Genomic DNA, 57,671 nt, shown 5'->3' with positions numbered 1-57,671 from the left:
GGTCTGGCTGCAGCAATCGCTACAGTGATCTTCCTGTTGGTCGGTTCGCTGTCCCTGCTTAATCTCAAGTTGTCCAAGGTGAAGGTTTAGGAGTTTATCGATATGGCCATGGTTCAACCCAAGTCTGTTAAATACCGTGTCTGGGCGACCCACTTCGGGCTCTTGTGTTTTATTTTGCTTATTGTGTTTCCGTTGTTGATGGTGATCTCCATTTCTTTTCGCACCGGGAACTTTGCCACCGGGAGTCTGTTACCGGAAAATCCTTCATTGGAGCACTGGTCGCTGGCGCTTGGCATACCCTATACCCAACCTGATGGTACGGTGTTGCAACCTCCGTTTCCGGTACTGCTCTGGTTGTGGAATTCGATCAAGATTGCCGTTATTTCCAGTGGCCTGATATTGTTGCTTTCCACCACCAGTGCCTATGCTTTTGCACGCATGCGTTTCAAACTGAAAAGTACCATTCTGAAATCCATGCTGATTTTTCAAATGTTCCCTCCGGTACTTTCCCTGGTGGCTCTGTACGCCTTGTTTGACCAGATAGGTAATCACATCAGCTGGTTGGGGATTGATACCCACGGTGCTGTGATACTGGCATCTCTTGGTGGGATGGCGTTGCATATCTGGACCATAAAGGGATATTTCGAATCCATTGATCGTTCGCTTGAAGAAGCGGCGATTGTCGACGGTGCAACCACCTGGCAGGCATTCAGATATATCCTGCTGCCGTTGTCCGTCCCTATTCTGGCGGTGGTGTTTATCCTGGCGTTTATCATGAACATTATGGAATACCCTATTGCCTCTATTCTGTTGCTGAACGTCGACAACCTGACGCTTGCCGTCGGGGCCCAGCAATATTTGTATGAACAGAATTATTTGTGGGGCGATTTCGCCGCCGCAGCTGTTTTGTCTGGTTTACCCATCACCGTGATATTCCTCTATTGCCAGAAATGGATTGTCGGCGGGCTGACGGCCGGGGGAGTCAAGGGGTAATCGCGCAAAACTTTCCTCGTCTTCCTTTTGTTGCGCGTACCCGGCCGGGAGATGATCTCCTGGACCGGGTCTTTTTTGTTAAAGCCATTCAGTATTCCGAATAAAAACTGTGATAAATTGGCCTCTCTGATACTGGTGAGATGGCTGCCCCAAGGAAAAATCACAATGCGATTATTGTTTGTTGCCGGAGTACTGATATGGCTTGCCGGGTGTTCGGCATTTGAATCCCGGCCTCTGTATATGGCCAAAGAGGGTAAAAGACCCCATGGATATAGCGAGATCCAGTTATCTGAGCGCTACTATCAGGTGACTTACGAAACTTATGAAAACGTGTCGTTTGCCGACGCGGAAAAATTTGCACTAAAACGGGCAGCTGAGCTTAGCGTAAGTCAGGAGGCGTCAGGGTTTGATGTACTTGAAAAAGCCTGTTTCAACGATTATCTGATAGAAGAGTCTGCCGAAATAGCCCCATCGCAGCGCACAGCGACCTTTTCCTCTGATGCCGGCCCAATATCAATTCCGATTGATGAACCTTATTTCCCGTCAGTCACGCACACTTATGAAGTCAAAAAATGCGTGCTGAAAGTAGAGCTTCTCGACTCTCTCTAACCCTCTTAGCTCCTCTTTAAAAGTGCTCTTACACCAAACTGTCATCTGTATGTGGCACTTTTTTACTCAATCCTATTTGACGTATAAAACTTTATGAACCAGATTTAATTTCAATGCCTACATGCTAGGGCCGTCACGAATTCAGACTTTCATAGGATACGGACCCAGTGTAGAGGACCCCATTAGCCAGAGGTTGGCTGATTGCTATCGGATAATGTCGCTTGGTTACTGATAGTGTGCTCCATACAAGCGCTGGGATTGAATGAGAAAGTGTGATGAACATATATGTAGGAAACTTGCCCTACCAGGTAACGGAAGATGACCTGCGTGAAGTATTTGGGGCATATGGCGAAATTAGCCGTTGTAATGTGATTCGTGACCGGGAAACCGGTAAGTCCAAAGGATTCGGATTTGTTGAGATGCCAGATGGAGGGCAAGCAGAAGCCGCTATTCAGCAACTTAACGACAGCAATCTACAGGGACGTAACATGAAAGTGAACGAAGCCCGCCCAAGGGAAGAAAAGCCCAGACGGAATTTCCGGCCCCGATATTAGATAAGCCAAAATTTCAGATAGGTTCTCAATGCCTGCAAACTGATGTAGGCATCGAGTAGCACTTTCGGTTACCTGTATCAGGTGGCTGCAAGCAGGGTTTGCAATTGAGTGACAGAATCAGTCTGTTCATCCTCGGATGGAGTGATGGCCGCTTCTATCTGCTCAAAGTATTTCCGATGTTGTTGGTTGATCTGAACTCCTCGATTGAAGGTCTGGTTGGTACTGGTGATCAGCTGGCTCATGATGTCGCAGATAGCCTGTTCCTGACTTTCCGACAAGCCCAGATAATGCAGTGAGCTGGTGATTTGTTCATTGGTATGTTCAGTGGCGGTCACAATTTCGTTGGTAATACTCAGATAGCTTGTTTCCAGATTGGTCAATGCCGTCAGCATTCGCCGCGACAGATCGTTGAGTAGCTGCATTCTAAGTTCCACCTCAGTGGCATCGTCCAATGCTGTGACCTTGGCGTCTGCCCCCTGTAGCAGGGCAAATATATTGTCACGGATTTTTCCACAGCGTATTTCGTCGCCTATCGGCATATTCTTAATTAATAAAGAAATGCTCCCGTAGTTACAGAACAGTCGTTTTCCAGACTGATGGAATCTTGCTGCTTTACTGAAATGGGTCAATAATTGGGTTTCCAGTTCCCGGGCGATACCGCTGCGTTCCATGTTTTTGGTGTTGAAACGTCCACGAATCTGCAGACTGCAATTCAAGTCATAATAATCCAGGGCCTGAAACAGTTGTATCCCAAGTTGGTCGAAGTTGTCGCACTTACTGACTTCAACCAGAAACTGAATATTGTTTCCCAGGTCGCTGGTATCTGTCATCGCGCTCATGGCAACTTCGTTAGCGAGCTTGAGTTGGGACTTTAGTTGCCGGCTTGCTATCCGATTTAAGACCGCTTTGTGAATTCTTGTGATCAGTTCTTCACTACCGGTTTCGGAGTCCAGAACGTCGTCAGCACCGGCATCGATAAAACTCATCATGATATTGGCGTCGGGAGATTCCAGTATTACAAGACAGGGTGGCTTTTCTTCCAACTCAAGCTGATTGATTTCCTGGAGCAGAGCTATTTGCTCTGCATCGGACAATGGCTGGCATAAGAGGATTACGTCCAGCTGTTGACCCTCCGCAATCATGGCGGCGATCTGTTCCCGGTCACATGCCGTAATATGCAGAGTAGCACTACAGGCAGTTTGTATCGTACCGGGGATTTCTCCACACAATCCAATTTCGTATGGTGTTCCCATAAGGCTTCTCCTGGATCCTTTTGCCTTGAATTTATCCTAGTCCAAGCCGTCTGAAATACCAAGGAAAGGTCTGATTTATCGGTCCGGTCAAAACTTTGCAGTGCAGAACTTTCAGCTATAGTTAGTAACTGCAGGATTCTTCAGGTCACAACCCTATTTTAGTAGGAAGCACTATATCCATGGTTGAAGATATGAATGAAGCAACACCTAAAGCACTGGGGGGAAGGGTAGTCCTAGTCGCACCCCCGGTGCTCATCATGCTCATATCTTGGTTTGTCCCCGCTTCCGTCGCTCCCTGGACCTTCAGTTTTGCTACCTGTCTAGTAATTATTCCCTTGTTGAAGACGATCAAACATGTTCCTCGGGGAGCGGGAGCTGCAGATAATCAAAAAAACTCTGAGCATGAGAGACAGCAGATTATCCGGGAAACTTCCGAATACTGTGAGGGGGCTCTCCTGGAGATTCGTGAGGCCTCAGAAGAGCTGAATAACATCATAATCAGCAATATAGAAACCCTTAGTCATTCATTCGTGGAACTCAGCGACAGTTCAAGCCGGCAAAGTGAATTGGCATTTGAAGTTCTGGACAGAGTAAGGGGCACGCAGTCAAATTCAAATAAAGATGAATACTCGCCACGGTTATCCATGGAGGAGTTTGCCAGTTCTCTGGACAGTGTTATCGGCACTTACGTGGAATTGCTGGTGAATGTCTCGGAAAAAAGTGTCAATGCCGTTCACAGAATCGAAGACATGGTTGGCCAGCTGGACCAGATGTTTGCTCTGCTTGGAAATATTCAGGAAATTGCTGACCAGACAGATCTATTGGCTTTGAATGCCGCAATCGAAGCGGCACGTGCCGGAGAAGCGGGGCGTGGATTCGCAGTTGTTGCCGATGAGGTCAGAAGGTTGTCCCGCGGCTCCAGTGAGCTGAACACCCAGATCAAAGGTAAAGCCAGTGAAACCAAAAATGCGATCAGCAAAGTCCGGGAAATTGTTGGTGAGGTCGCATCGTTGGATATGAAAGAAGCGCTAAATGGTCGGGGGTATGTTGAGCAGTTGATCGAGGAGCGCTCTAAGATCAATGTTGAGATCAATGAAGCTGTTGCGCGTATGGCGGAGTTATCCACACAAATAAAGCGCCTGGTAGATAGCAGTGTCCAGGGGTTTCAATTTGGAGATATTGCCACTCAGGCATGTGGGCGGTTAACGACGCGAATGGAGCTGGTCCATGAAATTCAGGATATTCTGCTGGAGCTCTCTGAAAACCGGATACTGAACTCTGAGGACTACCAGCGACTGCAACAGAAAATTAACGGAGTAAAGAATGTGGACCTGGGAATTCATGGATCTGAACGAGCTCAGTTAAATGGTGACGATATCGAATTGTTTTAATCGGGTAGCTGTTGGATGAACGATATTGGAGTTTGGCTTTATTTAGGTAGGGCTATCAGATGTTTTCGATATTCACGGACCATATTTTTTAACCTTAACCATCTTTAGTTTTTTTAACTGCAAGTTACAGAGGTTCTTTATGACAATTGAGTCCAGAGCTTCATCGGACGAAAAAAAAGTCATCATTGATATCCGGGGGCGATTTGATTTCAGCCAGATTTCGCAATTTCGAAGCTCCTACGAATCCCATAACAAGGATGCAGAATATACCGTAGATTTAAGGCAGACGGAGCATATTGACAGCTCTGCACTTGGAATGCTCTTGAATATGCGCAGCTATCTGGGGGGAGATAAGGCAAAGATTAAAATCGTAAATTGCTCCCCTGGGATCATGAAAATTTTTGAAATATCGAGATTTGACAAGAAATTTACCATCTCCTGACATTCAGGGAGAAAACTCATGGAAATACTTGTTGCGGAAGATGAGGCCTATTGCCGTAAACGGCTGGTCATGGAACTGGAAGACGTTGGCCATGTCTGCCATGTGGCAGAAAACGGTGCAGTTGCTCTGGAGCTTTGGCGCGAAAACAAGCCGGATATGATACTCATGGATCTTTTGATGCCGGTCATGGATGGCCTTGCTGCCTCCAAGGCCATCAAAAAAGAGCAGGCTGGAGTGCATGTTCCGTTGATATTCCTGACAGCTCTTTCGGATGAGGAAGAGCTGGCACAAAGTCTAGAAGTGGGCGATGACTTCCTGGTCAAACCCATCAACTTTAATATTCTGCGGGCGAAGATAAAGGCCCATGAACGTATTCTTATTCTGAACCGTCAGGTGTTATTGCAAAACAAGGAATTGGAATATTTCCGCAGTCGCGTTCATCAAGAATATGACATGACCCGTCATTTGATGGAGGCCTCTCAAAAGTCCAGCGATAGGAATGTTCCGGGAATTGACACACGCTGTACGGCCGTGTCTTTTTTCAACGGGGATCTGGTCCTGCTTTATGAAAAGTGGGATGGTGGAGCTTACTTTCTCATTGGCGATTTTACTGGCCATGGATTAGCGGCTTCTGTTGGCTCGATCCCCGTAACTCAAGCCTTTCGGACCATGAGTAAACGAAACCTTTCTGTCGGTGAAATTGTTCGGGAACTAAATCTAATCCTCAAACGATTGCTCCCCGACACTATGTTTTTTTGTGCCACGGCAGGGGAAATCAACCAGGCCAGAAGCCGCATTGAACTATGGTGTGGTGGTTTACCGGATGCTTATCTTCTGGGGGAGCGAAATCAGATACATCGTGTGATCAAGTCGACCCACATGCCCCTGGGAGTCATGGAAGATAAAGAGTTTGAAGCAGACACTGAAATAGTACCTCTCACCGAAGCTGACCGGCTGATCTTTACAACTGACGGGGTTACCGAGTGTGCCAATGCAGAAGGGGACATGTTTGGGGAGGAGAGTCTGGTCAAGGCTTTACGTCATAGCAAGGGCAGTCTTATTAGTACGGTATTACAGGCCATCTATGAATTTAATTCAGCTTTGCAGGACGACTTGTCACTGATTGAGATTACCTGTTCTGAAAAAGGAATTGCGCCGGATGATGCAGAAGAAGAAATATCGCATGAAGACGATGGTGTTATCGGTATACCTGCCATATCAATGCAATTTGAATGGCAGCCGCCTCAGTTGAAGTCTGGTGATCCGCTGATGATCGTCAGGCAGTGGCTGAATCGGCATATGGCGATTCGTGAGAATAAGGAAGTTGTTTTCATGGTGATATCTGAGCTGTTCAATAATGCACTTGAGCACGGTGTATTGGGTTTGTCTTCAGAAAGGAAGAACGAGGACAACGGATTCGAGAACTACTATCAGCTCAGGCAGGAAAGCTTGCAAAGCCTTAAGGACGGGTGGGTTCGTCTGGGCCTGAGGATCTCCAGTCGTCTGCCGATTAATCTAACAATTGAAGTAACAGACAGCGGCCAGGGCATCTCTCCTGGGAATCTGGATCTGGAAGACAATGACGACACCTTTGGGCGCGGTCTGCCAATGGTAAATGCTGTTTGTCAGCAGTTGGAATTCAATATTGATAACTGGCAGGTCAGAGCCGTTATTGATCTCAACCATTAAATGATCAGGGTACTTAATATTGTATCACGGCTCTGGAAGATGAAAAAAAATTAACCATACAAGCTTAAAAGCTGCTGATGGCGTCGTGCGATTTTTACGACTGCTGCTAACCTTGTATGAAAGGTCAAAATTTGTGCGGTTCGAAAGGGGATTTTATGGCTAAGATTCTTGCAGTGGATGACTCTGCTTCAATGCGGCAAATGGTGTCGTTTACGCTGAAAGGAGCTGGACATCATGTTGACGAAGCTTCCAACGGTCAGGAAGCACTGGGGAAGGCTAAATCCAATAAATATGATCTGGTGATCACAGACGTCAACATGCCGGTAATGGACGGAATTACGCTGATTAAAAATTTGCGGGCAGAGTCCAATTATAAATTTACGCCTCTGCTGATGTTGACTACAGAATCCGGAGCCGACAAGAAAGGAGAGGGTAAGGCGGCTGGTGCTACCGGCTGGATCGTCAAGCCTTTTAATCCTGATCAGTTGGTTACCACGGTAAAAAAAGTCCTGGGGTAGCCCCGGATCGTCTGCCAGAATCAATGGTCAGAAAAGCATGGAGTAGCTCATGAGTGTTGATGTTACACGTTTCCACAGTGTTTTCTTCGAAGAGAGTGATGAGGCCGTAAACGACATTGAGTCTGGTCTGTTAAATCTCGATGTCGCCTCTGTTGATTCAGAAACAATCAATACCATTTTCCGTGCTGCTCATTCCATTAAGGGGGGAAGCGCCACATTTGGATTTCAGCAAGTTGCTGCGTTTACACATGTCATGGAAAATCTGCTTGACGAAATCAGGGCGGGTAAACGTCAGCTTAGCCAGGAAATTGTCGATGTATTGCTTGGTTCTGTGGATGCCCTGCGACTTTTGCTGACATCAGCGAAGACCGGTGTTCAATTGGAAGAGCAGGTCTTGGCTGAGCACCTTGTTCCACTGGAAGCAATCATGTCCGGGGAGTTAACCGGCAACTCCGGGTCTACTTCAGCGCAGCCGGTTGCTGATGACGATAGCAGCGAAAAGCTGGTTGGCTGGCGAATTGTCTTCACGCCTCATAAAGAGATGATGCTTCGCGGAAATGACCCTTTGCGAATCATCAGGGAACTGGGGGAGCAAGGCCCGTTGGAGGTGGCGTGCGACACAGACCAACTACCCGAGTGGGAAAACTATGAGCCACTGAACAGCTACCTAGGTTGGACCTTGATTCTGCGCACCCCTGTCGATCAGTCGGTCCTGGATGATGTTTTCGCCTGGGTTGAAGATGAATGCGATCTGGCAATTGTGCCGATTGTGGAGGCCATATCTCAGCCTGTAGCTGAAACCTCTTCTTCTCCTCAAATCCCTGAAGATAAGACAAAAGATACAACCCCGGAACTATCGAAAGAATCGACCACAAAAAAAGCGTCGACGGCAAAAGCCGTATCTGCGGGATCTTCCGAGAGTCAGTCTATTCGTGTTGACCTTGGCAAAGTTGATGCCTTAATCAACATGGTGGGCGAATTGGTAATCACTCAGTCCATGCTGAATCTCCTGAGTGAAGATGAAGCACTTCAGGGCATGGAGCGGCTACAGCAAGGCCTGCTTCAACTGCATCGCCAGACTCGTGCGCTGCAGGAAGGAGTCATGCAGATTCGCATGTTACCAATTTCCTTCTGCTTCAGTCGTTTTCCACGAATGGTGCGTGATCTGAGCAAGCAGCTGTCCAAGGACATTGAACTGGTGATGAGCGGAGAATCCACCGAAGTGGATAAAACGGTCATTGAGAAAATTACCGATCCCCTTGTTCATCTGGTTCGAAACAGCGTTGACCATGGTATTGAGACCATGGAGGAACGTATTGAAAAAGGAAAACCTGAACATGGGACTGTCTGGCTGAGGGCCTACCATCAGGTCGGCAATATTGTGATTGAAGTGGAAGATGACGGCAAAGGTCTCAATCCCGAAATACTGATCAACAAAGCCAAGCGCAAAGGCCTGGTTTCTGAGGATGCTTTTATTCCCGACCAACAGGCTTTTGAACTGATATTTCTACCGGGGTTTTCCACCAAAGAACAGGCCAGCGACCTCTCCGGCAGGGGGGTTGGTATGGATGTGGTCAAAAGGAATGTTCAAAGCCTGGGCGGGAGTATTCATGTGGAATCTTCCCTGGGACAAGGCACACGATTTGTCATTCGTCTTCCGCTGACGCTGGCCATCATGGACGGTCAGTTGGTCAATATCGCGGAAGAAGTCTATGTCATTCCATTGGTGTCTATCATTGAGTCACTGCAACCTCACCCCGAGATGGTCCACAACGTGACAGGGACAGGTGAAGCGATCAAGCTCAGAGGACAGTATCTTCCCGTCCTGAGGTTGTCCGAAGCATTGGATGCGCCAGTGGGTCATGAAGAGAAAGCTCTGGAAAACGGTATTGTGGTGATCGTTGAGCATGAAAATAAACGTTTTGGATTGTTTGTCGACGATCTCTCCAGCCAGCAACAGATCGTGATCAAATCTCTGGAAGACAACTATCACTCGGTTCAGGGAGTCTCAGGTGCCACCATCCTGGGAGACGGCAGGGTGGCGTTAATTCTGGATGTTGGTGGACTGGCAATGCTTCAGAAGGAGGTTGAGGAAACCTATGCCCAAGCAGGATAAGACAATCCAGGAAGAGGAATTCACTTCTCCGGCAGAAGGCGAAGATGAGTATCTGACTTTCAGTCTGAATCGTGAGGAATATGCCGTTTCAATCATGAAGGTCAAGGAAATCCGTGCATGGGAGCCTGTGACCAGGGTCCCCCATGCCCAACCCTGGGAATGCGGATTGGTGAATGTACGTGGTGCCATTGTGCCGATTATTGATTTACGGAAAAGAATCGGGCTGAAGAACTTTCATTATGACAAGCATACGGTCGTCGTCATGTTCAATGTTCGGGAACTCGGCCGTGAAAAGGTACAGGGTGTCGTTGTGGATGAATTGACGGATGTGGTTCGTTTTCCTTTGTCCTCAATTCAGCAGGCGCCTCAAATCAAGAAAAGTCGAAGTACGCAGTTTGCTCAAGGTGTTGTGGAATACTCGGGACGCATGATCATCATGCTGGACCTGATAAAGGCCCTGGGGATCAGGGAAGAAGCGGAATAAACCTCAAACTACAAGACAGATATATGTCAGGAGACTGGACATGACCGTCAAACGCTCGCTGGTATTGGTTGGATCTCTATTTGTTGTCATTTTGCTGGTCATCCTGGTCAGCCTTTTCAGTCAGACACGGCTGGTGCATGAGAATGAGCTGCAGATGGAGAACTCGGTCCAGCAACTGAGGTATGTCGGAGATCTGGATATGCGGCACGATGGTGTCCGCGGGAGTATATATCAGTATCTTCTCTCTCTGGAGATCAATGATTCCCAGATGCAAAGTGAGGCACGAGAGGTGTTTGCCGAGCACAAGGGTCGGATGCTGGAGGACTTAACCCGAATCAGTGGCATTGTCTTTTCTGAAAAGCTGACGACGATGGTTCAGGAAGTCGAACCGGATATGAGAGCGTTCTTGCGATCAGCTGAAATGATCATCAATAGCCGAAATTATGCTGAGGCAGCGTCTAATTTTCAGACCTTTCAACAGAGCTTTGACAATTTGGAGGTGTCTCTGGAGGCGTTGGAAGACGGTGTTCTTAGCGCCTACAAAGATATATCCAACAGAGTGGAAGCCAGTCTGGACACTGAAATGTTTACCGTCGTGGCTGTGACATCGATCGGTATTATTCTGGGTGTAGGAGCGCTTTATGGTTTTGGTCGCAAACTGATGAAAACGCTCGGTGCTGAGCCTGCAGCTCTCTCACTCATTACCGATGAACTGGCTAAAGGCAACTATGATCAGGATTTAGAGGGGGGAGGTGGAGTATTCGCTTCAATGAGGGAGTTGCGTGACCAATTGAAGGCCCAGGTTGAACGTGATCGTGCCCAAATGGTTGAGATGACCCGTCTTAAGCAGGCCATCGAAACAACCACTTCCAGCATCATGGTGGCAGATGAAGAATTTAATATCGTCTATATGAACCCTGCGGTGACCAAGACGCTTTCGGATGCAGAACACGAAATTCGCAAACGTGTCCCTCAGTTTGACGCTGATAAACTGATTGGCCAGAACATCGATTTCTTCCATAAAAATCCGGCGCATCAGCGCCAGCTGTTAAAAAGCCTGAGAGGGCCTTATGAAGCCAATCTCGCGTTGGGGGATACCTTATTTGATTTGACCGCCGGTGCCATTCGGGATGATAAGGACGAAATACTCGGATATGTGGTGGAGTGGCGCAATGTGACTCAGGAAAGACTGTCAGAGGTGGAAATGACTCGCCTCAAACAAGCCATCGAAACGACCACCTCCAGCATCATGGTGGCAGATGAGCAATTCAACATTGTCTATATGAACCCTGCGGTGACCAAGACGCTTTCAGATGCGGAAGATGAAATTCGCAAACAGGTACCTCAATTTGATGCGGATAAACTGATCGGACAGAACATCGATTTCTTCCATAAAAATCCTGCACACCAGCGTCAGCTACTGAAAAGTCTGACTGGCCCCTATGATGCCAATCTTGCTTTGGGCGACACGCTGTTTGACCTCACTGCCGGTGCTATTCGAGATGGCAATGGCGAGATCCTTGGGTATGTTGTTGAGTGGCGTAACGTCACTCAGGAAAGACAGGCAGAGGTCGAAATGACCCGGCTACAGCAAGCAATCGAAACTACCTCGACGGCTCTGATGGTAGCTGATGAGCACTACAATATTGTTTATATGAATCCCTCCGTGACCCGGGTATTGAAAGCGGCAGAGTCGGAGATTCGTAAACGCCTGCCTCAGTTCAACGCCGATGAATTGCTCGGACAGAACATCGATTTCTTTCACAAGAATCCTGCCCACCAACGTCAGTTACTTTCCCAACTGAAGGCTCCTCATGAAGCCAGCCTGGTATTGGGCGGAAGCCACTTTGATCTTACCGCCGGTACGATTCGGGACAGTAAAGGCAAAATTCTTGGGTTTGTTGTTGAATGGCGCGATGTCACCAATCAGGTAAACGCCGAAAGTGAAGTGGAAAAACTGGTATTGGCCGCCAAGCAAGGTGATTTGAAAGAGCGTGTTCCTGCAGAAGGCAAGGAAGGGTTTTTCCTGAAACTGGCAGAAGGCCTGAACGAGTTTGTGCAGGTGGTGGACAATGTACTTGAAGACATTGATTCTGTTGTAAGCAAAATGGCCAAAGGTGATCTCAGTGGTCGTATGAACACAGATTACAATGGGCAGTATGCCAATATCGCGGATTCGGTAAATGGCAGCGTTGAACGATTAAACGGTATCGTGAATCAATTACTGGTGGCAACAGAGAGTGTCCGGGCCGCCAACCATGAGATATCCACAGGTAACAATCAGCTCTCTGAAAGAACAGAGAAGCAGAGTTCAAGTCTGGAAGAGACAGCCTCCAGTATGGAAGAGCTCGCCAGTAATGTTCGCAATACCGCGGATAACTCTCGTCAGGCAGACCAACTGTCAAACCATTCGCGGGACTCAGCATCCAAGGGCGGTGAAGTAATAAAACGGACGGTGTCTTCCATGGCGGAAATTAACGAATCCAGTCGTAAGATCGCCGAAATTATCAGTGTGATTGACGATATCGCTTTCCAGACCAATCTTCTTGCGCTGAATGCCTCTGTGGAGGCTGCTCGGGCAGGAGAGCAGGGCCGCGGTTTCGCTGTAGTAGCGACTGAGGTCAGGAATCTGGCTCAGCGCAGTGCGACTTCCGCCAAGGAGATTAAGGAACTGATCGAGGACAGTGTGAAAAAAGTTCAGGCAGGTTCTGAATTAGTCAATGAATCTGGCTCAACCCTGGATGACATCATTGCCAACGTTAAAAAAGTTTCAGATCTGATATCAGATATTGCTGCGGCGACAGAAGAGCAAAGCTCCGGCATCGATCAGATTAATCGAGCCATATCAGAGTTGGATGAAATTACCCAGCAGAACGCTGCGTTGGCAGAGGAAACGGCGTCATCGGCAGAGTCATCCCTGGACAGTGTTGCGCAGATGGTGCAAGTCATGTCCTTCTTTCAGGCCAAAGACGAGCTGAGTATTACGCTACCTCAGAAAACTCAGCCGAGGAAAATGGCGGCTCCAGCGGCCACTTCCTCTAAAGGAAATAACAAGGATAAGTCTGCAGCCCCTCCACCCAAGACATCTAAACCTGAGGCAGATGAAGACGATTGGGAAGTGTTCTGATGAAGCAAGGTCAAAGTGCGAGTGAAGAACGTTCTTCCCAGTTTCTGACATTCAGGATGGGGGAGGATGCTTATGGTTTGGATATTCTTCGGGTTCGTGAGATTCGTGGCTGGAGTAAGCCCAGGGAAATTCTCAATGTGCCCAAATACATCAAAGGAGTTATTGAGTTTCGTGGCGGTATAGTTCCGATCGTAGATCTGAGAATGAAGTTCTCATTAGGGAGTGGGCCATACGACCGGGAAACAGTTGTCATACTGGTCTCTATCAAGCATTCCGTCGATGATCAGGCACAGGATCATGTTGTGGGAATGGTGGTTGATCGAGTGGCAGACGTTCTTGATATCAAACCCGCTCAGATCAAAGCGAAACCGGAGCTGGGGTCAAAGCTGGATACTCGCTATCTGAAAGGATTGGTCAATACAGCCGAGGGTATGGTGCTGTTAATTGATGTGGACTCGTTGCTGGATCCGGAAACCTTTTTCCAGGTAATTGAGGCGACTGACAAATGACGAGAAAGAAGAGTGTGGCCATTACACTGCCCGCCAGTTTGACGATTGCTAACGTAGAAGCTTTGCATGAACAATTACAGGCGCCGGAATACGAGAAGAAGGTGCAGTTTGACGCAAGTAACGTTGAAGTGGTGGATACGGCGGGATTACAGCTGCTTCTGGCGGTTCAGCGAAGATTGTCAGCCAATGGTGGAATCATTGATTGGAAAGCGGGAAGTGATGCACTGGGACAGGCAATTAAAGCAGCTGGCCTGCAGGATGTCATTGTGACCTAAGACAGGGGCGCTGTATGACCATGGCACGACTGGAGCGGGATTTTCATTTTACCCGGAAACACTTCGATTATTTTCGACGTCTCAGCCAGGACTATTCTGGCATTGTGGTTGCCGACAATAAATATGAGATGTTCTATTCCCGGCTGACGAAGCGATTGCGTCAGTTGAGTCTCAATAGTTTCGACGATTATGTATCTTACCTGGAATCCCATAGGGAAGAGGAATTCACGGAATTTATCAACGCATTGACTACTAACCTCACCTCCTTTTTTCGTGAGAGTCACCATTTCCAGTTTTTGCAGAATCAGGTGATCCCGCAATTACTGCAGAGAAATCAGCGACGGATTTCCATCTGGTCCGCCGGATGTTCCGTAGGAGAGGAAACCTATTCCATCGCCATTACCCTGGCTGAGGCGGCGCAGCAACATGGCTTCAGTTGGGAAGTATTGGCTACGGATATTGATACGGCAGTACTGGATCAGGCGCGGCAGGGCGTATATCTGCTGGAAAGAGTCAAGAATCTGCCAATTGCGCAGAAGAAAAGATGGTTTTTAAAAGGCAAAGGCAAGAATGAAGGTTACGCCAAGATATCCAGAGAGCTGAGGAAGAATATTCGTTTCGAACAATTGAATCTTATTCAGGGCTTTCGTTTCGATAAGCCGTTCGATGTGATTTTTTGCCGTAATGTTGTTATCTATTTTGATCGGGATACTAAAGTCGAACTCGTCAGGAGATTTGCCAGTAGCTTATCCAGTGACGGATATTTGATTCTGGGTCATTCCGAGTCTCTGCATGGTATCTCAGATCAGTTCAGATCCATTGGCAATACTATATACGAGAGAATCTGAGGAGCCTGTTGTGGTTTCCAAAAAACATCTTCCGCCACCCTGCCTGCCCTGGTTCCATAATGTGAACCGGTTCTGGGATCCTCACCGCAAAGAGTATGTTGCCAAGATCATGCCGGGCGAGTATTACGTCACGATTGAGGGAGAGTATATCGGTACGGTGTTGGGGTCATGTATATCAGCCTGCGTGAGAGACCCCAAAAGCGGTATTGGGGGGATGAATCATTTCATGTTACCCCAGAATACTCAGGGAAGTGTCAGTGTGATCAGTGATGCCTACCGCTATGGAAACTATGCAATGGAGCACCTGATCAACGATGTTATGAAGCTCTGTGGCACCCGTGACCAGCTAGAGTTCAAATTATTTGGGGGGGGGAATGTCATTCGGGCAATGGGCAGTGTTGGCCAAAAAAATATTCAATTTGTCCGGCGCTATCTGGAAGTAGAGGGATTCAAAATCACGGCTGAAGATTTGGGGGGAGATCATCCGCGAAAAATTCTCTACAACCCCAAAACCGGCAAGGTGCTGCTCAAGAGAATCGAGTCACTGCACAATGACACCTTGATAAAACGGGAGACGCATTATATGGATACCCTAAGGGAACTTCCGGTGGAAGTTGGCGACGTGGATATATTCTGATGGGATGCCTGAAAGTAGGGGGAGGTTCATACATCTGTGCCTGGTAAAAAATATAAAGTATTGGTGGTGGATGATTCCGCGCTGATGCGTAAATTATTGACTGAAATTATCAGTGAATCTCCCGATCTGGAAGTAATTGATACCGCTGTCGATCCGTTTCAGGCTCGGGAGAAAATCAAAGAACTGAACCCCGATGTGCTGACACTGGATGTGGAAATGCCACGGATGGATGGGATTACGTTCCTGCGCAATCTGATGCGGTTACGCCCCATGCCGGTTGTCATGATCTCCAGTCTGACTGACCAGGGAGCACAGGTTACGTTGGATGCACTGGAAACCGGCGCGATTGATTTTATCGCAAAACCCAAGCTTGATCTGAGGGAAGGAATAGAAGAGAAAGCGGCAGTTATTATTGAAAAAATCCTCATGGCTGCTTCAGTCCCCAGGGATAAGCTTCTCCGTAAACAGCAACAATTACAGCGACTGCAACAACGGCGTGACCAGTATACAAAAGAAGAAGCACCACAACCGCTATTTGCAACAACGGATAAACTGGTGGCAATTGGGTCTTCCACCGGCGGACTGGATGCTATTCGTGATGTATTGATCGGCCTGCCGACTTCTGTGCCGGGTGTCGTGATTGCACAGCATATCCCCGGGGCGTTTTCCCGCTCTTTTGCAGAGCGGCTTGATCGAATACTTCCTTTGCGTGTGGAGGAGGCCTATGAAGGGGCGCCGATAACAACAGGTCGGGTGTATATCGCTCGCGGAGACCGGCATCTTGAGGTCGTGAGGTCCGGTGCCAAATATGTCTGTCAGATAAATGATGGCCCTTTGGTAAATCGTCACAAGCCCAGTGTTGAAGTTCTGTTTGATTCGGTCACCAGTGCTGCGGGCAAGAATGCGCTGGGTGTCATGTTGACCGGAATGGGGAAAGATGGGGCAGAGGCCTTGTTACGACTGCGTCAGGCCGGAGCGCCAACGATTGCTCAGGACGAGGAAAGTAGTGTGGTCTGGGGTATGCCGGGGGCAGCAGTCAAGCTGGGTGCTGCCAGTCAGGTCTTACCCCTGGCTGGTATTGCTGAAGAAATTGTTCGTTGGTCAAAGTGAATGGATCACGCTGGTTGGTCCTGCCACGTTAAATTTATAGCGCAGGCAACGCTACTTTCGGATGCCTTGTGTTCATAGGTATTATGATTTTGCTGTAGTTGCTAACCCGCGTCTAGCATGGAAGCTTGAAGTTGCTGACGGGCACGGATAAATATGGTTTGAGAATTCTCGTCCAGTAGTTTGACCTCAGTGACAGTGCTGACAAGATTCAGGTCATCCTTGAGAAGGTTTTCAGATTGATTTCTTCGGGATAGAAATAGCTGTGTCAGCCGACTCTTGACCAGTTGTGAATGGGATTCATCGGTTTCCGGCATCAAGACACAGAATTCGTTACTGCCGGTGCGTCCGACGGTGTCCTCTTTTCGGAATAAATCCCGGCATAGGGAGCCGGTTAGCTCCGCATGAGAAGGAGCCAGCTTGTCGATCACCTTATTGCGGCTGGTCAGTTGGAACATTAGCAAAGTAAAGACGGAATGATGGCGAAATGCCCGGCGCCATTCTTTATCGACAGCGTCAAAGAAAGCGGCGGAGGTGAACAGTTTTGTTTCCGAATCCAGATTGGGAAGTTCAAGTAAAAGGTCTTCGACTTTTTTGTATGCGGTGATATCCCGCTGGATGGAAGCAAAATGTGTGATTGCTCCGTCAGGCCCCTTCAGGGGCATAATGCTGAGTTCTACCCAGTAGGAAGCGCCATCTTTGCGATAATTGAGAATGCGGCAACGCAATGGCTGCTTCTTCTCAAGATGCTGACGAATCAATATTATGGTTGTTGGTGAGGTCTTTTCCCCTTGTAGAATTCGGGGATTCTTGCCAATCAGCTCCTGTGGCGCATACCCCGAAATTCTGGTCATTGCGCTGTTGGCATATACGATACCAGGGCCTGGTGGGTCGATATTATCTGCCCGGGTGACAATGACTCCATCTGCGGCGGAGTTTACGATTTCCTTAAAACCAAACTCCTGCATAAAACTGAAATCTTGCTTTGTCGATGGCATTCAGGCACCTGTTTAGGTTGTATGTTATAGGTATATGGCGCTTCTGATACTATTAATTCTACTGGCAAATAAGCTCCCTCCTATTTGCCTGGTAATGCCAAACTCTGCTTATGTCCGGCCCTGTCTCACGAGGCATGAGGCCGCACAGGCACATCCAGTGGCTGGAAATTAGCATGCCAACATCATTGCCATGTTAATATTTAGTCTAGTCTATATGACCAGTAGCGATAAATTTGAAGGTCGGATTTTACAAAATGGTCACCGGAATTCCAGAAAGACTCCAGACTGATCGCCTGATTCTTCGGCAGTTTCAGCCGGAAGATTATGACGCCTATAAGCGAATTGTGGCGGATCCTGAGGTTATGAGGTTTGTAGGCAGTGGAAAACCGATGACTCCTGCCTCTGCCTGGCAGAATATTGCCTTGATGCTCGGACACTGGCAAATGAAAGGATACGGTTTGTGGGCGGTCGAACGTCAAGGTCGCCCGGGATTAATCGGCCGGGTGGGATTATTTTTCCCTGAAGGCTGGCCGGGGTTGGAAATCGGCTGGTTATTGCACAGAGACTTCTGGGGCAGGGGGTATGCTTCCGAGGCTGCCCGAATGGTCAGAAATCTGGCATTTGAGACGATGCCTGGTCAGGGGTTGATCAGTTTGATCCATCCGCGAAACTTGCGCTCTGTCAGGGTTGCTGAATCTCTGGGCGGTAAGTCGGATGGGCAGATGTATGTCATGCAGCAGAAAGTCAACGTGTTCAGGTATGAATATGCCAGTACAGGCCTTGTCAGCCGGGCTTCAGTGACATGATCTGGTTGCGGCCGTTCTCTTTAGCGCTGTATAACGCCTGGTCAGCGCGCGCAAATACTTCATCGAAATATTCCTTACGCTCATTACTAATGGAAGAAGTGCCAATACTGACAGTAACATCGATGCTGTTGGGATGCAGATCTTCAATCAGTTCGCGAAGCTCTTCGGCACGATAATTCGCCTGCTCGAGATTGCAATGGGTGAGCAACATGACAAATTCCTCGCCCCCAAAGCGGGCAACAAAATCCCCGTCCCTGAAGAAGCCCTGCAGCGCTTCACCTATATACTTCAGGACCAGATCACCAATATTGTGTCCGTAAGAGTCATTGATTCGTTTGAAATGGTCAATGTCCATGACCATGACAGACAGATCTGATTTGTGTCTGTACGCCTCGGAGAATTTTCGCTTGGCAACCTCCACCAGGAAGTGCCGATTATACAGGCCGGTCAGATGATCTGTGGTGGCCAGATCGAGAAGGCGTTGGCGCTCCTGGGATAATTGTTCTATCAGACGCTTGGAGGCGACCAGGTTACTGATCCGGGCGTAGAGTTCGTCATCCAGCACCGGCTTGGTAACGTAGTCGTTGGCACCTGCACGAAGCGCCCGTATCTTTCGGTTGACATTATCCACACCTGTGACAGCCAGAATGGGGAGCTGTTCATAGGGAGATTGAGGGGAGCTGCGGATCTTTTTTATGAAGTCGATTCCAGTCTCATTATGTTCCAGCACGATGTCCGTCATGATCAGATCGTAGGATTGATTTTCCATCAGTTTCAGCGCATCGGCGATTGAGAAAGCGTGGTCCATATCCAGGCCAAGCCGCTTCAGCTTGATATCCATCGCCTTCGCGATAGTCAGACTATCCTCCAGGTAGAGGGCTCTGCCGCTGACATTGTATCGAAAAGGCCCCAAGGGAATCAGGCTGTGCAGACGCTCTTCCAGGCGTGTCAGGGCATCTTTGGGAATGATGTCGGTGGCACCGGCACTCAAGGCTCTGGACAACATGTCCGAGTTGCTTTCTGAGGTCACGATCAGAATGGGGGTGTCGGCGTTACATTGGCCACTCCTCACTGTCTCCGTAAATTCAATGCCGGTCATGTCCGGCAAGTGCATAGAGACGCAGATAACGTCGTACTGTTGTTTTTCAATTGCCTCGATGGCTGATTTGCTGGACTCCTGAATACTGACTTCGAAGTCATAGGCAACCAGCATGTTGGAGAGCACCTTGTGATAGAGGCGACTGGATTCGACTACTAGCGCGTGCATAAGACGTCCCGATAGCGTTTTAATTTCTTATTGCCATCAGTAGCAATTCACGTCAGATTGCTACAAATCGTTGTTGGTGATGTTCCCGCGCGTATATTCTACAACTTTAGACCAATATGCCAGGAATTCCGAATCATAATACAAGGGGCTGAAAATGAAAAAAGGCCAGGCAGAACCTGCCCAAACTGTGAAAGCGGGATGTGGAATACGATTTGACCCGGAACAACTGGGAGAAGAGACTTCCTTTGACTTTTCCGGGGCCAAAGCACTATTGTCGGAGATGGTGGAAACACCAAAAAAAACCCGGCAGAAAAGCCGGGTAAAGCGCTGAGTAGATACTCAGGGTCGAGACGATAGCCGGAGGGTTTCCCTCCGGCTGTTTTGATCATTAAAAATCGACAGAAGGTTCCCGAAACAACCTTGGACAGGCGCTGGTGTCTTCTTTAAACAGATGACAGTGTTGAGCCTGGACTCCCAAAGCAATGGCCTCACTTTCCCGGACGGGGTTGGAGCCATGGGTTCTGACTGTCAGTGTTGAATCAAACCCTTCCACCTCTGTGTGCAATAGAGTCTGGTATCCTAGCCTTTCAACGACGCTGACCATGCCGTTCAGGACAATGTCGGCTTGTTCCCGTTCAACAAAATGCTCCGGTCTGATACCCAGAGTGGCTTTGTCGCCGGATTGCAGACCTTCGCCATTCACGGGAATCGTTAACTCAACAGCGCCCGGAAGTGACACAGTCACATTCTGGCTGTTGGCTGAGCGCACCTGAACGTCAATAAAGTTCATTTTGGGAGAGCCGATAAAACCTGCCACGAACTTGTTGGCAGGGTAGTGGTACAGCTCCAGCGGTCTTCCCACCTGGGCGACCACACCATGATCCAGGGCCACAATTTTGTCAGCCATGGTCATTGCTTCAACCTGATCATGGGTCACATAGATCATGGTGCTCTGCAGGCGTTTGTGCAGTTTGGAAATCTCAATACGCATCTGTACACGTAAAGCGGCATCAAGATTTGAAAGTGGTTCGTCGAATAGAAAAACCTTGGGTTCACGAACCATGGTCCGGCCAATAGCGACCCGCTGACGCTGTCCACCGGAGAGGTCCTTGGGTTTTGCGTTCGAGCAGTTTTTCAAGCTGTAGAATTCTGGCAGCCTGCTGGACCCGTGTCTCAACTTCTGGTTTCGGGGTTTTGGCTAACTTAAGGCCGAAAGCCATGTTTTCTGCCACGTCCATATGCGGATAAAGTGCATAAGACTGGAATACCATGCCAACTTCCCGCTCCATGGGGGGCTTGTCGTTTACCCGCTCTTCCCCAATATAAAGGTCTCCCGAGGTGATTTCCTCGAGGCCTGCAATCATTCGCAGAAGGGTGGATTTGCCACAGCCTGAGGGACCGACAAAGACCACAAACTCACCGTCTTCAATGTCCAGATTGATATTCTTCGAAATTTCAATGCTGTCATAACTTTTACAGACATTGCGTAACGTTACACTAGCCATATCGACATAAACCTTTATTGATTCAACGGGGGCGGTTTGTTGGGCTTAGTCAGCGAGCCAGGCCAGACCGATTCCGTATGGAGGGAGATGGACTTTTCCACTGCTCCAGTCCGCATTCACGATTGCCAGATCTTCTCCAGCCGCATCCGATACCGGGGGAACTTTGACCGCGACCGGCTTATCGGAAATATTCAGTGCTACCAGCATGCGTTTGCCGTCATAGTTACGCTCAAAGACCAGGGTATTTTTACCGGATTTGTGGAATTCGATTTCCCCTTTGAGCAACACTTCCTGCGTGCGGCGCCATGCCAGGAAGTTGCGGTAGGCATTTAGCATGGACTCAGGATCGCTGTCCTGTTGCTCGACGCTGGCTTCAATATGGCCCTTGTAGAGCGGTAGCCAGGGTGTGCCGTCGGTGAAGCCTGCGTGGGCTGTATCCGAATTCCAGGGCATCGGAGTTCGACAGCCGTCACGCCCTTTATATTCGGGCCAGAAGGCAATACCGTATGGGTCCACCAGATCTTCATACGCAAGCTCCGCTTCTTCCAGGCCCAGCTCTTCTCCCTGATAAATGCATACACTGCCACGCAGAGTCAGCAACATGGCCATATACACCAGATTTCTCTCGCGTGAATAGCTTCCGTCAGACCATCTTGTGGCCACACGGCTGACATCATGGTTGCCAATTGCCCAGCAGGGCCAACCGTCATTCAGTTTCGTTTCAATGGTCTCGATAGTGGTGCGCAGGAAGTCGGCGTTGCACTGCTCGGTCAGAAAGTCGAAGGAGTACGCCATATGCAGTTTGTCGCCGTTAGACGTATAAGCCGCCATGGTGTCCAGTGAATTGTCATCACCGATTTCTCCGACGGTTGTGGTTCCGGGATATTTTTCGAGCAACGCCCGGACTTTCTTCAGGAATGCCAGATTTTCCGGTTGGGTTTTATCAAACCTGTGGCTTTGGTAGGCGTAAGGGTTTTCCTTGCGCACACCGATGGAGCCTTCTGCAATTTCTTCGTTGGGCGGGTTATCCCGTAACTTCTTATCGTGGTAGCAGAAATTGATCGCATCCAGGCGGAAACCGTCAACACCACGCTTCAACCAGAATTCGACGTCACTGAGAATCTGCTCAGCCACTTCAGGGCTATGGAAATTCAGATCCGGCTGACTGGTCAGGAAGTTGTGCAGATAGTATTGCCTGCGGCGGCTGTCCCAGGCCCAGGCTGAGCCGCCGAAGACGGACAGCCAGTTATTGGGGGGAGTGCCGTCAGCTTTGGGTTCCGCCCAGACATACCAATCAGCTTTCGGGTTATCCCGGCTGCTACGGCTTTCCACAAACCATGCATGCTGATCGGAAGTGTGGCTCAAAACCTGGTCAATGATGATCTTAATGCCCCGTTTGTGTGCTTCAGCGATCAAATCATCAAAGTCGGACAGGGTCCCAAAAATGGGGTCAACATTACGGTAATCGGATACATCATACCCAAAATCTTTCATTGGGGAGGTAAAGAAGGGCGACAGCCAGACAGCGTCTACATTCAAACTGGCTATATAGTCCATTTTAGCCGTCACGCCTGGCAGGTCACCAATGCCATCACCATTGGAATCAAAAAAGCTCCGGGGGTAAACCTGGTAAATGACTGCACCACGCCACCAATCACGATCAACTTGCATGTCGCCTCACTCTAAATTCAGGAATGTGGTTACCCTGGTTCAGCAAGATACAGGCCTTAACAAGGTGTCACGTATTCGACCATCGTCGCGATGCCTACATGCCAGCCAGATCTATATGTCAGACAAAGTAACCTGATTGGGCCTTGTTAGGGTTTATAAGTGTTTCATTCCCTAGTCTAGAACCCAATCACTACAATTATTATTTCTTGATAACAGATGGTGCCTGCGAGTGCCTGTGACAGCATCCTCCCTGCATTATTTTTCCTGGCGTAGTAGTAGGGATGAGGAAGGGAGGAGGGGTGGGGCGGAGCAATCGTCTATGGATAGGAGATAGGCGGGATCAACATCAGGAGAGGCCTGTGCAGCCTCCCCTGTGTGGGGGGTGAGTGAATACCTGGTCCTACTCCCCCTGGATCTTACTGAGCAGATTTCTAGCCAGCTCAATGGCTTCCGAGCGATGGGTAATATTCTGTTTTTGATAAAGACTTCGAATATGGGTTTTCACCGTAGTGGGCGCCACTTTCATGTGCTCGGCGATCTGATCATTGGACAATCCGGCGTGAATCAGACTGAGAACCTGCCATTCACGACGGGTAAGAGGCGAGGTCCTGATAAGTTCCGGTACATCCGGCCGGTCGATAATGTCCTGGATGATGGCCTCATCCAGTGTAATCCGTATGGCACGGCTGAAATCACGCTGTTGTTGAGAGAGTTGGATCAGGCGTTCTGCTCTCTGCTGCTCCATTTCGTCCAGGTGATTGTCATTGATCAGCGCTTTAAGAATATTGATCAGGACTTTACCTATTCGGAGGAAACTTCCAACGGCACCAGTGGTGCTGGCCAGTTTTAAGGCTTCAGCCATGTGCTGCATGGCCAGCTCCCTGTTGTCATTCTGCCAGTGTAGCTGGGCCAGGTGTATCAGGTTTCGATTGCAGTCGGTTTGCAGACCATATTGCTCAGCCACCTGCTGGATGCCAGTCAGGATGGGGAGCGCCATATCGTAGTTGCCAAGGCTGATGTAAGCCCGGGCCCAGTTACGGGCGTTACACTGGGTAAAATGATTCGTCGTTGATTGAGCATTGCATTCAGGTGCCACTGTCAGCCAGCGCTGAATGGCGTCCTGGTCTCTGACTGCGTCCCAGTACGTCAGCATGGTTGCGTGGGCATTGGCAGTCCAGTCAATGTGATAATCACCGGATGCCAGCATCTTATGCACTTTCTGAACGTAGTCTGCACAAAGGGATTGGCGACCCCGGGTCTGTGCCACCTTGGCGAGCAGGATGTAGTTCTGGATAAACCAGCGCTCGCCCTGCGCCTCAAGTACCTCAATTCCTTTCAATGCACACTTTTCAGCACTTTCCAGGTGGTGCCATTCCCACATGATCTGGCCGCGAATCCGGTAGAGAAACTCCAGTATCGGCAAATGATGCAAATTGTGCTCATCGGCATATTGGAGCGCTTTTTCCTGGATGTTGTAGGCTTTTTGCAGGTAGCCCTGGGCAACACTGATTTCTGATTGCTGGCAAAGTGCCCAGATGACATTGGGATGAGCGTGTTCGGCCAATGCCAATTGCTCTGTTTCCTGCATGCGTGACAGCGCTTCTTTTAGCTGTCCCTGCACAAAAAGTGATTCTGCATAAACTGAAGAGGCTGCAATCTTCGATGTAGGCAGATAAACCGGTTCGTGGGTCATCGAAACTTTGGCGTACTCCATTGCCTGTCCAGGATTATCCAGGTTCATGGCAACTTGTGCGCGGACAGCATTGAACTCACCGACAATGGCATTCCACTCGTCTTCACTGCAATGCCCTTGAAGTCGCACCTCTGCCGCTTTCAGCCAGCTCTCTACTTCCTTGAATTGATATTGCCCCTGGGCCACCCAGGCTCTTAAAAGCGTCAGCACAGGTTGGTCCGCGATAATCGACCGGTCCAGACCATCAAAACAACGCTGCAGAAGACTGAACTGGCCTTCTTTAAAGAACTCCCGACCCTGCTTCAGCAGAATATTCGTGATGCGTTCCTGGTCCTTGGAGAGAACCGCATGGTGGGCGGCCTCTTCATACATGTTGAGCTCCTGCCAGGCATCGCATGCTCGCTGATGCAGGCTGCGAGTCTCCTGTGGCAGTATGCAGCTTTGCATATGGCGAAGATAAGCCGAAAACAGCGGATGAAACCGGAACCACAGGCCGCTCTGGTCGAGAGGGACAATAAACAGCCCGATGTTCAACAGATTTACCAGTAACGCCTGCCCTTCAGTCTGATCTGCGATACGCATCACCATAAAGGCGTTAAAGCGGTCGAGGACGCTGGTTCTCAGCAGAAAATGACGCTGTTCTTCGGTGACAGTGTGGCGAAGCAGCTCATCGAAGTAATCGAAGATGTATTGATTACCCTGATGTAACTGATCCACGTAACTGCCGAATTCGGCACTGGTACTGGCGGTGGAGGCCAGCAACTGTAGCGCAGAGACCCAACCTTCAACCCGGCGGTTGGCCCGCTCAATATTTTCCCGGGACACTTCAAACCGTAACCTGTTATCCAGGTATTGCTGGGCTTCATCCGCAGTAAATGACAGATCCCTGCTGGAAAACTCCAGCATTCTTCCCTGCATTCTCAACTGGGCAATGCCGATAGGTGGTGTGGTTCGGGTCAGCAAAACCAAGGTCAGGTATGAGGGATGATGACGCAGAAGAAAGGCAATTCCTTCGTGAATCTCGGGATTGGTCATCAAGTGATAATCATCCAGAACCAGATATAGAGGTTCTCCCTCCAGAGGTAGCTCCGAAAGCAGATCAGTCAGAAAAGTCTGAAGATTGGGATAGTTTTGCCCCGTCAGAGATTTGATTGTCTCACTACAGGCACCATTTGTTGCCTCATCCAGTGTATGGGCAAGGTAAAAAGCAAACTGCTCACTGAGATTGTCTTGTTCGTCGAGGCGAAACCAGGCACATCGGGCATCCAGTGTTGCAAGACGGTCTGCCACGGTGGTGGTTTTGCCGTAACCTGCCGGAGCCTGGACCAGAATCAGACTGGCCGGTTCCGATTCCTGCAACAGTTCATCAAACTTGTCTCTCTGCAGCAGGTGGGAGGGAGCTGCCGGAGGTAAAATCTTCGCTCTAATCAAGGTTCGTGACTCGGGTTTTATTTTAGTTGTCATTACCGACCCTTCGCTATTTTTCTATACAACCAGAGGGTGTTGATCCAATGGCAACACCCACCAGAACTTTAGCAAATAACCTGGTCGACCTACAGCGAACTGTTCGTACTTCACAGGACTGAGCTGACTATATGTAGTCTCCCAGTCAAGAGAGCAGTCCAGTGTATGTACCATTCTTTTCTATATGGCACTTTTGCAATAAACCCGAGGATTCTACGCGTTTGTGACGAAGTTTGGTATTTTTACTAGATTTTGCGGATTGTGCGTATTGCGCAAAAGGTGTCAGATCAACATAATGTGCGCTGTGTATACGACAGCGTGTTTTCAATTCTTGCCTTTGATGGTTGTTTGATATGCTTCTCCTTATATGTATATCAACGGGTGTGGGGTAAGAGTGAGACCGTGACTTTGTGACCGGGAGACCATGTCTTCCGGTTTTTTTTATCCCAAAATTTATTTTTCCCTGTTTCGTAATATTAGCTATATTTCGGAATCCCTTCCTTTCGCCGTTGCCTCTGTCATTCTCTGTATACCCGTCTCTGATTTTTTATCGTAAGCTTTCCTCCTGTCTTCGGTAAATAAGCGCCATAAACTGGTGTTAAAAGGAGTATCTGCTTGGAATCAGTCTTCAAACTTCGCCTGATCGCGCCCTCTGACAACCTCAGAATAGGACAAATTATACGAGACGTATCTGCTGAATTTGGTCTGGTTGGGGAGTCCGGTTATGGTGTCTGTGATCCCGGTGTAGACCGTATGTTCGAATCCTATCAGTCTGCTGGCGCTGCCTATTGGGTTGTTGAGAGAGCTGGGTTGGTTTATGGAGGTGGTGGGATAGCCCCTTTGAAGGGCGATCCGAATACGGCAGAGCTACAGAAAATGTACTTTCTTCCTGAGTGTCGAGGCCATCAGCTGGGGTTTCAGTTGGCCAGCCTGACCCTTGAGTATGCCACCAAACACGGGTTCCGGCAGTGTTATCTGGAAACCACAAAAGCTTTGTCCGGAGCAATCGCTCTGTACAAAAAAATGGGTTTCAGGCAAATAGATGACCCCTTGGGCTGCACTGGTCATTCCGCCTGCGAAATCCGCATGGTGAAATCACTCGGTTAGTTTTCTGCGAGCCATCCGGCTACATCCAGCCAAGCAGCTTGAGCGACACAATCGCGATACTGATGGTGAAAAAGGATAGTAGTGTCGACAATGCTACGATGGTGGCGGCCAGCTCACTGTTACCCCCCATGACTTTTGCCATGACGAAACTGACCGTCGCCGTTGGACTGGCCAGCATCAGAAACAGTGTTCCGAGATAAAGTCCTTCAATGCCTATCAGATAGGCAATGATAATCTGTGTGACCGGCAACCAGATCAGTTTGTAGAGGCTGGCCTGTATTGCAAGTCTGGAAGATTGACGCAGTTTTCTGGCGTTTACTGAGCCTCCAACGCACAACAGGGCCAAGGGGAGGGTTAGATCCGCAAAATAATGTCCTGTGGTTTTCACGATGCCGGGCAATTGAATCTGTAAGCCAGCAAAAATCAGAGCGGCCACAATGGCCAGTATCAGCGGGTTTTTAATAATGTCTGTGAACAGTTTCTTCCATGGGAGCTTGGCAGACTGATGTTGTGCGACTGTCAGCGCCCAGACCGAGAGCAGATTATAGAGCAGGGTGATGAATCCCAGAAGTACAGAGCCGACAGCTACGCCGGCACTGTCATAAGCCCTCGCGCATAAAGCCAATCCAATAATACCGAGGTTGCCCCGAAACGCCCCTTGGACAAATACGCCGAGCTTTTCTGGTGAGATTTGCTGTGCTTTGGCAACTTTCCAAACGATCAGGAAGCCGACAATAGTGCAGACAATGGCGTAGATCAACTGCTTTCCCTGAACCACTTCGCCGAGGTGGAGGGAGGATACGTTTAAAAAGATCAGTATCGGGAGAGCCACCTTGAAAACGATATTTGACCCTTTTTCAATGAAATGGTCATCGATCAGTTTCAGGCGTCGCATCAAATAACCGAGTGCGACCAAGAAGAATATTGGCAGGACAATATCTGCCGAAAACCAGGCACTTTCCAACAGCAAGTCGATCATAGCATTTCTCGGGAAAGGGTCGGTATCAGGCTCCATAGGAGTGTCCAATAGAACACTGATAGGCCCTTGAGGTTCAGTCTAAACGGCCAGATTGACTGGCTGGATGATTCTATTCACTGATTGATTGCGCCTAAAGGCATCACTTTTCAGCGAGGGATGTTCATCATACCGCCTTTTTAGGCGATGGAGGCGATCTTGTCAGAATGTCTAAGTGGTCGCTCAAATTATCCAAACTGACAATGGGAAGGTACCAGTAGAAGCCCTGAATGTAGTACAGGAAATAAAGGGAAGTGGCGATCAGGTCAGATCAGCCATTCCCATTATGAAAGGATCAGAGCTTGGCCAGATCTCTCTCGATTTCTTCTATCTTGTTGGCTACGACTCGTTCGAGGTGACGCAGATCTTTCAGGATTTTGGATTTCACATCCACATGCTCACCGGATTTATCCGCAATACGGTCGAGCTCTTCCAGAACGTGCACCAGATTGGCTGCAATTTCTGAAGTGTTCTCGTATTTATTGGTGCCGGAATCTACCAGTACACGCTTTTGTTGGCGTGGGAACTTCAGTTTCAGGCTTTTCTGGAAAAGGTCGCCCTTATCCTTTTTGTAGTAGATTTTCAGGATGTCGTTCTCTGCTTCGGTGCGCAGAGAGTATCTGTCAATCCGTTCAGGATCGCTGATGCCGACATGTTTCAGGTTAGAGTACATACACATGCTCCTGTGGAAAAGTGAGGGGTTGTAAATATTCAGTGTAGCTCATGGCTACGCTGTGAAATGAAAAGAATATTACTCTTATGTAGGTGTCGATGGTCTGTATTTCCATAGGTAGATACCCGCATGAGTATCCAAAAAACTGATTTAGTGGCTGAAATTGTGAAATGAGGTTGGAATCAGCCTTTCCTGAGGAGCGCCTTTATAGATGCAATTTGTACAGCATAGAAGCTTGGTCTATATATTAGATAAAGCTGTTTGGCAGAAATGTGATGTACTAAAGGTGTGCTCTTGAACCGGACCAAAATGGTCAAAGACATGATTCGGTTGGGGATGCGCTTTATTCCCAATCATCTGTTAGCCTATCGGCTCTGTTCCTCACAGAGCATTTGGTTTGTTCACCCTCCTACAGGATTTAGATGTGAGGCCGGACTGGCCTTTGGTATTCCCGCTCTATGGCTGAGCCATGAAAGAGAGTGTGATGCCAGGGTGATACTATACCTCCATGGCGGTGGTTATGTGGTCGGTTCCAATCGAACTCATCTGGAACTGGCCTGCCGGATAGGGCGTGCCAGTCAGGCCCAGGTCATGATGTTGGAATATCGTCTGGCACCTGAAAACCCCTATCCCGCAGCCTTGGAAGATGCTGTTCAGGCCTACCGGTATTTGTTGGAAAATGGCGTCAAAGCCAAGAATATTGTCATCGCCGGAGACTCCGCAGGTGGCGGCTTGACTCTGGCGACTGTTATGGCGATCAGAGATATCGGGCTTCCGGTCCCTTCTGGGGCTGTTTGTATTTCTCCCTGGCTGGATTTGAGCTGCAGTTTTTCATCTCTTTCCCACCGCATCCATCGAGACCCATTGATCACCCCGGAACGAATTCGTTTCTTCGCCCGCCATTATGCATCTGGTAGTTCTCTGATTGAACCTGGAGTTTCACCCTATTTTGGTGATTTGCATGACTTGCCGCCGATTCTGATACAGGTTGGGGGGGATGAGATTCTACTCAATGAATGTAAGTATTTTGCGCGGCGTGCCAGACGTGCGGGGGTGTCTGTTCATTTGCATGTCTGGCCACATATGTTCCATGTCTGGCATTTCGCCGCTCGGTTGCTGCCTCAATCCCGTTCAGCGATCAGGGACATTGGGCAGTTTGTCAGGCAGCATGCCCCTGTTCAGCAGCGTAACGCAGCCTGAAATAACGCTCACACTTATTCTGAAATAGTCCTTATAATGTACTGGCTTTCCACTGGCCACACCTTGTTGGCCAGCGCTCGTCCGGGCAAGTAAAAGAACGTCCTTTCGTTATTTGAGTACACTACAGATGACCCTCAGGTCCTTTATTGAAGAGGCTGCCGACCACTTGAGCCGTGTTGGATGGTGGGTGGCAGATGATTGGCTGCCCTCAGAGCTTTCGGCTGCCTTATTGGAAGATGCTCGCCATCGTTTTAATGAAGGGGATTTTCAGCAGGCAAAGATCGGACGAGGGAGTCAGAAGACGCTGGAAACGTCTATTCGTGCAGATGTGACTCACTGGCTGACGGGGCATAACCATGCTCAAGCTCAGTTTATGGGAGTTATTGAAGAACTGCGACAGGGGCTTAATCGAACCTTGTTTCTGGGGTTGCAGCGTTTTGAAGCCCATTACGCCCTGTATCAGCCTGGGGCCTTCTACAAGCGGCACATCGATAATTTTGATGGCTCAAGTCCGCGAATGGTGACGTTTACCTATTACCTGAATACAGGGTGGAGGGCAAATCAGGGAGGAGCGCTTCGCATGTATACCGGGTCGCAGCGGGAAGATGCGGAGGTTGTACCCGTTGTATCCGAACAGCTTGATTGTCAGGATATTCTCCCTGAGGCTGGTCGTCTGGTGTTGTTTATGAGTCAAGTGTTTCCCCATGAAGTGCTACCGACCAATCGGGACCGATGGAGTATCGCAGGCTGGCTGCGAACTGACAGTTCAGATCCATTGATTGCTGTCATTGAAAACTAGAGTGCCTCTGATAAACCGCCCGTGATACTAAATCATTCCCGGGTTAACGAAGTTACGTCAGCTGTCGTGACTCCATTGACGTTCTCTTTGTTTTCTTTGGGAACACTACCAAATTTGAAGAGCTGGGAGGAACCTGCGCCGCAGGAAATGATGGTGCGAATGGCAGACTCTACTTTGATATCCGGTCGCAGCTTGACGCACTCAGCCGCAACATGAAACACAAAGCCCGTGGTAGGGTTTGGGCCGGTGGGAACAAACACCGTGTACCGCCCATCCTCGTGTTTACTGGTGACAATGGCTGTGACAGAGGTGGGAGTATCAATACCAAAAACCTGTACCTCAGCCACCGCTCCGGATTTGAAAGGCGAATTGCTACGGTCGCCAAATAACTGGTTCACAATGTCTTTAACCATCTGGTATCCAGGCGCGAGTCGCTGCAGATGGTGGTCAAACTTGGCATGCAGATAACGTCCGATACCTGTCGCTGTAATACTCCCCACCAGAATGCACGCCAGGATAATGAGTAGAATAACAACCAGATCCCCAAGCATTTCGGGAGCTTGTGTCCATTTGATGAAAAGATCTGTGAACGGCTGTATGAGATCAGTGACGGTCCGGAACAGCCAGCGGAAAAATAGTCCGAGAATGACCAGCGGTAGCAGAATGACAACACCGCCGATAAAGGCATTGCGAATAATCAGTTTTAGTTTGTCCATCAGTTGTCCCAGGTCATCGACCACGACGCTCCAGTTCTAGTTTAGGGCAGTGGTCCATTATGACTGTTAAGCCTGCATTCCTGGCGGTTTTTGCAGCCTCTTCATTAATAACGCCAAGTTGCATCCAGATAGTTCCGGCATCGGTGTGTAATGCATCATTCACTACTTCCGGCACCATTTCGCTACGACGAAATATATCCACCATATCAATACGGTCAGGAATATCCTTCAAGGAGGCATAGACGGTCTCACCCAAAAGTGTTTGGCCGGTCAGTCTTGGATTTACCGGAATGACCCGATACCCCTTGAACTGTAGAAAAGACATTACCCGGTGACTGTCACGATGTGGCTTTTCACTGGCTCCAACGACGGCAATTGTGTGAGTTAGCGCAAGAATGTTGTCGATTTCCTGGTCAATCGTCATAAATCAAAATGGTCTGGAGGTCATTTTCAGAATCTGTCGGATAATAGGTTGGGCGTCATTATGTTGACCCTTGAGTATCTTTGGCAAGCAAAGAGAGTGAACAATTGGTTATTTTCAAAATCCGGCTATCTGGCAGGTATATGAAAATGTAAAAGAGTGTCAACTGTATCCGGTGAATACCTCTTCGGGTGGCAAAATATCTTTATCAGAGGATAGGTATAATTCCTTATCTCTCGAGGTTATTACCAAGCTGAAAAATCCCCTGAACTCAAAGAGTTGTTTAGTACTCTGTAAAAAATACTGACGCCAGGAGGCGAGGTTTGTGTACTTTGTCACACAATGCTGTAAAGGAAAGTTGGCAGTCGTGATGAAATAGGAGAATGATTAGAATCAAGAAGGCAAAATTGAGTGTCGTTGGTTGATGGCCTGCTTATGGAAAAAGCGGGCGAAGGGCGTTAAAACCGCGGTGAATCAGGCTTTGTACTCTAGATCCGGGATCTCCGGCAAAATGAAGACAGCCTGAAAAGCCTTTTCATTTTGCCGTGGCGATTTGTTTAAGTTCCTGACAAATTGCGTCAGCCTCAGCTTGAAGCACCAGACAGCGCAATTTGTTTCCACTGTTCATTGCGCGACTCAGTTGAGACATTTTGTTGCTGTAAAGTCTTTCTAAGCGTTTGTTGTACTGAAGAATTTGGCTACTCATCGCTGCTATCTCCGTCATCATTATTACTACCTTGGTTTCGTCATCCTGCTAATACTATTTATCGGCTGTAGATCAATTTTCCGTAGCATTTCTGTCTTATCTTTAATCAAGCAAAAAACCTGCCCGCATTTCTTCGAACTCTGCGAAAAGTGATCCCTCTTACTTTTAGAACGCGCCCAAAGAGTAAAATTCCCCTCATGAACCAGTTTGTTTTTTAATCAACAAAATAGTCATTTTCTATGAAAAACTCTGCATAATGCGATGATTTGTTTTTAACGGTTAATTAGTAGCTTAGGTTAGTTTTCTGAGAAAGTGGTAGAAGAAAAATGTATAACTTTAGCTTTTCTTATGACGTATAGACGGATACTGCCGGAAGAAGCCTGTAAACGGTCTTTTTTGCTTCCGTTGGCGCTAACCGATAACGCTAAAATAACCATTAAATCTAACCATGAGAACTGAACGACTCCGTTCGGTAACCGGTCCGCCATTTTTTTGCCGCCGTCGGCCGGTAAAACATACCGGCTGACGCATTGAGCGGGCATTGGTATTCTTCTTTGATTCGTTCATACAACAGGTCATTGTGTGGTTTATTCAAGTTTGTCATCCGGAGCTGTCTCACCCGGGCATGTCATCGGTCCTTATATCGTTCCTTTACTGGAGGCGGCGGCCAGGCATGGACTGTCTGTAGAACAGATGAGTCTTAAGCTGGGAAAACCCTCAGATTGGCTGGACCCATTGCCGTATCAGATCAGTGTGACAGATTACTTAAACTTGATGGCCGTGGGAGCTGAGGTCAGTTCCAGTTTTGGTCTGGATATCGGCGCTATGGTCAGGCCCAATACTTTCCCGGTATTGGGGTATGCTGCGATGAGTTGCTCCACTATCGGCCAAGTCTTGGATCAGGTGATTCGGTTTGAAATGATTAATCATGATCTGGGACGCTCTGTGATCGGAGAGGATGGTCACCTGATTTATTATTGCTGGCAGGCCAACCCTTTATTTATGCCGGATGGCAGGCATCCTGTACTGGCCCAATTGGTCGGCAGTGTGTTCAGTGGTCTCTATAATTTTTCCCGATATCTGACGAATAGTCCGGTTCCTCTGATTCGTATGGAGTTTACCTTTCCCGCCCCGGAAGATGTCTCGCCCTACCAGGGTTTACTGGATTGTGAAATTTTGTTTGATCAGCCCCATAACATTTTATGGGTAGATCGTCAGGTGCTCGAATGGCCCGTGAGTAATGCCGATCATGTTGCGTTTACAGCATTGAGCCATCATGCAGAGCTCTTGCTGGAACAGCAGAATAGTTCTCAGGCGCAGTCTGTGCTGGAGCGGTTACATCGTGCCTTGCTTGATATGCTGCGCAGTCAGCAGGTGGGCATTGAACCGGTTGCCAGACGTCTGAACATGAGTGCACGAACATTGCAGCGAAAACTGAAAGAGGAGGGTACTTCTTATCAGATTGAGCTGGACCGAATACGCAAAGAGCTGGCAGAGAGCTATCTTGAGCATAGTCGATTGTCGATCAGTGAAATTGCTTTCCTGCTGGGGTATCAGGAACAGAGCTCATTTACCCATGCATTTCGTGATTGGTTGGGTTTAACGCCAGGTGCTTACCGGCAAAAGGTTTTGGGCAGGACTTAGCAGGCTGTCGAAAACAACCTGCGTTGTATCGGCGGCCTTGCCAACGCTTTGCAACAGCCTGCTAGTCGTCACCTTTCTCCGACACTCTTTTGATGCTGCCGTCTCCGTGCGACCAGTAAATGCAGTTTCTTCCCTGTTTTTTGGCTTCGTATAAGGCTTTATCTGCCATTGCCAGATAATCCTGGGGCTGCGTGGATTTTACGGGTAACAAAGACACGCCGCCTATACTTATAGTAACCCGGATCGGCTGGGTCAGGTTCCAGGTAATGGTGGATTCCACTTCGACCCGAAGAGTCTCAGCCAGTGCGATGGCGTCCTCGGTTTCTACGCCAGGTAGGATGACGGCAAATTCCTCCCCGCCATATCTCGCCACCACATCGCTGGAACGCTGGATGTGATTTTGGAGTGTTTTAGCTGTATTAATCAGACAGCTATCGCCCACAATATGACCAAATTCATCGTTGATCCGTTTGAAATGATCTATATCGATCATCAGTAACGCCAGTGGATACTCCAGGCGATTTGCTCTTCGGATTTCTGAACTGAGAAGTTGATCGAAGAAACGTCGGTTTTTAACTCCGGTTAATCCATCCAGTGTGGTGAGCTCGGTCAGGTAGTTGGCCTGGTGACTCAACTTGAGGTTGCTGATGACAGCCTTTTCGTATTCCTTTCGGGGCAGGCTGCTTACCCATGTCATTCCTCCGGCAAAAACCAGCAGGAGCAGTCCAAGAGGGGCGGGCATCAGGGAATAGCCACTCAATGAAACGATGATGGCCGGCCCCAGTAGAGAAAACATCAGCCAGTAGACCAGCCGTGTTTTGATGGATAGGGAATTAGCTCCGCCTGCTGCCAGAGCGAGGGTGCCGGTAAATATGAGTGAGTAATGTTCTGACAGCGGTGTCGGTAATAACGCCAGGACCAGGAACAGCCCCCAACTGGCTGCATTGATAATGATCGCGTGAGTCAGTAACCACAAGGAAACGGGTTGACCTGACTGAAGTTTGGCGGCGAATCTACGTGTACTGTATAGGCGGTAAAGTGAGGAGAGGATGATGAACGTGCCGATCCCTATCAGCCAGGCTGCTTTCGCGTTACTGGGTTGATAGCTGAGTATGGCCAGTGTGACCATCAGCCAGACAACAGGATAAAAAATGATTCCGGGTTTCTGACGGATAGCCAGATCCCGATCCCGTTGGTGTTCGAGAGCAGAATGGAATTCGTTCTCCTGCTCTGTCCGGTTGCCATGAGACCAACCGGTCGACCCTTTGTTCATAACGAGAACCACGAATCAATATAAATGGTTGTCCAATCACTATAGCTCGGCCTTTTTGGTTTGAAGCAAGGCAGAGCTCTGGGAATCACTATTACATAGATAGTGTGTGACCAAAATCCTCAAGTAAAGAAAGCTAATGCGTTTACAGTCACACACTGCCACGGAACATGTTTATGCCACTGTAAGTTTATACCGACCTGGGAGGATAACAGTAACTTTGAGCTCCTGAATCGATACCTTAGAAAAACCCCCTGCGTGGTGTTGCTGAATCGGTAAATGATGACTACATTTTGATCAATGGGCGATAACTTTAGGAGTAGCGACCTCGCTGGGCCTGGAACTGCTGCCCGCCCATCCCGGCATTTTCAGGGAAGACTAACAGGAGAGGTTGGCGTAGGGGGAACAAGCCATGTCTAAATCCATCATTATCTGTTGTGATGGTACCTGGAACCGTCCAGAGTCTGACCAGGATCCATCTGCACTGCCTTCAAATGTCCTGAAACTTGTTCGAAGTATTGTTCCGCGGGCCAATGGCGTTGAGCAGGTGGTGTATTACGATTCGGGAGTCGGCACCGGCGGCTTCTGGGATAAGTGGATAGGGGGAGCCCTGGGAGCTGGCGTCTCAGATAACATCATGGAGGCCTATCGGTTCCTGGTAAATAACTGGTCCGAAGGTGACCGGATCTATCTGTTTGGATTCAGTCGCGGAGCCTATACTGTCAGGTCGCTGGCGGGTCTCGTGAATCTGTTTGGACTCTTGCACAAGCGTGATCTCAAATTCTTTCCCTGTATCTATCGTTACTACCGTACTGATCCGGCTCGTCGCATCAATATGGATTACGAGTATCTGGCGCGTAATCTTCAGGATAGTGTCATAGAGGGAGGGAGAAAGGTTGCCATCAGCTTCATGGGCGTCTGGGATACCGTTGGTGCTCTGGGGATTCCTGTTTCCGGGCTTAGAGAGCTATCAAAAAAATGGGTTGGATTTCATGACACTCAGTTGTCTGACACCGTGGAGTTTGCTGTCCAGGCGTTAGCGATAGATGAGTTGCGCAAACCTTTTGCACCTGACCTCTGGACTCAGCATCCGGGAAGTTCGGAGAAACGTTGCGAATATGATAACCGGCGTATATTACAGGTGTGGATGCCCGGGGCTCACAGTGATGTTGGCGGTGGATTTCCTGAGGCCGAACTTTCGGATCTGGCGTTGAATTTCATGTTTGATCAGGCAACCTCTCACGGTTTGATGATTGACCGGGATTCAGTGATCAGTTCAAGCGCGGACCAGCAGGCATTGGGGGAGGTGCATAATCTCCAGAAAGGCTTCTACGAGCTGTTAGGAGATTATCCCAGGCCAATCGGCACAAAGCAGGCAGAGGCGGTTGGATTGCAACTGGGAATTAATGAGAAGCTGCATTGGTCCATCGGTATTCGTCGCGAACAGAATGTGACAAGCCTTAACAAGGGGAATCTATACGCCGCATTAAATGATAAGGTTCCCGTATACCATAACCGGCAACACCACCGGATGGCAGTTGATCAGTCTGCAGAAATGGCCTTTATCAAGGGGCATGACACAAATGGTGAGTACTGTCAGATCCTGGATTATTCCGCCGGTGGGGCCAGGGTCGCGGTTCCGTTGCCGCAGCATAGTGGTAACCCGCTGCAGATCAAGCATGATTATTGGGGAGAGCGGCAGGCTCGGGTTATGTGGGTGAGAGGACGGGAAACCGGTCTGGCATTCGCGGCTTAGTCGTCTTGCTCGGGAACCTCTGAAAAGGTTGGCATCGCCGTATTGGCAACCCGTAGTATTTCAGAGAATCCCTGGATATGAGCCTGACGGGATATCATATAATCATAATCTGCCGGTTGGTCCAGATCAGGGCCTTTTTGTGGAAATATCCCTACCCCCGATATAGCTCTGGAGTCTCATGCGCAGAAGAAACGATTATGATGAGCGCGAACCTGTCGCCATCAGTTGGGCGACGCTCAAATCACTGATTCCCTATCTGCTTGAATACAAGCCCCGGATCGTACTCGCACTCAGTTGCCTTATCGCCGCCAAACTGGCCAGTGTGGGATTACCTTTCCTGCTCAAGTACATTGTGGATGATCTGGATGGTATAAGAGAGTCTGAGGTCATGACTCTCTTGGCCATGCCGCTGGGGCTATTATTGGCCTATGGTGCTGTCCGCTTTGCCAACGTCCTGTTTGGTGAAATTCGCGATACCATTTTTGGCCGGGTAACAGAGCGTGCTATGCGGCGCATCGGTCTTAAGGTCTTCGAACACCTGCATTCCCTGGATCTTGAGTTTCATCTGAACCGCAGCACCGGCGGGTTGTCCCGGGATATCGAACGTGGCGTCTCGGGTGTCAGTTTTCTCATGCGTTTCATGGTATTCAATATCGGACCCACATTGCTGGAAATTGGTCTCGTTGTGGGATTGTTATTGATTAACTATGAGGTCTGGTTTGCCATCATTACCTCTGTTGCAGTCGGGATATATGTGGCCTTTTCGGTGGTGGCAACAGAATGGCGTACAGGCTTTGTCCGGGAAGCCAATAAAGCGGATTCTGAGAGTAATTCTCGTGCTGTGGATAGCCTTCTGAACTATGAAACAGTGAAGTACTTCGGCAATGAGCAATATGAAGCCAGCCAGTATGATCATGACCTGGAGCAGTGGGAGCAGGCCAGGAGGAAAAACCGATTGTCCCTGTTTGCCCTGAACGGTGGCCAGTCACTGATCGTTGCCATGGCCATGACATCCATGATGGTTCTGGCGGCCTACAACGTCACCCGCGGCACCATGACGATTGGTGATTTTGTGCTGGTGAATGCGTTCATGATGCAGTTATTCATGCCGCTGAATTTCCTTGGTTTTGTATACCGGGAAATGAAAGGCTCTCTGGCCAATATCGAACGCATGTTTCGACTGCTGAATCAGGTTCCCGCGGTGATGGATAAAGAGGATGCTCCATCATTGCAAGTGAGTCGGGGGGAGGTCCGGTTTGCGCATGTGGATTTCAGCTACCAAAGCGAGCGCTCCATTCTTCGCGATGTCACTTTCAGTATCGCGCCAGGACAAAAACTGGCGGTTGTCGGAAGTAGCGGGGCCGGTAAATCGACTCTGGTGAAGCTGTTATATCGCTTCTACGACGTGAGCAACGGCAGCATTACCATTGATGGTCAGGATATCCGTGAGGTTACCCAGCAATCGTTACGTAAAGCGATTGGCATTGTTCCTCAGGACACTGTTCTGTTTAACACCACAATCTTTGAGAATATTCGCTACGGACGGATTGAGGCAACGTCAGAGGAAGTATTTCAGGCCATCCGAATGGCTCACCTGGATAACTTTATTGATCAACTTCCCAAGGGCGTGGAAACCGTCGTGGGAGAAAGAGGCTTGAAGCTAAGCGGTGGAGAGAAGCAGCGGGTTGCGATCGCCAGGGCAATCCTTAAGAAACCGCCGATTATGGTATTTGACGAGGCTACCTCCTCTTTGGACAGCAAATCAGAGCAGGTAATACTCAAAGCGTTGAAGGAAGTGGCCGAAGGGCACACCAGCCTGGTGATTGCCCATCGGTTATCAACTATCGTAGATGCCGATCAGATCGTGGTGATGCAGGACGGCAGCATTGTCGAGGTCGGAAATCACCAGGAGCTGCTGGCACGAGAGGGTACCTATGCCCAGCTCTGGCGAGTTCAGCAAAGTCAGAAATCTCAGGATATGGCATCAAACCGTCAGGAACTGGACGAATCTATAAAGTAGTGTGCAATAATTGATCAGATTTGCGTGCATCCTGCCGATATTTGGTTATAATGGCGCCCGAATTTTTGCTCTGGTTTTACGTTCCAGCGCGCAATGAGAAGGTAGTTATATGTCACAGTATGTTGTCTGTGCGCTCTACAAGTTCGTCTCCTTAGAGGACTTTGAAGCGCTTCGCCAGCCTTTGCTGGCTGTCATGGAAAAGAACGGTGTAAGAGGCACACTGCTTCTTGCCAAAGAAGGCATCAACGGCACCGTTGCCGGTACCCGCGAAGGGATTGATGCACTGCTGGATTATCTCAAGTCTGATCCACGCCTGTCGGACCTCAGCTATAAAGAATCCTTTGACGATAAAATTCCGTTTTACCGCACCAAGGTCAAGCTCAAGAAAGAGATAGTGACCATGGGGGTAGAGGGCATTGATCCACGTAAAGTGGTGGGCACCTATGTGAAGCCCAAAGAATGGAACAAGCTGATCAATGATCCGGAAGTTTTGCTGATCGACACCCGTAACGACTACGAAGTACAGATCGGTAAATTTAAAAACGCCATCAATCCGGTGACCGAAACGTTTCGAGAATTCCCGGATTATGTGAAGGAAAACCTGGACCCATCCAAGCACAAGAAAGTCGCCATGTACTGTACCGGCGGTATTCGTTGTGAAAAATCCACCGCTTATCTGAAAGAGCTGGGATTTGAAGATGTTTATCATCTGGAAGGCGGTATTCTGAAATATCTGGAAGAAGTGCCGGAAGAGGAGTCCACCTGGGAAGGCGAGTGTTTCGTTTTTGATAACCGTGTTGCGGTGAACCATCAGCTCGAAAAAGGTCAGTATGACCAGTGCCACGCCTGCCGTATGCCGATCAGTGAAGAGGATATGGCCAGTGACCAATATCAGCCGGGTGTCAGTTGTCCTCACTGTTTCGATAAGGTGACGGAAGAGCAGCGTCAGCGCTTCATCGCTCGTGAGCGACAGGTACAACTGGCTAAAGAGCGTGGCGAAGACCATATCGGCTCCGGTGCCAAGGAAGCGATCCTGAAGCGCCAGGAGATAAAAAAGCGGATGCGTAAAAGCTATCACCAGAAAAGCGAGAACGGACAACAACAGGCTGAGTCCGAAGCCTGACACAGAATAAACGGAGCCTTGAGCTCCGTTTTTTATAGGAGCGACTCAATGCGCAAGCCCAGTATCAAAAGCCATTGTCTGGTGATGCTTCAACTTGCGGGTGTTGCTCTGAGCTGCTGGCCGGTTGGTTGGATCAACCGGGGCAGTGCTTGGTGGTTGATCATCGCTGGGTGTGGGATCGCTTTCGGATTAACGACCCTGGCATACAATAAAATCGGCAACTTCAGTATTTACCCTGAACCCAAAACCCAGGTAAAACTGATCACCAACGGTCCTTATCATCTGGTTCGTCACCCCATGTACACCAGCCTCATGGTGATGATGGTGAGCATCGCCGGCTATAACTGGCATTGGGTCAATGTCCTGGGCGTTGTTTGCGTGCTGCTCGCCGTGACAGGAAAAGCGTTGATGGAAGAACGGTTTATGACAGAGCTGTTTCCTGAATATCGTGACTATGCGGCTGAAACGCCGCGGTTTATACCTTTTGTTAAACATAAGCTGTTTTAATCAATTTAAATGAATGAGTGAATCCCGTGCCCCTATCTTTTTCCACACTTCCCCTGTCCAAAGCCACATTAAGTAATCTTGAGTCGTTGAGCTATCACGAGATGACCCCGATACAGGCAGAGTCGCTGCCGCTGATACTGAAAGGTCAGGACCTGATCGCCAAGGCCAAGACCGGAAGCGGGAAGACCGCTGCCTTTGGGATCGGGTTGCTGCATCATCTGAAGGTTGAGCAATTCCGGATTCAGTCGCTGGTGCTTTGTCCCACGAGAGAGCTGGCAGATCAGGTGGCGAAGGAATTGCGTCGACTGGCGCGTGCAACCCATAACGTGAAAATACTGACATTGTGCGGGGGGATGCCGTTCGGGCCCCAGATCGGTTCTCTTGAGCATGGGGCGCATATTATTGTGGGGACGCCGGGCAGAATTCAGGAGCACCTTCGTAAAGGCACGCTGGTATTGCAAGACTTGTCCATGCTGGTTCTGGATGAGGCGGATCGAATGCTTGATATGGGCTTTGCTGATTCGATTCAGAGCATTATCAGCCAATGCCCCAGTAACCGTCAGACATTATTATTCTCGGCCACCTACCCAGATCAAATAGCCAAAATGGCTTCTGAGTATCTGAACTCCCCGGCGGAAGTCACTGTTGAAAGCCTGCATGACCAAACAAGAATAGCGCAGCACTTTTATGAACTTGAGCACACCAACGAGAAGTACCTGCTGATTGAGAGGTTGCTGGCTCATCATCAACCTGAATCCACGGTGATTTTCTGTCATACCAAAAAGGACTGTCAGGACCTGGCAGATCAACTTACCGAAGATGGATACAGTGCTCTTGCCCTGCACGGAGATCTTGAGCAACGTGACAGAGATCAGGTACTGGTTCGTTTCTCCAATCGAAGCTGTTCGATTCTGGTGGCGACAGATGTGGCGGCCCGTGGCCTGGACATCAAAGCCCTGGATGTTGTGATTAACTTTGAACTGCCCCGAGATCCAGAAGTTTATGTTCATCGAATTGGTCGTACAGGTCGTGCGGGCCACGAAGGTGTGGCGTTAAGTCTTGTAACGCCGGCGGAAGGTCATCGGGTGAACCGGATTGAAGCTTTGTTGGGCAATACTGTTCAATGGTGTGATGCAGCGAAACTCAATGATCAACAAACGGCCTTTACGAAGCCTCCCATGGCAACCCTCTGTATTGATGGGGGGAAGAAAAACAAAATTCGCCCCGGGGATATTCTGGGGGCACTTACTGGCGATGCAGGGTTTAAAGCCGAGCAGATTGGTAAGATCGATATTTTTCCGTTCCATTCATATGTGGCTGTAAATAACGATATCGGAAAGGCCGCTTTGAAGCGACTGATGAACGGAAAGCTCAAGGGACGGAAGGTGAAGGTTCGGTTGCTTAAATAAGCTGCCGAGCCCGCCACTGACATAAATCGCTACAATTTATCCATTCACAAACGAGACGGCTCTTCACTATAATGCTCTCCCGATAAGGACTGACATCCAATCTAATATACCACTAATAAGGAATCGTTAACTGATATTAGCAAGTCTCAACTCTAAAACTGTCACCAGATTTGGTGGTGCGCTGATCGTTACCGGAACACTCGCAGGCTGCAAAACTAACCCGGAGGAAATACTCGGGTATAGTGCGAACCAGATCTGTTCCCGTCACTTCATTTCCAATGAATCGGTTGATTTTATTACCGGCACAGTGATTCCAGAATCACTTGCCAAGCTGGAAAGTGACCCTCAGATCGACCTTGATACGGCGCTTAAACAAGTCACGCTGACCTACCAGAACGATGATGATTCAATAGTGCGAACATCTGTTTATCGTGATGGATTAGGATGCACGTTGGCCTATGACTTCACTCCGGATCAAATCCGTGAGAATAGTGTCACATTGCAGGATCTGCCTTCGGCAACTCCGTTGCCAGTAAATATTGATTCCTCCATATCACTGGATGCATTTTTTGAAGAGTCGGATGCCGATTACTCCGGGCGGTATAACACTTTTGGTGTGGTGGTCGCCCACAACGGGGAAATCATTGCCGAACAATATGATGAGTTCCATAGTAAAGATAGCCCCATGCTTAGCTGGTCCATGGCGAAGACTGTGACGGGATTGTTGTCTGGGACAATGGACCTTCAGGGTTTGGTGACCAAATATGATACCGTCTATGCTGGCGACCATATGATGACGGTGGAAAACCTCATGCAGATGAGTTCCGGGTTACAGTGGGCTGAGGCCAGTAAAAACGGCGTCAGTGATCTGGGCACCATGTGGTATCTCAACAGTGATTCTGCCGGTTATGCCAAAGATAAGCCTGTGGATTATGTGCCAGGCACTGAGTTTCATTATTCCACTGGAACAACGCAGATACTTTCTGAGTACCTGGGCCAAAAAATGGGTGGGGATCTGCAGTCCATCTATGACTTTTATCAAACCCGGTTTTTTGCCCTTCTGGGAATCAATAACGCGGTTGTCGAGCACGATGAAGTTGGTACTTTTCGCGGTGGCGCCCGTGTATTCCTGACCCCTCACGACTGGATCAAGATTGGTCAGTTGTTGATTAACAAAGGTGTCTGGAACGGTCAGCAGTTGATTTCTGAGCAATGGATTGAGGAAATGATGTCGCCGGGAGCTTCTGAATATTACGGCGGGCAGTTGTGGCTCAATGATATGGGGATCTGGGTATTGGATCTGCCGAAAGATACGGTGTCTCTGCGTGGACACCGCGGACAATATCTGGTCGTCATTCCCTCCAAAAATATCGTTGTGGCTCGCTTCGGCGCCTATGGCTCTGAAGTCAACAAGGATATTAATCGGGCCAATCGCAAGCTGATGCAGAATGTGGCTGATCTGATTGGTGTGATTGAAGACTAGAGTCATAAGGAGCTCCACCAGGTGGAGCTCCAGTCTTTCCGATAAGGCAAGTATCTGTTGCACAAAGTGTCTCTCGGCAAGGAAGAGAGATAAGTGATTAATTCACCCTATACTCCACTTCCTCTGTCACCACGGGCTCAGCCTCACCGGTGATGGTCACTTCCGCTTTGGTTCTGAACTCGCCCTTGGATAACTGCCAGTTGTAATTGGGTTTGCTGGTGGTGGCGACCAGTTCATCATTGATATACCACTTTACGGATTCGACGTTGGCAATGTTGTTCAACGCAAATTCGAAGTACTCGGAATCATCCGGAATGCGGGGGTCCATTGCCATAAGCAGGCCTTTGCTGGGCTTTCTGATTCTCACTGTTTCTGATGCGGTTTCGGTGGCGACAGGTGAAGTGCCCCGGATGAACCACTCGTCTCGTGATTCGCAACTGTCGGTAGCGGGCATGCCTGTTTCAATACATACCCGTTGTTTTTCCAGGTTATTGCTCAGGTACAGCGGCCGTACTTCCCGATGTTTATTCAGCTCATTAAAGACCGATCGCAGAACGAAAGAAGGTCCGGACGAGCCGGTGACTTCGTTCATCTCTGTGTAATCCAGGTTGCCCATCCAGACACCCACGGTATAGCGATCATTGAATCCAACCGACCAGGCGTCCCGATAGTCGCTGGAGGTGCCGGTTTTGACGGCCGTCTGGTGAGGGAAGTTCAGGACTGAATCCCAGCCGAACTCTTTTTCTCTGGCGGCAGGGTCAGACATGATATCGGCGATGAGGCTGGCAATATCTTCAGATAACACCCGATAACTGGTTGTCTGGGAATGTTCTCCTTGAATAAACGACAACGGTTTGAAATCTCCCATCCGGGCCATGACAGTGTATGCCTGCACGAGTTCGAAGAGAGTGACTTCTCCGTTGCCAAGGGCTAGGCCGTCTCCATAGACATTGGGGTGTCCTGACAGGCTCTCGATTCCAAGATCATAAAGGAACGTCAGGAACTCGCCCGGACCAACAAACTGGATGGCTCTGACAGCCGGAATATTCAGGGAGTTACCCAGTGCCTCGCGAAGTGAAATTGGCCCATAGTGATCCCGACTGTAATTGTGGTAGGTATGCATGCCCAGGCCGACGCTCTCTTCCTGAGGCGAGTCATCCAGCATGGTGGCTGCAGTCCAGCCTTTGCGAATGGCGCTGGCGTACACCAGAGGTTTCAGTGCCGATCCCGGTTGTCTGGGGGTGGTGACCGTGTCAATTTGGTTGAATGCTTTTTTGTCCTTGCCGGCATATCCTACTGTCCAGGCCAGAATTTCGTTGGTCTCATGATCGACTACCAGTGCTGCGGCGTTCTGTACCCGATATCGGGCCAGTCGGTCCAGTCTGTTGTCCAGAATCTGTTGCACTTTCTCCTGCAGCTCAATATCGATGGTGGTGTGAATGCTGCCTTTTTCCATAGCCTGAACCGACGCAGTGGTGCTGGCATAACGGATAAAATGAGACAGGTCGTAGGGGATATCGTTTTGATGGAGTTCCAATCGCAGAGCCTGGATGCTTTCCAGATGGTTTGATTCCAGGTCAAGTCGTGTCAGAAGATCATCAATCGAGCGATCTAGGTTTGCGAGTTGTTTTTCCGGGTCAAGCCATCTGGGAGATCTTACGAGTACAGCCAGGGCCAGCATTTCTTTGTCGTTCAGTGTCGAGATGTCTCGGCCAAAGTAATAATTGGCGGCCTGAACAACACCGCGGCGACGAGCTTTGTAAGGGACTTGATTGAGGTAGAACTCAAATATCTCGACTTTGGAAAAGCGTTCTTCCAAATCACTGGCTTCAAAACCTTCCACCCACCGCGACCAGAAAGATCGAGGCCTGGGATGCAGCATTCTGACCACCTGTTCCGAGATGGTGCTGGCGCCCCGGACAATTCTGCCGGCCATCAGGTTCTGCCAGGCCGCGTTCAGCCGGGCCAGCCAGTCAACGCCCCCATGGCTGTAAAATCGTTTGTCCTCTGACTGGATAAAAGCGTTCTGCAGGAACTCAGGGATATCGTGAAGTCTGATGAGGTCATGCTCATTCCAGTCATTTTCATAGGTAATATTCAGCCGCTGACCATATCGGTCCATATAAGTGTTTTTGGTTGTTTCGGTGGCTGGGGAATACAGGTTTTCCGGAATCGGCTGTGTCGAGAGGTAAGTACCCACAATCAGAGCAATAGCGGACAGGCTGAGAGTTCCGGCAAAAAACATTCCTGCCAATCTGACTGTCCGCCGTTGGGCGGACAGTCGATTTTTAACGGCACTGATTAGCTTCATTCAGCAACTCGCAGCTGAGCTGGCAAGCCTTTTCCGTAGACATCCGGATCGTACATTTCCTCAGCCTTCACCGGCATCACACGGAAATCTCCTTCGGCGATTGCCTGCGCAGTATAGGAGAGCAGGTAGTTGCCGGCCGGCAGATAGTCGGCGTAGAAGCGTGCTGAGTCATGTCTGAGCTCCTTATGATAGAAGCTCCAGAAGTAACGGCCATAGTAGGACCAGTCTGAGATCTGGTAGAACCATGAGCCATCGGCAGCTTTGAAATCCCCTTTCTTCGCGTCTACCTGTGAAGCTGTGGCGAGGTCGGTATTCACCGGCTCCAGCCCTCCGGGGATGGGATCATTGACCACAACGAAGTGTCTGGCCGTGGGAACCGAAACAAACAGATCCACTTTGACCAGATCGCCTCTTTGGATCTCCATGGGGCTTTCCAGCAGGACAAATTTGCCCTCTTTTTCAATGGAGTATTCCCGGCGGATCTCTATGCCCGAGTTGGTCCGGCTGGCATTCGCTTCTTTGAGGTCGTAAGTGATTCGTGCCGAGTAGTATACTCGTCCGTCACCTTCCTTCGAGATTTCGAGAGAAGCCGATTTACCGGGATCAGTCTCATTCAACGGGCGGCTGACAGTTTCCATGGGATCGGCTTTAGAAGTAAAAGAGGCATCTCCCAGAACGCTGCCATCAAAACTGACGGATACTTTCATGGAAGGTTCTTTAGACTCATACAAGGCAGAGTATTCGACCAATGCATTTAGGCAGAAGACGTTTTCCTGAGTATTTTCCCAGTGGTCCCGGTTACCACGACCCTGGGTGATACTTCTCACCAGTTTAAACGGAATGTCGGCGATGGTATCACTCAGATCTGAAGCCTCCTGGGCAAGCAACAGGCTGGAAAGCACCGCGCAATTGGAGCGCAAAGGTGTCGCCAGCACATACTTGTAGCTGTCGTCCCAAGGTTCACTGAACTGGAACTTACCGCCGGACTGGTTGGCATGACCAAGGATATCATCAACAGTTTTACCGATAACATTCTGTGCTGCCCCCTTGGTGTTAATGGCGGCTTTCAGGAAGTGGGACTTGCCAAACAGGTCCATCTCCGGCAGGTGGGATTCATAGCGAAGGATGTCATCCTGACCGATCTTGCTTGATTCTGCCAACGCGGCCAGAGCCACAGCTCTGACAGATGAAGACATTCCCTTGCTGTAGAACGTGGGGAAATCATCTTTGCGCAACAGGTTCAGCAGGTACTTGTGCAGTCTTTCCTCTACTGCTTCCGGTACAGCATAGCCGCTCTCACGCAACCAGTTGAATGCCATTGCCGTATAGGCAGAAAGGTAGGGACTGACGTAATCGTTTGAAGGAATCCAATAGGTCATTCCTCCGTTTGGTGCCTGAAAGTTAGCAGCGGCGTTTAGTGTCTTGATGACATCTTCTTTCGGATGTGGCCATTGGATATTTTCTGCAACATACTCTTCCAGCTCAACATAAGAACGCGCAATGACAGCGCGGGTCAGGCGTTGTTCCCAGCACATGTGAGGATAGTCCCGCATGTACTCCAGAGCGCCATCCACGTTACCAATAACCGATGGCGACAATGTTGCACCGATATATCCCACATCAGTGTGGATGCCCTCAGGGACAAGTACTTCTTCGCTGATTCGGTCTTTAGTGGTGGTGCCGTAGGTCGCAGCGGTTTCCAGCGAACGGCGTTTGTTAACAGGCATTTTGTGTTCAACCGCGTCAGCGTCAAACTGATCGCCTCCCCGGGCTGTGAACCTAAGCTTTCCATGCCCTTTGGTTGAAATTGGCAGCCAGATGTTCTGCCTCTCGTAAGGAGCGGCCTCGACAATAAACTCAAAGGTATTCTGGCTTTCTTCAGATAAAGGACCCTCAACCTTCACATTCAGCTTCAGATTTCGTGGCTTGTCGGTCCGGTTCATGATGTTGAACCCGGCTTTAAACTGGTCGCCTTCAATGACCTGATTAGGCATCACCGGCCGTAATTCTGTCGGGCGATTCACTTTGAAGTTCACGTCACCCAGTCCCATTCGGTCATCCGCGGTAACAGCGAACGCAAAGATGCGCCAGCCGGTCAGGTTATCCGGTACGCTGAACTCAACCTCGGCCTCGCCGTTCTCGTCAGGAAGGATGGAAGGATTCCAGTAACTGACGAATTTGAACTGAGATCTCAACTGAGTATAAGAGCCTCCGTCTCCACCAGGATTGGCGCCTTTCTTCTCAAACTTCTGTCTGCCCACCAACCGGCTGATCAGGCTGTAGTTATACACGTCCAGGGCATCAAGTCGGTTAAACCCGGAGTAGGGGTCGTAGTAATCATCCCCACTCCGATTCAGTGCCAGGACAGACTCGTCGACGACCGCAACGGCAATTTCATAAGCGCCTTCAGCATCGGTCTGTTTCTGGGTGACTTTAATTTTGGCTTTCACTTTGTCCCGGGGTTTGTACACCTCTTTGTCGGTGGAAACCTTGATATCCAACTCTTTGTAGGGATCGGATACTTGAGCCCGCATGTATCCCATGCGATAGCTGGGCTTGCCAAGGTCCACCATGCCGGGACCCAGTGGCTTCTCCACTCTGGGGCTGACGACCACGACCGAAATGTAGAAGCCCGGCAGGTAGTCTGCTTTCACTGGAAATTCTATGACAGGAGTACTCGACTCAAGCGTCTGTACCCAGCTGTCCAATACACCATAACGTTCAACGGTCACCAGAGCTTTGGCTCCCGGGTAAGGGTTTTTAATCAGATAACGAGCAGTCTCGCCAATCTTATAATCAGTTTGTGCCGGTACGATCTGCAGGGTTGCGTCGTTTGTCTGGTCCCATATGACGCTGCCGCTTCCAGTAACCCAGCCAGTAATGGTGGTTGAGTGTTCTTTACCATCGCTGTCTTTGATCGTGGCCGCAAATTGGTAGGAGCCGGGGTGTTTGGGTACAAATTCACAGGTAGTGGCGGAATCGCGGCTTGTCAGATCGCAACGGGTTTCTTCCACCCATTCAGCAATATTTTTGGTCAGGTAAGCATTGCCTGGACCTTTTACCCGTGAGGCCTTGTATTCACGCCGGTTAATCAAAATGTTTATATCAACATCCGGAACCAGATTTCCCGCCTGATCGACGACCAGGGCTTCCAGTTTAGCGGTTTCCCCTTTTTTGTAGATCCAGTTCGTATTACGTAACCCTACAAAGCGGTTTCGGCCGGCATAGTCTGCGGATGCTGCGGCGGCGACAAACTTGCCTCGTTCATCTTTCACCGCAGCTTCAACTACCACAGAGCCAAAATAAATCTCTGTTTCCGGCAGGGTAAAGGCATCGGTATATTCACCGGCACCATCCAGTTTTCCTCGAAGATCCAGGAGATTGCTCTGGCTGGAGGTCAGATACTGACCGCTGCTGCTGCCGAATATGAAGCCGGTTGTCAGAGGGTTTCTGGTTCTGAACGGTTTCTCACTCAATCTCGCTGTCAGGCGGACTTCAGCTTCTGTGAATGGGCCACCGGAATGTAGCGTAGCCAGCGAGGAAACTTCGACCATGTCACCGGCTTTGAACACGTCCCCGTTCATTTCCGTTTTTACTTTGAACGGCGAAGGAGTGAAGTCACTGACCAGTACTGACATCGGGGTCCAGTTGAAACGGTAGTATTTCTCGCCGTCTTTTTTTCTCGGCATCAACTGAAATTGATACCAGCCGACAGCCCCTTGCTCTGGTACTTTGAACTCGCCATCAAAGGCTCCGAATTCGTTAAGCGTGACATCTTTGTCTTCGTAAACCACCTTGGACTGTGGGTCGAGCACCTGGAGTTCGTAGCCTTCTTTGGCTGGAGATACCCAATTTTTGTTGCTCTGATCCCGGACGTATATCTTGAACTGAATATTATCTCCCAGCTTGTAGACGCCTTGAGCAGTGGCTCCCCAGGCATGAGTGTGGCCACCTTTCTTTTCCATCTGGGGATAAGCGCCTCGACCTCTGACAACAAAGTCACTGTTCAACGGAACGATGGCGATGTCGTCGTCATGTTCAACTTTGACGAATAATCCGGGACGCTTATCTCTTTCGCCTCCCCAGATCATCTTGAGCTCCGGGTCCAGTGTTTCCATGCCGGGAAATGTTGCAAGGCCTTCCTGATCGGTACTGGCTGTTGCATTCATGGGCTGCAGACTGGTAATACTCTCGTAAGATCCTTTCCATAAGGAGACTTTGGCGTCTTCTACCGGCAAACCATTGTCAAAGCGTGACACCCAGGCCAGAGAGTTGAAGTGGCCAAGTTTGAAGTGCACCTGGAAGGGAGTCACTTCTGCCAGGATATTCGGGTCCCGATACCAATCCGGTGGAACCGGGGTTGGATGAAGGCTGCCATAGAGTATTCCACTATCATCCCCAATCAACTCCCGTACACCTAGGGGAACGGCGTAGGAAATATCTTCAGCTTCAGGGGTGGTGATGTCTTTCTGAAGGCCATTGACTGAACTCTTGTCGCCCACTTTTTTATAGTTAGCCGTCACCTTTTCCAGGTTGGTGACGTATAGCGGTACGTCACTGTCTACCCCTTTTTCAAGAACGGCATAGAAGTGTGCCATTCTGAGATTAGGCTCTCTGTGGTCTGTATAAAAATGGAAATCAATCGACTGCTCCAGATGGCGTCCGAATTCGTCCTGCAGTTTGTCCCCATCAATCGCGACGGAATAGTCCTGGTAGGCTTGCAGCAACTCCGGCAACCAGACCTGATAATCGCGTCCACTGCGATGAGGTGACGTTAGATGAGTCCAGTCCTGGGTATTTTCCCAGGGGTCATAGTCATCGCGATTGCCATCCAGTCTGGGTGTGAACGAAATATGATTCTTCACCATGGAGTTGACAACCGGAGAGGAGAACACCAGGGCCACCGGACTTAATGGTGCGCATTTCTTGATGAGGTCAGGCTCATCTCCCAGCTTGCCCAGTGTCTCCAAAGGAATGGTGATATGAGCGTTCTCTCCTTTGGGCTTGCAGCGTAATCCCAGAAATTGGAACTCGGGGTAGGTCTCAAAGCTGACCAGTGTGCGGCTTTCCACCCCCGTTTCTTTTCCTTCGCTGGATTTCAGGCCTGGTGCAATGTTAAACCAGACGGTCTGATCCAGCGGAAGCTCTGTCTTCGGCTCGATAACCCAAACACGACGGGCTTCTTCTCCGTCAATGCTTGTCAGTCGATCATCGACTTTGATTTGCTCTTCATCCTGGGAAGAGAACAGACTCCAGGGGTGTGATCTTGGAATGTCATCGGGAAATGCCACAATACCGACCGGCTGACTGTCTTCTGCTCTTCGCGCTGTCATTGTCAGCGCTTTTTCTACCGAGGATTTGCTGACAGGCTGATTGAAGGTGACCTGGATGAGAGGCGTTCCGGGTGAAAGCCAGTTAACAAACCGGGTAAAAGTGGCTTTAGGGCGAGCAGTAGTAAACTGATGTTGTATGCGTTTGCCAAGAGTTATTCCAGTGGTGGTTTTAATGCCCGGATTCATCGTGACGGTATAGGAAGTGGCTTGCTGCATGCGGTCTTCTTCACGAAGTTGGCACGCTAACGCACTGGTATTCAGCCAACGCCATTCACAGTTTAACTGAGGCACAATTGTGACCGGTATTTCGGCGGCATCCCTGTCCATGCGCCCAATGGGAACTACCGGGCGATCGAACTGAAAGACAATTTGTTGGCCTGCGGGAACATCATTGCCTTTCGGGGTAATACGCAAAACTCTCAATGTACTGTCATTGGCAGCGTTGGCTGAATCGAAGGCCAGCAGTTCAGCCAGCTCTGCATTGCGTTCTTCGTAATGAAGCTTCAGGCAGGCAATCGCCTTGTCTTCATCCTGGTGACAGGATTGATTCCTATTGCGGAGCCAGTCCAACTGTTCGGACTTGAATGAATCTCTGGCATCTGCAGGTAATTTTTCCCTGACTTTTTTATAGCGAGTTGCCAACTCTGAATCCAACTGAGCCAGCTCATCGGATTGGCAAATGAGCTCTTCAATATATTGGGAAGCTTTGTCGCAATCGAAGCTTGGGGTGGCTGCTAAGGCAGTATTTCCGAGAAGCATTGCCAGTGTGAGAATCATTGTTGAGGTCGTCAGGGAATATCTATCCATATTTTTTTATCCACCAGATACTGAATTCTGCCGCCAGGATTAAAACAGTATGGCATTGAAGTGTGGCGAACAGGAGGCGGAATTCTGACAAAATATGTAGGCCGGAGGTAGACTAATTTGGTTTGAAATTGTGAATCGCATAGATAATGGGCCGTAAATGGCGCTTATTTATCGCGTTAGCACTCCGGGTAAACGTTCTTCATCCGTCTATACTTTGTTTTTGGATAAACAATCAGTAAGAAGGAAAGGATTATCTCCGTGAAAAATAACAATGTCCTTTTGTGCCTGACACTTATTCTGGTTAGCTGCAATGTTGGAGCCGGAGAGCTCATTTATCGGCTGGATGCCAGCTACTCAGAAGCAAACCCGGACTATTCTCCCTTTGAAAATGGAGACGGTCTATCTCTCTATGCGGAGGTCAAGGGGCGCGAAGGTATATTCGCTTTTGCCCGTCACACTGATGTTAACTTTCGCCCCAGTGGCCCTGTATCCGGTGATATTGTCGAATATTGGAATGAGCTTGGTCTTGGATTTAGGCATCCGGTATCAGAGCACTTTTCTGTTCTGGGCAACATGAGTTGGCAATCACTGAAAAAGGGTGAAGAAAGGGAGAGAGGTCATGGTGTGCAGGTCGGCCTACGCTATCAGCCTTTTCAACCGTTTGGGTTGGAACTCTACGTTGGGCGTGTGGATATTCTGATAAGAGACTGGATTCTCAGGGCTGAAGCCGAATATCACCTGACTCAGAACATCTATCTGATTGCCAGGCTCAGAGATTATGCAGACTGGGATGTCACTTACTATGAATTTGGCGCCGGGATCGCATTTTGAAGAAAAAGGGCGGAAGCTAAGCTTCCGCCCTGAAGGAATTACTTGATCAGTTCTTTCAGGTACTGACCAAGTTCTGAATGGTGCATGATGTTAGAGACCGGCAATATGGTTTTTGCTGGTCCCCAGGCAAACACGTTCACCGGAGTGTGGGTGTGAGTACCGGTACCCCAGACAGTGTTCTGTGCGGTTGCCTGCTCACGAGCGATCAGATTGCCACGGTCGTTGTAAGGGAAGAAGGCATCGAAGTCCTGGATTGCAGGAACATCGTCAACGGCCAAATAGCTGTGACCAGCCACCTTGTATGGATTGGCTTTGTCCTTGAGGATGCGAGCTGCCTGTTCTTCTGTGATATCAAACTCACTGTTGTCGTTGATGATTTTCATCAGAGCTGCGGGAGTCTGTTCAGCCTCGTCCAGTTCTCCGAACGCGCTCAGCATATCGTAGTAACTCAGCTTCTGATTGTAGAGACCATCCAGAATGTCGAAGCTACCGAAGTTGAAGTTAGGCGCGTAATCCCTTTCTTTGAACGCTTCTCCGGGACGTTTCTGTGGTTCTGGCAAATCCTTTGAAGAGTAGCTGAAACCAAAGGACCCGGTTTCATGGTCGGCTGTCACAATGATCACTGTGTCCTTACGACCCTTCGCCCACTCATAAACGGTGTTAACGGCTTCATCAAACTTCAGCAGTTCGTTCAGCATGGTTCCGGCATCGTTGGTATGTGCGGCCCAATCGATCTGGCCACCTTCAACCATGAGGAAGAAGCCGTCTTTATCCTTGGAAAGAATAGACAGAGCTTTTTCAGTCATTTCCTTCAGTGAAGGCTCAGTGCGGTCAGCACTGTCCTTGGCGTTACGGTAACGGATGCCATCCATCATACCGGAATATGCAAACAGGCCCAGGAGCTTGTCACCATCAGCGTCATCCAGTTGGTTGCGATTAAAAGCCAGCTTGTAGCCTTTGTCTTTGGCTTCCTGCAGCAGGTTACGCTCGTCCTTACGTTTGGACTTCAAATAAACACTGCCCTCCGTCAGCTTTTCAAGCGCTTTATAGGTGTCGCCTTTTTCATTGGTCGACGCCGGAATAAAGTAACGGATGCCGCCGGACAACATGACGTCAGGGCCTACTTCCAGCATCTCAGAAGCAATGGAGTTTTCAAGAGACCGGTGTGGCTGGTGGGCAGCGAAAGCGGCTGGTGTTGCGTGGGTCAGGCGGGTATCGGATACCAAACCGGTTGCTTTACCCAGTTTCTTTGCTTTCTCCAGAATCGTTTCGACGTGGTTGCCCTGGCCATCAATCCCGATAACCTCAGAAGCGGTCAGGGTACCTGTGGCAAGGTGGGTTGCCGAGCATGCGGAATCCACAACAATAGCATCTTCCGGGTAGGTGAGTGATGAACCGATAACACCTTCCTCTGCGAGGCGGTGAATAGCAGTTGGTTTGCCAGCGTATACGGAGTTTGGAGCGAGCTTGGCGTAGGTTTCAAGCATACCAACCTGCTGTGGCCCCATACCGTCACCGATCATCAGAATAACATTCTTGATTTCAGCAGCGGTTGCCGTCAGTGGCACTCCTGCCAGCAAGGCTGAGGCGATGAGTGTTTTGAGTTTTGCCGTCATAAATGCTCCTTTTAATTATATTGGTGGTGTTTTATTAAACGAGCGTTCAATAAAAACGTTAACATGTTACAAAAAGATGACACTAAAAATCATGCTTTGAGCAAAAAATAGGAGAAAATTGTCGCAGTGAGTTCAGAATTGACGTTTACAGAGTTGTTATTTCCATCATTTTCTGTGCGGCCTATCTGCCAGTGAATATGATAGGTTGTTATTATGTCGGTCCTTCTCTTCCTTGGCAGGATTATCGTTATAGAGGTTTATATTGTTACCTTCAATAACGATAATGTTAACCGTATTGTTACCGGCTTTCTGTAGAGCCGGCTGGTAAGAATTAGACTAGCCGGCAGATTACTACACTGGCCGACTACCGACATTTACAGCGGATGATTACCCACAATAGTAGTCTATATCCAGTTGCAGACGTTCAATGCGGTCTTTGATCTTGCGCATTTCCGAAATGGTGTAACCATTGCGTTCTTTTTGTCTTTTGATGAGTTTTTGCTTTTGCAGATGGTGTTTGGCCCGCTCGCATCGCTGTGAATTGTCTGTAGAGTGGGAAACGGCGCTGGAGAGAGCCAGGCAGAAAATAAGAGATGATGTCAGTATCATTTTCATCGTGCATTCCTTTGCAATAGTTCATTGATAACGGCATTGATCAGCCGTGGAGCGAAAGTGTACAGATTCTGATCTTTTGTAGTCAAACTTAATTGCAATACTGTGTCATTTTGACGGGCGGTTAATTTTCGGCTTCAGTGTTGGTATCAGCCGGCTGGAACTTGCGTCTGTAAGCCTTTGGCGTCATTCCGGTCAGGCGTTTGAACAATCGCCTGAAGAAGGCAGGGTCCTCGTAGCCCACTTCCCAACCTATTTCATCGACTGACATGCGACAGGTTTCAAGTAGGAGTTTGGCATTTTCCACTCTAAGGTGCTGAATGTAGTGGATCGGTGTTACGCCTGTGGCTTGCTGAAAACGTCTGCTGAAGGTCCTCGGTGAGAGTCCTGATAATTTCTGCATGTGCTCTATCGGATGAGGAACACGACTGTTTTTACCCAACCATTGCTGGGCACGCTGAATCGCACCATCCTCATGCTGAGAGCAATCATTGAAAATGATGTAAGGCTTCTGCCCCTCAGTATGGGCGTTTAACAGGAAAAACTTAGCGATGGTTTGGGCGGCATGAGGACTGGCGTAACGGGATATCAGGTATATCAATAGATCGTGCCATGCGGCAGATGCTCCGGACATGATAATTTGCTGGTTATCACCGGTGATAGTGAGGACTTTATCGATATTTAGTCTGACTTTAGGAAAGTGATTTCTGAATAACTGTTCAAATGCCCAATGCTGAGTCGCCTCCTGTCCATCCAGCAACCCGGTTTCGGCCAACAGCATCGCGCCAGTGCAGGCGGAGCATATCAGGGTACCCTGTCGGTGCATGCGCAAAAGCCAGTCGGTCAGGTCGGGGTAGGGGTTTTCGGGCCAGGTATTGTCGAGGAGATAAAGTGAAGGAATGATCAACACATCAGTGTGCTGAATGTCTGAAAGCCGGGACTGCAGAGGTAATGGCATCCCCACTACATTCCGGATGATCTGCTCTGGAGACTCGCTGGCTGTCCGTTCTTTATCGGACCTCACTCGGTCGGTGCCGACACTATCGGTCCAGACATTGTCGGGGGAGGCGATGACAGGTTTAAATGAAATGGAACCTGGAACCATATGTGAAAAAGAAGAGAGTACACCATGAATCCCGGTCAAGGCTGATGCATCAACCTCTGGTGTCGCAATCAGTGTGACTTTAATCGGTTCGTCTGACGTCATTGCTTCTCTCCGAAATGGCAAAAAAGCCTCGGTTTTGCACATTTTGCCTCTTATCTAAGGACGGCTCAAATGTCATGGTTATCCTTAGATATCAAAATAGCAAACAAGCATGTGGAGGTAATTATGGACACGTCTTATCAAGGCTCGCCTGCTGAAATCTATGACCGTCACTTTGTTCCGGCATTGTTTAAACCCTGGGCTGGCTTCATGGCAGAGCTGGCGGGAATCGAAAAAGGTTCGGTAGTACTGGATATTGCCTGTGGTACAGGGGCATTTGCTTGCACTGCGGCAGAACAGACGGGGGATGGTCGCCTGGTAACAGGACTTGATATAAATCCTGAGATGCTGGCTGTTGCTGCAGAGAAGGGCATTGATATTGACTGGAGGCAGGGACAGGCGGAAGAACTGCCCTTCAATGACGATAGTTATGATGCCGTGGTTAGTCAGTTTGGGTTCATGTTTTTTGAGAACCAGTCACTCGCATTGAAAGAAATGATGAGGGTACTGAAACCTGGGGGCAAAATGGCAGTCGCGGTATGTGATGCGTTGGACCATTCTCCAGGGTATTCAGTATTGACGGAACTATTGCATCGCCTGTTTGGCCCTGACATCGCTCAAGCTTTCAGAGCTCCTTTCTCCGCCGGTGACAGGAATTTATTGCTGGGAATGGCCGAAAAAGCGGGTATTACACAATCTCGCTGTCCGGATCTAACCGTCAGTCGACATGACGGAATGGTGCGGTTTCCCTCCATCAATGCGTTAATTTCAACTGAAAGAGCCTGTGCCTGGACCTTGGGTGGTTTGCTGGATGAAGACCAGTTTGAAAGGCTGGCGGTTGAGGCCGAGGAAGCTTTTCAGCCCTTTGTCACGCCGCAGGGAATGGTGGAGTTTTCCATGCCGGTATTGATCCTGAGAGCCACCAAATGTTGATAGGTTTTATTTGTTAACTTAGGGAGGCTCTGAATAACTCCCCAAATCAGTCATAATACGGCCAACTTCACTCATCAGGAATACTATCCATGGATCAGATGACTTTCTCCGAAGCTGAATACCAGAATAAGAAGCGTAAGACCCGCCGGGAAATCTTTCTGGAGCGAATGGATAAGCTGATCCCATGGAAACGCATGGAAAAGAAGATCGCCCGCTATT

At 49.2% G+C, this 57,671-nt stretch carries 46 protein-coding genes and 1 pseudogene (1 of these 47 running past the window's edge); 30 read left to right on the top strand and 17 right to left on the bottom strand.

Annotated features, from left to right (window positions below):
• The 4 genes from malF to F566_RS0112400 all read left to right on the top strand — a co-directional run.
• Positions 1 to 90 carry the 3' end of a maltose ABC transporter permease MalF gene (gene malF / locus F566_RS0112415; protein WP_020407310.1) on the top strand. Its footprint begins 1,458 nt before the window's first position, so only the last 90 of its 1,548 coding nucleotides appear in the window; its start codon lies beyond the left edge, outside the window; it ends in the stop codon at positions 88 to 90.
• 12 nt (positions 91 to 102) lie between these two features.
• The gene (gene malG, locus F566_RS0112410) at positions 103 to 993 is read left to right on the top strand and encodes a maltose ABC transporter permease MalG (RefSeq protein ID WP_020407309.1); all 891 of its coding nucleotides are present in this window, start codon (positions 103 to 105) and stop codon (positions 991 to 993) included.
• Positions 994 to 1,158: 165 nt separating this feature from the next.
• The gene (locus F566_RS32735; RefSeq protein WP_157496757.1) at positions 1,159 to 1,602 is read left to right on the top strand and encodes a CC0125/CC1285 family lipoprotein; all 444 of its coding nucleotides are present in this window, start codon (positions 1,159 to 1,161) and stop codon (positions 1,600 to 1,602) included.
• 275 nt (positions 1,603 to 1,877) lie between these two features.
• Positions 1,878 to 2,156 (top strand): RNA recognition motif domain-containing protein, encoded by a 279-nt coding sequence (locus F566_RS0112400; protein WP_020407307.1) that lies wholly within the window; start codon positions 1,878 to 1,880, stop codon positions 2,154 to 2,156.
• 77 nt (positions 2,157 to 2,233) lie between these two features.
• Here F566_RS0112400 and F566_RS32730 read toward each other — a convergent pair whose 3' ends face one another.
• Positions 2,234 to 3,409, bottom strand: a complete 1,176-nt coding sequence (locus F566_RS32730) for a response regulator transcription factor (RefSeq protein ID WP_020407306.1) — start codon at positions 3,407 to 3,409, stop codon at positions 2,234 to 2,236.
• 179 nt (positions 3,410 to 3,588) lie between these two features.
• On the opposite strand from F566_RS32730, the gene F566_RS35420 reads away from it, so the two are divergent.
• From F566_RS35420 to F566_RS0112335, 12 genes are all read left to right on the top strand, one after another.
• Positions 3,589 to 4,800 carry a methyl-accepting chemotaxis protein gene (locus F566_RS35420; protein ID WP_020407305.1) on the top strand — a complete coding sequence of 404 codons (1,212 nt, stop codon included), beginning with the start codon at positions 3,589 to 3,591 and terminating at the stop codon, positions 4,798 to 4,800.
• Positions 4,801 to 4,939: 139 nt separating this feature from the next.
• Positions 4,940 to 5,242 (top strand): STAS domain-containing protein, encoded by a 303-nt coding sequence (locus tag F566_RS0112385; protein WP_020407304.1) that lies wholly within the window; start codon positions 4,940 to 4,942, stop codon positions 5,240 to 5,242.
• Between the two features lie 18 nt (positions 5,243 to 5,260).
• A complete protein-coding gene (locus tag F566_RS0112380) occupies positions 5,261 to 6,931 on the top strand; it encodes an ATP-binding SpoIIE family protein phosphatase (protein ID WP_020407303.1) in 1,671 nt (556 codons plus the stop codon).
• 155 nt (positions 6,932 to 7,086) lie between these two features.
• A complete protein-coding gene (locus tag F566_RS0112375) occupies positions 7,087 to 7,449 on the top strand; it encodes a response regulator (protein ID WP_020407302.1) in 363 nt (120 codons plus the stop codon).
• 49 nt (positions 7,450 to 7,498) lie between these two features.
• Positions 7,499 to 9,565: a chemotaxis protein CheA gene (locus F566_RS0112370; RefSeq protein ID WP_020407301.1), complete on the top strand. Its 2,067-nt coding sequence runs from the start codon at positions 7,499 to 7,501 to the stop codon at positions 9,563 to 9,565.
• Positions 9,549 to 10,049: a chemotaxis protein CheW gene (locus F566_RS0112365; protein ID WP_020407300.1), complete on the top strand. Its 501-nt coding sequence runs from the start codon at positions 9,549 to 9,551 to the stop codon at positions 10,047 to 10,049. The genes F566_RS0112370 and F566_RS0112365 overlap by 17 nt, the downstream gene beginning before the upstream one ends.
• A 40-nt stretch (positions 10,050 to 10,089) precedes the next feature.
• The gene (locus tag F566_RS32720) at positions 10,090 to 13,176 is read left to right on the top strand and encodes a methyl-accepting chemotaxis protein (protein ID WP_020407299.1); all 3,087 of its coding nucleotides are present in this window, start codon (positions 10,090 to 10,092) and stop codon (positions 13,174 to 13,176) included.
• Positions 13,176 to 13,685 (top strand): chemotaxis protein CheW, encoded by a 510-nt coding sequence (locus F566_RS0112355; protein ID WP_020407298.1) that lies wholly within the window; start codon positions 13,176 to 13,178, stop codon positions 13,683 to 13,685. The genes F566_RS32720 and F566_RS0112355 overlap by 1 nt, the downstream gene beginning before the upstream one ends.
• Positions 13,682 to 13,960 (top strand): STAS domain-containing protein, encoded by a 279-nt coding sequence (locus tag F566_RS32715; RefSeq protein WP_020407297.1) that lies wholly within the window; start codon positions 13,682 to 13,684, stop codon positions 13,958 to 13,960. Before F566_RS0112355 ends, F566_RS32715 begins: the two co-directional genes overlap by 4 nt.
• Positions 13,961 to 13,974: 14 nt before the next feature.
• Complete coding sequence (locus tag F566_RS0112345; RefSeq protein WP_020407296.1) at positions 13,975 to 14,808, top strand: CheR family methyltransferase; 834 nt, start codon at positions 13,975 to 13,977, stop codon at positions 14,806 to 14,808.
• A 10-nt stretch (positions 14,809 to 14,818) separates the two neighbouring features.
• Positions 14,819 to 15,445 (top strand): chemoreceptor glutamine deamidase CheD, encoded by a 627-nt coding sequence (cheD, locus tag F566_RS0112340; protein ID WP_020407295.1) that lies wholly within the window; start codon positions 14,819 to 14,821, stop codon positions 15,443 to 15,445.
• Between the two features lie 36 nt (positions 15,446 to 15,481).
• Complete coding sequence (locus F566_RS0112335; RefSeq protein ID WP_020407294.1) at positions 15,482 to 16,555, top strand: protein-glutamate methylesterase/protein-glutamine glutaminase; 1,074 nt, start codon at positions 15,482 to 15,484, stop codon at positions 16,553 to 16,555.
• Positions 16,556 to 16,656: 101 nt separating this feature from the next.
• Here the strand turns inward: F566_RS0112335 and F566_RS0112330 are convergent, their stop codons facing one another.
• The gene (locus F566_RS0112330; protein ID WP_020407293.1) at positions 16,657 to 17,550 is read right to left on the bottom strand and encodes a GGDEF domain-containing protein; all 894 of its coding nucleotides are present in this window, start codon (positions 17,548 to 17,550) and stop codon (positions 16,657 to 16,659) included.
• 254 nt (positions 17,551 to 17,804) lie between these two features.
• On the opposite strand from F566_RS0112330, the gene F566_RS0112325 reads away from it, so the two are divergent.
• Positions 17,805 to 18,356, top strand: coding sequence for a GNAT family N-acetyltransferase (locus tag F566_RS0112325; protein WP_020407292.1), 552 nt, complete (start codon positions 17,805 to 17,807; stop codon positions 18,354 to 18,356).
• On the opposite strand, the gene F566_RS0112320 is transcribed toward F566_RS0112325, so the two are convergent.
• Entirely contained in the window at positions 18,334 to 19,623 is a 1,290-nt protein-coding gene (locus F566_RS0112320) for a diguanylate cyclase (protein WP_026179957.1), read from the bottom strand. The two genes, F566_RS0112325 and F566_RS0112320, sit on opposite strands and share 23 nt — an antisense overlap.
• A 154-nt stretch (positions 19,624 to 19,777) precedes the next feature.
• Between F566_RS0112320 and F566_RS36910 the strand changes: the two genes are divergently transcribed.
• Entirely contained in the window at positions 19,778 to 19,954 is a 177-nt protein-coding gene (locus F566_RS36910) for a hypothetical protein (RefSeq protein WP_020407290.1), read from the top strand.
• Positions 19,955 to 20,011: 57 nt separating this feature from the next.
• Here the strand turns inward: F566_RS36910 and malK are convergent.
• From malK to malT, 3 genes and pseudogenes are all read right to left on the bottom strand, one after another.
• A pseudogene (malK, locus tag F566_RS34845) lies at positions 20,012 to 21,128 on the bottom strand (maltose/maltodextrin ABC transporter ATP-binding protein MalK).
• A gap of 45 nt (positions 21,129 to 21,173) precedes the next feature.
• Entirely contained in the window at positions 21,174 to 22,799 is a 1,626-nt protein-coding gene (locus F566_RS0112305) for an alpha-glucosidase (protein WP_020407289.1), read from the bottom strand.
• Between the two features lie 400 nt (positions 22,800 to 23,199).
• Entirely contained in the window at positions 23,200 to 25,956 is a 2,757-nt protein-coding gene (gene malT, locus F566_RS0112300) for an HTH-type transcriptional regulator MalT (RefSeq protein WP_020407288.1), read from the bottom strand.
• 615 nt (positions 25,957 to 26,571) lie between these two features.
• On the opposite strand from malT, the gene F566_RS0112295 reads away from it, so the two are divergent.
• Complete coding sequence (locus tag F566_RS0112295; protein ID WP_020407287.1) at positions 26,572 to 27,063, top strand: GNAT family N-acetyltransferase; 492 nt, start codon at positions 26,572 to 26,574, stop codon at positions 27,061 to 27,063.
• A gap of 19 nt (positions 27,064 to 27,082) precedes the next feature.
• On the opposite strand, the gene F566_RS0112290 is transcribed toward F566_RS0112295, so the two are convergent.
• Together F566_RS0112290 and F566_RS0112285 are read right to left on the bottom strand one after the other, a co-directional pair.
• A complete protein-coding gene (locus tag F566_RS0112290; protein ID WP_245555236.1) occupies positions 27,083 to 28,078 on the bottom strand; it encodes an AEC family transporter in 996 nt (331 codons plus the stop codon).
• Positions 28,079 to 28,373: 295 nt separating this feature from the next.
• Positions 28,374 to 28,751, bottom strand: a complete 378-nt coding sequence (locus tag F566_RS0112285; RefSeq protein WP_020407285.1) for a DUF3461 family protein — start codon at positions 28,749 to 28,751, stop codon at positions 28,374 to 28,376.
• Positions 28,752 to 29,045: 294 nt separating this feature from the next.
• Between F566_RS0112285 and F566_RS0112280 the strand changes: the two genes are divergently transcribed.
• Positions 29,046 to 29,951, top strand: coding sequence for an alpha/beta hydrolase (locus F566_RS0112280; protein ID WP_020407284.1), 906 nt, complete (start codon positions 29,046 to 29,048; stop codon positions 29,949 to 29,951).
• A 127-nt stretch (positions 29,952 to 30,078) separates the two neighbouring features.
• Entirely contained in the window at positions 30,079 to 30,750 is a 672-nt protein-coding gene (locus F566_RS0112275; protein WP_020407283.1) for a 2OG-Fe(II) oxygenase, read from the top strand.
• A 32-nt stretch (positions 30,751 to 30,782) separates the two neighbouring features.
• On the opposite strand, the gene F566_RS0112270 is transcribed toward F566_RS0112275, so the two are convergent.
• From F566_RS0112270 to F566_RS0112260, 3 genes are all read right to left on the bottom strand, one after another.
• Entirely contained in the window at positions 30,783 to 31,466 is a 684-nt protein-coding gene (locus F566_RS0112270; RefSeq protein ID WP_033416189.1) for a DUF502 domain-containing protein, read from the bottom strand.
• Between the two features lie 13 nt (positions 31,467 to 31,479).
• Positions 31,480 to 31,890, bottom strand: a complete 411-nt coding sequence (locus tag F566_RS0112265; protein ID WP_020407281.1) for a CoA-binding protein — start codon at positions 31,888 to 31,890, stop codon at positions 31,480 to 31,482.
• Positions 31,891 to 32,422: 532 nt separating this feature from the next.
• Positions 32,423 to 32,614 (bottom strand): hypothetical protein, encoded by a 192-nt coding sequence (locus tag F566_RS0112260; RefSeq protein WP_020407280.1) that lies wholly within the window; start codon positions 32,612 to 32,614, stop codon positions 32,423 to 32,425.
• A 561-nt stretch (positions 32,615 to 33,175) separates the two neighbouring features.
• Here F566_RS0112260 and F566_RS0112255 point away from each other — a divergent pair.
• Positions 33,176 to 34,237: a helix-turn-helix domain-containing protein gene (locus F566_RS0112255; RefSeq protein ID WP_020407278.1), complete on the top strand. Its 1,062-nt coding sequence runs from the start codon at positions 33,176 to 33,178 to the stop codon at positions 34,235 to 34,237.
• A gap of 61 nt (positions 34,238 to 34,298) precedes the next feature.
• Here F566_RS0112255 and F566_RS35415 read toward each other — a convergent pair whose 3' ends face one another.
• Positions 34,299 to 35,510, bottom strand: a complete 1,212-nt coding sequence (locus F566_RS35415) for a GGDEF domain-containing protein (RefSeq protein ID WP_020407277.1) — start codon at positions 35,508 to 35,510, stop codon at positions 34,299 to 34,301.
• Between the two features lie 409 nt (positions 35,511 to 35,919).
• Between F566_RS35415 and F566_RS0112245 the strand changes: the two genes are divergently transcribed.
• The 6 genes from F566_RS0112245 (at position 35,920) to F566_RS0112220 (ending at position 43,805) form a co-directional block, all read left to right on the top strand.
• Positions 35,920 to 37,263, top strand: a complete 1,344-nt coding sequence (locus F566_RS0112245; protein ID WP_020407276.1) for a phospholipase effector Tle1 domain-containing protein — start codon at positions 35,920 to 35,922, stop codon at positions 37,261 to 37,263.
• Between the two features lie 178 nt (positions 37,264 to 37,441).
• On the top strand, positions 37,442 to 39,283 hold the full coding sequence (locus tag F566_RS0112240; RefSeq protein WP_020407275.1) for an ABCB family ABC transporter ATP-binding protein/permease: 1,842 nt from the start codon (positions 37,442 to 37,444) through the stop codon (positions 39,281 to 39,283).
• A gap of 109 nt (positions 39,284 to 39,392) precedes the next feature.
• Positions 39,393 to 40,406, top strand: a complete 1,014-nt coding sequence (gene trhO, locus F566_RS0112235) for an oxygen-dependent tRNA uridine(34) hydroxylase TrhO (RefSeq protein WP_020407274.1) — start codon at positions 39,393 to 39,395, stop codon at positions 40,404 to 40,406.
• Between the two features lie 48 nt (positions 40,407 to 40,454).
• Positions 40,455 to 40,913, top strand: a complete 459-nt coding sequence (locus F566_RS0112230; RefSeq protein WP_020407273.1) for a methyltransferase family protein — start codon at positions 40,455 to 40,457, stop codon at positions 40,911 to 40,913.
• Positions 40,914 to 40,939: 26 nt separating this feature from the next.
• Complete coding sequence (gene dbpA / locus F566_RS0112225) at positions 40,940 to 42,322, top strand: ATP-dependent RNA helicase DbpA (RefSeq protein ID WP_020407272.1); 1,383 nt, start codon at positions 40,940 to 40,942, stop codon at positions 42,320 to 42,322.
• 307 nt (positions 42,323 to 42,629) lie between these two features.
• The gene (locus tag F566_RS0112220) at positions 42,630 to 43,805 is read left to right on the top strand and encodes a serine hydrolase domain-containing protein (protein ID WP_020407271.1); all 1,176 of its coding nucleotides are present in this window, start codon (positions 42,630 to 42,632) and stop codon (positions 43,803 to 43,805) included.
• Between the two features lie 97 nt (positions 43,806 to 43,902).
• Here the strand turns inward: F566_RS0112220 and F566_RS0112215 are convergent, their stop codons facing one another.
• Together F566_RS0112215 and F566_RS0112210 are read right to left on the bottom strand one after the other, a co-directional pair.
• The gene (locus tag F566_RS0112215; protein WP_020407270.1) at positions 43,903 to 46,116 is read right to left on the bottom strand and encodes a transglycosylase domain-containing protein; all 2,214 of its coding nucleotides are present in this window, start codon (positions 46,114 to 46,116) and stop codon (positions 43,903 to 43,905) included.
• Positions 46,113 to 52,256, bottom strand: coding sequence for an alpha-2-macroglobulin family protein (locus F566_RS0112210; RefSeq protein WP_020407269.1), 6,144 nt, complete (start codon positions 52,254 to 52,256; stop codon positions 46,113 to 46,115). The genes F566_RS0112215 and F566_RS0112210 overlap by 4 nt, the downstream gene beginning before the upstream one ends.
• Positions 52,257 to 52,514: 258 nt before the next feature.
• Between F566_RS0112210 and F566_RS0112205 the strand changes: the two genes are divergently transcribed.
• On the top strand, positions 52,515 to 53,087 hold the full coding sequence (locus F566_RS0112205; RefSeq protein WP_020407268.1) for a hypothetical protein: 573 nt from the start codon (positions 52,515 to 52,517) through the stop codon (positions 53,085 to 53,087).
• A gap of 38 nt (positions 53,088 to 53,125) precedes the next feature.
• Here F566_RS0112205 and F566_RS0112200 read toward each other — a convergent pair whose 3' ends face one another.
• The 3 genes from F566_RS0112200 to F566_RS0112190 all read right to left on the bottom strand — a co-directional run bounded on the left by F566_RS0112200 (position 53,126) and on the right by F566_RS0112190 (position 56,522).
• Complete coding sequence (locus tag F566_RS0112200) at positions 53,126 to 54,703, bottom strand: alkaline phosphatase (RefSeq protein ID WP_020407267.1); 1,578 nt, start codon at positions 54,701 to 54,703, stop codon at positions 53,126 to 53,128.
• 387 nt (positions 54,704 to 55,090) lie between these two features.
• The gene (locus tag F566_RS0112195) at positions 55,091 to 55,318 is read right to left on the bottom strand and encodes a hypothetical protein (RefSeq protein ID WP_020407266.1); all 228 of its coding nucleotides are present in this window, start codon (positions 55,316 to 55,318) and stop codon (positions 55,091 to 55,093) included.
• Between the two features lie 121 nt (positions 55,319 to 55,439).
• Positions 55,440 to 56,522: a GlxA family transcriptional regulator gene (locus F566_RS0112190; protein WP_020407265.1), complete on the bottom strand. Its 1,083-nt coding sequence runs from the start codon at positions 56,520 to 56,522 to the stop codon at positions 55,440 to 55,442.
• 123 nt (positions 56,523 to 56,645) lie between these two features.
• Between F566_RS0112190 and F566_RS0112185 the strand changes: the two genes are divergently transcribed.
• The gene (locus F566_RS0112185; protein WP_033416181.1) at positions 56,646 to 57,452 is read left to right on the top strand and encodes a class I SAM-dependent methyltransferase; all 807 of its coding nucleotides are present in this window, start codon (positions 56,646 to 56,648) and stop codon (positions 57,450 to 57,452) included.
• Positions 57,453 to 57,671: the final 219 nt, after the last annotated feature.

The organism is Hahella ganghwensis DSM 17046 (assembly GCF_000376785.1).
Lineage (GTDB): Bacteria > Pseudomonadota > Gammaproteobacteria > Pseudomonadales > Oleiphilaceae > Hahella > Hahella ganghwensis.
Note: the sequence above shows the minus strand (reverse complement) of the source record. Positions and strands in the feature narration are given on the sequence as shown.

Coding starts and splice junctions, on each gene's coding strand:
- malG (WP_020407309.1), top strand. CDS start 103: ATGGCCATGGTTCAACCCAAGTCTGTTAAATACCGTGTCTGGGCGACC.
- F566_RS32735 (WP_157496757.1), top strand. CDS start 1,159: ATGCGATTATTGTTTGTTGCCGGAGTACTGATATGGCTTGCCGGGTGT.
- F566_RS0112400 (WP_020407307.1), top strand. CDS start 1,878: ATGAACATATATGTAGGAAACTTGCCCTACCAGGTAACGGAAGATGAC.
- F566_RS32730 (WP_020407306.1), bottom strand. CDS start 3,409: ATGGGAACACCATACGAAATTGGATTGTGTGGAGAAATCCCCGGTACG.
- F566_RS35420 (WP_020407305.1), top strand. CDS start 3,589: ATGGTTGAAGATATGAATGAAGCAACACCTAAAGCACTGGGGGGAAGG.
- F566_RS0112385 (WP_020407304.1), top strand. CDS start 4,940: ATGACAATTGAGTCCAGAGCTTCATCGGACGAAAAAAAAGTCATCATT.
- F566_RS0112380 (WP_020407303.1), top strand. CDS start 5,261: ATGGAAATACTTGTTGCGGAAGATGAGGCCTATTGCCGTAAACGGCTG.
- F566_RS0112375 (WP_020407302.1), top strand. CDS start 7,087: ATGGCTAAGATTCTTGCAGTGGATGACTCTGCTTCAATGCGGCAAATG.
- F566_RS0112370 (WP_020407301.1), top strand. CDS start 7,499: ATGAGTGTTGATGTTACACGTTTCCACAGTGTTTTCTTCGAAGAGAGT.
- F566_RS0112365 (WP_020407300.1), top strand. CDS start 9,549: ATGCCCAAGCAGGATAAGACAATCCAGGAAGAGGAATTCACTTCTCCG.
- F566_RS32720 (WP_020407299.1), top strand. CDS start 10,090: ATGACCGTCAAACGCTCGCTGGTATTGGTTGGATCTCTATTTGTTGTC.
- F566_RS0112355 (WP_020407298.1), top strand. CDS start 13,176: ATGAAGCAAGGTCAAAGTGCGAGTGAAGAACGTTCTTCCCAGTTTCTG.
- F566_RS32715 (WP_020407297.1), top strand. CDS start 13,682: ATGACGAGAAAGAAGAGTGTGGCCATTACACTGCCCGCCAGTTTGACG.
- F566_RS0112345 (WP_020407296.1), top strand. CDS start 13,975: ATGACCATGGCACGACTGGAGCGGGATTTTCATTTTACCCGGAAACAC.
- F566_RS0112330 (WP_020407293.1), bottom strand. CDS start 17,550: ATGCCATCGACAAAGCAAGATTTCAGTTTTATGCAGGAGTTTGGTTTT.
- F566_RS0112325 (WP_020407292.1), top strand. CDS start 17,805: ATGGTCACCGGAATTCCAGAAAGACTCCAGACTGATCGCCTGATTCTT.
- F566_RS0112320 (WP_026179957.1), bottom strand. CDS start 19,623: ATGCACGCGCTAGTAGTCGAATCCAGTCGCCTCTATCACAAGGTGCTC.
- F566_RS36910 (WP_020407290.1), top strand. CDS start 19,778: ATGAAAAAAGGCCAGGCAGAACCTGCCCAAACTGTGAAAGCGGGATGT.
- F566_RS0112305 (WP_020407289.1), bottom strand. CDS start 22,799: ATGCAAGTTGATCGTGATTGGTGGCGTGGTGCAGTCATTTACCAGGTT.
- malT (WP_020407288.1), bottom strand. CDS start 25,956: ATGACAACTAAAATAAAACCCGAGTCACGAACCTTGATTAGAGCGAAG.
- F566_RS0112290 (WP_245555236.1), bottom strand. CDS start 28,078: ATGGAGCCTGATACCGACCCTTTCCCGAGAAATGCTATGATCGACTTG.
- F566_RS0112285 (WP_020407285.1), bottom strand. CDS start 28,751: ATGTACTCTAACCTGAAACATGTCGGCATCAGCGATCCTGAACGGATT.
- F566_RS0112275 (WP_020407283.1), top strand. CDS start 30,079: ATGACCCTCAGGTCCTTTATTGAAGAGGCTGCCGACCACTTGAGCCGT.
- F566_RS0112270 (WP_033416189.1), bottom strand. CDS start 31,466: ATGGACAAACTAAAACTGATTATTCGCAATGCCTTTATCGGCGGTGTT.
- F566_RS0112265 (WP_020407281.1), bottom strand. CDS start 31,890: ATGACGATTGACCAGGAAATCGACAACATTCTTGCGCTAACTCACACA.
- F566_RS0112260 (WP_020407280.1), bottom strand. CDS start 32,614: ATGATGACGGAGATAGCAGCGATGAGTAGCCAAATTCTTCAGTACAAC.
- F566_RS35415 (WP_020407277.1), bottom strand. CDS start 35,510: ATGAACAAAGGGTCGACCGGTTGGTCTCATGGCAACCGGACAGAGCAG.
- F566_RS0112245 (WP_020407276.1), top strand. CDS start 35,920: ATGTCTAAATCCATCATTATCTGTTGTGATGGTACCTGGAACCGTCCA.
- F566_RS0112240 (WP_020407275.1), top strand. CDS start 37,442: ATGCGCAGAAGAAACGATTATGATGAGCGCGAACCTGTCGCCATCAGT.
- trhO (WP_020407274.1), top strand. CDS start 39,393: ATGTCACAGTATGTTGTCTGTGCGCTCTACAAGTTCGTCTCCTTAGAG.
- F566_RS0112230 (WP_020407273.1), top strand. CDS start 40,455: ATGCGCAAGCCCAGTATCAAAAGCCATTGTCTGGTGATGCTTCAACTT.
- F566_RS0112215 (WP_020407270.1), bottom strand. CDS start 46,116: ATGAAGCTAATCAGTGCCGTTAAAAATCGACTGTCCGCCCAACGGCGG.
- F566_RS0112210 (WP_020407269.1), bottom strand. CDS start 52,256: ATGGATAGATATTCCCTGACGACCTCAACAATGATTCTCACACTGGCA.
- F566_RS0112200 (WP_020407267.1), bottom strand. CDS start 54,703: ATGACGGCAAAACTCAAAACACTCATCGCCTCAGCCTTGCTGGCAGGA.
- F566_RS0112195 (WP_020407266.1), bottom strand. CDS start 55,318: ATGAAAATGATACTGACATCATCTCTTATTTTCTGCCTGGCTCTCTCC.
- F566_RS0112190 (WP_020407265.1), bottom strand. CDS start 56,522: ATGACGTCAGACGAACCGATTAAAGTCACACTGATTGCGACACCAGAG.
- F566_RS0112185 (WP_033416181.1), top strand. CDS start 56,646: ATGGACACGTCTTATCAAGGCTCGCCTGCTGAAATCTATGACCGTCAC.